Genomic DNA, 55,768 nt, shown 5'->3' on the forward strand with positions numbered 1-55,768 from the left:
GTCGAAGACGGCGAGCTGCGCTTCGTCCGCACCTATGGGGTCGCCGATGCCTCGACCGGCGCCCCGGTCACGCCGCACACGCTGTTTCGCTGGGCCTCGGTGTCCAAGACCGCCACCGGCGCGCTGGCGGCGGCGCTGGCCAAGGACGGGCGCGTCGATCTCGACCGGCCGATCGCGCGATCGCGCACCTCGCTCCGCCTGCCCGGCGGCGCCGAGGCGCGGGTGACACTTGAGGACGTGCTGGCCCAGCGCACCGGCCTGACCAAAAACGCTTACGACGAAAGGCTGGAGGACGGGCAGAGTCCGGCGCTGCTGCGCGCCAGCCTGCTCGGCGCGCCGCTGCAATGCGAACCCGGCACCTGCCACACCTATCAGAACATCGCCTTCGACGCCGCCAGCGAGATTTTGGGCGACGCGGCAAACGCGCTGTTCCCCGATGCGGTCGAAGCGCGCTTTTTCCGCCCGCTCGGCATGGTCAGTGCCGGTTATGGCATGGAGCGACTGACCGGCGCCAAGGATTGGGCCAGGCCGCACCGCGGCACTCAGGTCCGCCCGGTCAAGGAGGCCTATTGGCGGGTGCCCGCCGCGGCGGGGGTCGAAAGCGACATCGTCGATTTCGCGACCTGGATGCAGGCGATGATGGGCAGTCGCCCCGACGTGCTGCCCGAACCGGTGCTGGAAATCGCGCACCAGTCGCGCGTTCGCACCGAACCGCTATATGGCAGCGCCCTGCGCCAGGCGAACAGCGATGCGTCCTATGGCCTGGGCTGGCGGAATTTCACCTATGGCGGCCACCGGCTCGCGGGTCATTCGGGGGCGGTGTCGGGCTACCGCGCGACGATGATATTCGAACCGGCGACGCGCACCGGCGTCGTCGCGCTGTGGAACAGCGACTGGGGCTTTCCGTTTCGCATCCCGTTCGCCGCGCTCGACAGCTATCACCAGCGTGAGGACGCCCGCTGGCTCGACCTGGAAGACCTGCCGCCGGTGACGCGCGCCGCCATCTTACCGCCGACGGCCAAGTTGAAAAAATGACCCCCCTTGCCGCCTGATCGGCTGCCTGTGTATCAGGCGCGCGTTCGGGTCGAAGGGAGGAATGGCGATGCGGATATTGCTGACCGGGTCGTCGGGCTGGCTGGCGCGTTTTCTGGCGCCATTGCTCGTCGAAAGCGGGCATTCGGTCATCGGCCTCGATGTCGTTCCCGGCGCGCACACCCGGATCGTCGGCACCGTCGCCGACCGCGCGCTGATCGACCGGACGATGGGCGAGCACGGCATCGAGGCGGTGATCCACGGCGGCGCGCTGCACAAACCCGACATCGTCCGCTATCCGCGGCAGGCGTTCGTCGATGTCAATATCAGCGGGACGCTGAACCTGATCGAGGCGGCGGTGGCGGCGGGCAACGACCGGTTCCTGTTCACCTCGACCACCTCACTGATGGTGCGCGCCGATGTCCGCGATGGCGCAGGCGAAACGGGTGCGTGGTGGATGGACGAGGATTTCGGCCCGCTGGCGCCGCGCAACATCTATGGCATCACCAAGCTCGCCGCCGAACAGGCGTGCCGGCTCGTCCACCGCGAGCGTGGCATCAACGTCGCCATCCTGCGCACCGGGCGCTTCTTTCCCGAGGATGACGACACCCATGCTGTGCCGAGCGGCCCGAACCTCAAGGCCAATGAACTGCTCCACCGCCGCCTGACCGTCGAGGATGCCGCCGCCGCGCATCTCGCCGCGCTGGAGGCCGCGCCGAGGATCGGCTGCGACACTTTCGTCCTCTCGGCTCCGCCACCCTTTGCCCGCGACGACGCCGCCGAGCTTGCGCGCGACGCGCGGGCGGTCATCGCGCGTTATCATCCCGACGCGGCCAACCTCTACGCGGCGGCGGGCTGGGTGCTGCCCGAAACGATCGACCGCGTGTACGACCCGTCGCGCGCCGAGCGCCGCTTCGGCTGGCGCGCCCAGACCGATTTCGGCGCCGTGCTCGCGGCACTCCGCGAGGGGAGCGCGCTGCCCTTCGCGCACGATCCCGCCTACACCTCTCCTATTGTCCGTCAGGAGCGCGAAGCATGTACGAGCTGATCACCGCCAACCGCAATTATTCGAGCTGGTCGCTGCGCCCGTGGGTGCTGATGACCGCACTCGGCATCGCGTTCGACGATCGCATCGAACCCTTCACCAAACCCGCCAATTACGAAGATTTCCGTCGCTTTTCGCCCACCGGGCAGGTGCCCGCGTTGCTGCACGAAGGGCGCACGATTTACGACTCGCTGGGCATCGCCCTCTATCTCGCCGACCGCCACGACGGCGTGTGGCCGACCGATCCCGACGCGCGCGCCTGGGCGCAGTGCGCCACCGCCGAAATGCACAGCGGCTTTGCGGCGCTGCGCAACGACTGCACGATGAACGTCGGGGTCCGCGTGACCCCCAAGCCGATGTCGGACGCGCTGCAAGCCAATGTGGCGCGCATCCGCGAATTGTTCGAGGACGGACTGGCGAAATTTGGCGGGCCGTGGCTGGCCGGGCCGGATTTCGCCGCGGTCGACGCCTTCTTCGCCCCCGTCGCCTTCCGCATCCGTACCTATGGCCTCGACGTCGGCGCCGGGCAGGCGTGGGTCGATCACATTCTGGCACATCCGGCGATGGTGGAGTGGGAACGCCAGGCGCTCGCCGAAAGCTGGCGCGAGGTCGGGCATGAGGAAGAACTGCGCGCGTGCGGGGCGATTACCGCGGATTACCGGACGGGTTAATCGACCAGCGCCTCACGCACCACCGCGACCCCCGCTTCGCGCTGCACCTTCAACTCGGCCTTCAATTTCGCCGGATCGCGCGCAAAGACGAAACCGAAGCTGACCCCGCCCTCTTTGCCGATCGTCGCATGGTGCAGCTTGTGCGCCTGCACCAGCCGCTTGGCATAGCCGCGCCGCGGCACCCAGCGGAAATAGCGTTGGTGCACCAGCCCGTCGTGCACCACGGTATAGATGATGCCGTAAAACAGCACCCCCAGCCCGATCCACGTCCCCGGCGCCCACGCCGACGACCCCATGATCATCGGACTGCCCACCGCGAACATCGAAATGCTCAGCGCCGCGCCGAACAGGCCGAACAGATCGTTCTTTTCCAGCATCTTGTCATGCGGCTCATGATGGTCGCGATGCCACGCCCAGCCAAAGCCGTGCATGATATATTTGTGGCTGGCCCACGCGACGAACTCCATCGCCACAACGGTGGCGACGATCAACGCGATGATAGCGGGCAACGACATGCGGCCGATATAAGCCCCTCACCCGGCCAGCGCCAGCCCAAGCGCCAGCATATCTAGTCGCCGACGAACACCAATCGGTCGCGGAACTTGTGGCTGCGCGCGGTGGACGAAAAGCTGCTCTTCATCCAGCCGCCATCCTCGCTGAGATAATCAGCGTCGGTCAGCCCTTGGCCGCGAATCTGGTTGATGAAGGCGCGCGATTTATAATGGTCGAACATCCGCAGAAATTCGGTCGCCATGATCGCGATCAGCCGCGGATCTTCGCTCAGAAAGGCGTTTTCGTCATTGCCTTGACAGCTTTCGTCGCTGAAGTTCGCCGACCCGAACAGCATTTGCGGGCGGGTACCGAACGGGTCGATGATCATCAGCTTGCTGTGGATCTTGTGGTTGCCGAACGCCTTGGCATCCCAATTGCGCCCCATATAGGTTTCGAGCCGCGACGGCACAAAATAGCGCGTGTTGTTCGTGGTCAGCGCCTCGACCTTCTTGCGCACGGTGGTGTTGGCCAGGCCATAGTGGAGCAATTCCTTCGGCTGCAACGCGATCGCCGTGACGATGGCAGGGTCGAGTGCGAACGGCGCGCTGGTCAGGACGCAGCTTTTTGCCGCGCCGACCAGTTCGACCGCCTTGTCGATGATGTCGAGCGTCCGCACCGGCGAGAAATATTGCGTGGCGAACGGCCCGCCCCCCACCGCGGCGAGCCGCGCCTGCAGCGCCCCGACGCGGTTGCGCACCTCGGCCGGATCGCTCTTGGATGGCCCACGCGCCGGATCATCGGCCAGGATCAGCCAATAGTCGTGATAGGCGGCGGCGACGACCGGATCGTCCAGGATCACTGCGGCATTGGTCTGGTAATAAAAGGCGTTTTCGGAAAAATTGGCGGTGCCGGTAAAGGTTCGCACCGGCACCCCGCCGACCAGCTGGACGACGAACTTGTTGTGGCTGATCTTCTGGATCGCGGCGCGCGGAGTCGCGATGGCGGTCAGGCCGTGCGCGGCGAGCACCGTTTCGCTCTTGTGCGTCGCATGGTCGCCCGGCTTGGCGTGATAGACGATCCGCACATAGACCCCGCGCGCCTTTGCCGCCGCCAGCGCCGCCGCCACCTCGTCATCGAAAAATTCGTAGATGCCGACGCGCAGCGCGTGGCCGCCGCCCGCGCCATCGATGAAGCCGATCAACGCCTCTTTCAGCCCGCGCGACAGCCAGCGCCACGCTGCCCCATCAGGAACGTCGCGCGGATGCGCGCCCTTGAAGCGGTCGAGATAGGCAAAGGCGGACGTGACGCCGCGATTGACATAGGCGCCGACCCCCGCCGCCATTTCTGGCGACGGGCGCAGCTTGAGGGTCATGGGCGCTTCATCGGTGGTCAGTCCGCCCGGCGGGGTGCCGCGCACCGGAAAAATGTCGAAAATATAGCCGAGGCTGCTTTTCAGCGTGTAATCGCTCCAGCGGAAACGCTGGAACGGCGCCTCGCGCGACGACACATCATAGCCATCGACCGGATCGCCCTTGAAGCGTTTCTCGCCGCGCAGCCAGTTCACCGCGACCACCTCGCCGCTGGCTAGGTCGACCTCGCTCTTGCGTACCGCAAAGCCGTGCAGGCCCGCTGCGTGCGCCGGATCGACGTCCCAGCCGAGCGAGATGCTGTGGGTGCCGACCAGCGCCGCGGCGCGATACGGCCCCTGCGTCGTGCGGATGACGGGACGATAAGCGGGAATCGAAACCATGGGCCTCTCCTGTTCCAAAGCGCGACTCCAGAAGGGCCGCGCCATGCTAAGCATCTTTGCCGCCAACGCGACCGAAAATTGCGTTTCCTATCGCCACCGGCTTGCAATGTTGTGCGGCTGATCTAAGGCAACGCCATGACTCGCCCCCGCACCCTGTATGAAAAAATCTGGGACGCGCATGTCGTCGAACAGCGCCCCGACGGCACTTGCCTGATCTTCATCGACCGCCACTTGGTCCACGAAGTCACCAGCCCGCAGGCGTTCGCCGGGCTGCGTGCGAGCGGGCGCACCGTACGCCGCCCCGACCTGACGCTGGCGGTCCCCGATCATAATCTCCCGACGACGGCGCGCACCGATGCGGCGGGCAACCGCCTGCCGATCGCCGACGTCGAAAGCGCCGCGCAGTTGGCGGCGCTCGCGAAGAACGCCCCCGATTTCGGTATCCGCTACATCGACGCGGTCGCCGCCGAGCAGGGCATCGTCCATGTCGTCGGCCCCGAGCAGGGCTTTTCACTGCCCGGCACGACGATCGTCTGCGGCGACAGCCACACCGCGTGCCACGGCGGCATCGGCGCGCTCGCCTTCGGTATCGGCACCAGCGAGGTCGAACATGTGCTGGCGACCCAGACTTTGCTGCTCCAGCCCGCCAAGACGATGGAAGTGCGCGTCGAGGGCGACGTCGGCCCCGGCGTCACCGCAAAGGACATCATCCTTCACATCACCGGCACCATCGGCGCCGCGGGCGGCACCGGGCATGTCATCGAATATACCGGCAGTGCGATCCGCGCGCTGAGCGTCGAGGGCCGCCTGACGGTCAGCAACATGGCGATCGAGGGCGGCGCGCGCGCCGGGCTGATCGCCGCCGACGCGACGACCTTCGCCTATCTGAAGGGCCGCCCCTATGCGCCCAAGGGCGCCGACTGGGAAGCCGCAGTTGCTTATTGGACCAGCCTAGCGACCGATCCCGGCGCGGCCTATGACAAGACCGTCGTCATCGACGCCGCCGACATCGCGCCCAGTGTCACCTGGGGCACCAGCCCCGAGGACGTCGTGCCGATCACCGGCTGCGTCCCCGCGCCGGACAGCTTTGCCGATCCGTCAAAACAGGCCGCGGCGGCGAAATCGCTCGCCTATATGGGCCTCGAACCCGGCACCCGGATGCAGGATGTGGCCATCGAGAATATCTTCATCGGCAGTTGCACCAACAGCCGCATCGAGGATCTGCGCGCCGCCGCCGCGGTCCTGAAGGGGCGGCGCAAGGCCGCCAACGTCAAATGGGCGATCGTTGTCCCCGGATCGGGGCTGGTGAAGGCACAGGCCGAAGCCGAAGGGCTCGACCGCATCTTCACCGACGCGGGTCTGGAGTGGCGCGAACCCGGCTGTTCGGCGTGCCTCGGCATGAACCCCGACAAGGTGCCCGCAGGCGAACGCTGCGCCTCGACGAGCAACCGCAATTTCGTCGGCCGCCAAGGGCCCGGCAGCCGCACGCACCTCCTCTCGCCCGCAATGGCCGCGGCGGCGGCGGTGACCGGCAAGCTGACCGACGTGCGGGAATTGATCGATTGAGCATCGCGAAGTGGAGCGGAATGGCATGATCTGGAAAGCTATCGCATCGGCCGCCGCGGCCCTGACCCTCGCCGCGCCCGCGCTGGCGCAGGACAAGCCCGCTCCAGCGGCAAAGGTCAGCCTGACCCGGCTGGATTGCGGCACGGTGCGCGTCAACCGGCTCAATGCCTTTTCGGATACCCAGGCCTATCCCGGACAGAGCCGCGATCTGACCGTCGGCTGCTACCTGATCCGCCACGGCGATCAGTTGATGCTATGGGATCTTGGCTTGCCCAGCGCGCTCAAGGGCGCCGCGTTCACCACCAGCGGTGATATGTCGGCCTCGGTCGGCCGCACGCTCGTCGAACAGCTCGCCGAACTCAGCATCAAACCGGGCGACATCGACGTCGTCGGGATCAGCCATTTTCATTTCGACCACATTGCCCAGCTCCCAGATTTTCCGGCTGCAAAGCTCTATATCGGCAAGAGCGACTGGGACTTGCTTACCCAGAGCCCCCCGCCCGCCTTTGTCAATCCGGCGCCTTTCACGCATTGGATCAGCGGCGGCGGCAAGGTCGAGCCGGTCGCGCGCGACCAGGATGTTTTCGGCGACGGTAGCGTCGTGATGCTCGACATGCCCGGCCACACCCCGGGCCACCACGCCCTGCTCGTCCGCCTTGCGGGCATGGGCCCGGTACTGCTGACCGGCGACCAGGCGCATTTTCAGGAAAATTACGACAGCAATGGCGTGCCGACCTTCAACACCAACCGTGCCGACACGCTCGCCTCGTTCGACCGCTTCAAGACGCTGGCGAAAAATCTGAAGGCGACGGTGATCCTCCAGCACGAACCGCGCGACATCGGCAAGCTGCCCGCGTTTCCAAAGGCGGCCGAATAAAATGACGCCCATCGAGAAAGTCGAAGGCCGCGCGATTCCGTTCGGGCTGAAGAATGTCGATACCGACGTGATCATCCCGGCCAAATGGCTGAAGACGATCAGCCGTGAAGGGCTTGGCCGGGGCGCGTTCGAAACGCTGCGTGCCGACCCCGACAATCTGTTCGACAGCCCCGAATTTGCGGGCGCGCCGATCCTGATCGCGGGCGACAATTTCGGCTGCGGGTCGAGCCGCGAACATGCCGCCTGGGCGCTTGGCGACCTCGGCATCCGCGTTGTCATCGCGCCCAGCTACTCGGACATCTTCTCGGGCAATGCGGTCAAGAACGGCATCCTGCCCGTCGTCTTGCCGCAAGCGGCGATCGACCGGTTGATGGAGGTCGCAGCGACCGATCCGATCCATGTCGATCTCGACACCCAGACGGTAACGACGCCGTTCCAGGACCGTTTCGCCTTCGACATCGATCCGTTCCGCAAGATGTGCCTGCTGCAAGGGCTCGACGAGATTTCGCTGACCGAAAAAAGCGACGCGGCGATCGCGGCGCACGAACAGAAAATAGCAAAAACCCAGCCTTGGCTCACGCCGACGCTGGCATAAGGAGAAGATGATGAAGGCTCTTTTGTCGACCGCCACCGGCGGCCCCGAAACGCTGACCCTGGGCGAATTGCCGCGGCCAACCGCAGGTCCGGGCCAGATCGTCATCGACGTCAAGGCCTGCGCGGTCAATTTCCCCGACACGCTGATCATCGAGGATAAATATCAGTTCAAACCCGCGCGCCCCTTTGCCCCGGGCGGCGAGGTCGCGGGCCTGGTTGCCGAGGTCGGCGAGGGCGTCACCGAATTCACGGTCGGCGACCGCGTCATCGCGGGCTGCGGCAATGGCGGCATGTCCGAAGCCGTCGCGGTGTCGGTGCATAATGTCTATCACCTGCCCCAGGCCCATGATTTCGCGGCGGGCGCTTCGCTGCTGATGACCTATGGCACCAGCATCCACGCGCTGGTCGATCGCGGCCACATTCAGGAAGGCGACACGCTGCTGGTCCTCGGCGCGTCGGGCGGGGTCGGGATCGCCGCGATCGAGCTGGGCAAGGCGTTCGGCGCGCGCGTCGTCGCGGGCGTTTCGAGCGAAGCCAAGGCCGAGGTCGCGCGCCAGGCGGGTGCCGACGCGGTCGTCGTCTATGGCTACCAGCCGTTCGACAAGGACGCGTCGAAGGCGCTCGCCGACAGCTTCAAGGCCGCGGTCGGCCCGAACGGCGCCAATCTGATCTATGACGCGGTCGGCGGCGATTATGCCGAACCGGCGCTGCGGTCGATCGCATGGGAGGGTCGTTATCTGGTGGTCGGTTTCCCCGCCGGTATCCCGCGGCTGCCGCTAAACCTGACCCTGCTCAAAAGCTGCGACGTCGCCGGGGTGTTCTGGGGCGCCTTTGTCGCGCGCGAACCGGCGCGCAACCGCGCCAATATCGCGCGGCTGTTCCAGCTGTGGGAACAGGGCAAGATCAACCCGCGGGTCACCGAGAGCTTCGCCCTCGCCGATGGCGGCAAAGCCATTGCCAAGCTGGGCGATCGCAGCGCGGTCGGCAAGCTGGTGGTCACAATCTGACGCGACTCGTCGCAACGATGCGCTGCGGTTAACCCTTTGGCAGGGGCCGCGTCCTATTGTCCGACGTCAGGACTGACTGGGCCATAGGGTGCAACGATGGCGAATCGCCGCGTAAAGGTTGACGAAAGTAACGCGAGCATCGCGAATATTTCGCGCACCCGCCGCGCGCAGCTGGTGGCCGAGTTCGAGGGCGAACTGGGTATCGACTACAAGGCCCGCGCCAAGGCCGCCGAGGCCGAACGCCGCTGGCAGGTTCGCAAGACTTTCATCGTGTGGACCGTCGCGCTGATCTTTTTCACCGTCGCGTGCCAGAAACTGTGGATCATGGGCCAGGACGTCGACAAGCCGTTCTCCGACCTCAATCCGATGGACAGCATCTTCGGCGAATAGCCGAGACGGAGCCGGTCATCAATAAACCCGCGCCTTCGGTTTGATATACTCCACATCATCCGACAGTGTATATTCGTGAACCGGGCGGTAATCGAGGCGGACGCCGCCGCCCTTGCCGCCCCAGCCGTCGAACCACGCCACGGTGTGCTTCATCCACTTGGCGTCGTCGCGGTTCGGGAAATCCTCGTGCGCGTGGGCGCCGCGGCTTTCCTTGCGGTTGAACGCCGAATGCATCGTCACCGTCGCCTGGCTGATCAGGTTGTCGAGCTCCAGCGTTTCGACCAGATCGGTATTCCAGATCAGGCTGCGGTCGGTGATGCCGATGTCGTTCATCCGCTGATAGGTCTTGGTCAGCTTTTCCTTGCCCTCGGCCATCAGTTCATCGGTGCGGAACACCGCAGCGTGGGCCGACATGGCGCGCTGCATCTCCAGCCGGATTTCGGCGGTCGGCGAGCCACCCTTGGCATGGCGGAAATGGTCGAGACGGCCAAGCGCGAGGTCGGCGCTGCCCGCTGGCAGCGGCTGCTGCGCCGCGCCCGGTTTGATGATGTCGCGCAACCGATGCCCGGTGGCGCGGCCGAACACGACCAGATCGATCAGGCTGTTCGACCCCAAACGGTTCGCACCATGCACCGACACGCAGGCGGCTTCACCGACCGCAAACAGGCCGGGAACGACGGTATCAGGGCCATCCTTGCCGAGCGTGACGACCTCGCCATGATAGTTACACGGAATGCCGCCCATATTATAATGGACCGTCGGCACCACCGGCAGCGGTTGCCGCGTCAGGTCGACGCCCGCGAACACCTTGCCGCTTTCGGTGATGCCGGGCAGCCGCTCGGCGAGCACCGCGGGATCGATATGATCGAGGTGCAGGAAAATATGGTCCTTGTGCGGGCCGACGCCGCGGCCTTCACGGATTTCGAGCGCCATCGAGCGTGACACGACATCGCGCGACGCCAGATCCTTGGCCGACGGGGCATAGCGTTCCATGAACCGCTCGCCCTCGGAGTTGGTGAGATACCCGCCCTCGCCGCGCGCGCCTTCGGTGATCAGGACGCCTGCGCCATAGATGCCGGTCGGATGGAACTGGACGAACTCCATGTCCTGCAAAGGCAGCCCGGCGCGCAGCACCATGCCGCCGCCGTCGCCGGTGCAGGTGTGCGCCGAGGTCGCAGTGAAGTAGCTGCGGCCATACCCGCCGGTGGCCAGCACGACAGCCTGCGAACGGAAGCGGTGAATGCTGCCGTCGTCCATGCACAGCGCAATGACGCCGCGGCACACCTTGCCGTCGGGGCCGTCTTCCATGATCAGATCGAGCGCGAAATATTCGACAAAGAAGTCGGCGTCATACTTAAGCGACTGCTGGTACAGCGCGTGGAGCATCGCGTGGCCGGTGCGGTCCGCGGCGGCGGCGGTGCGCTGGACCGGCGGGCCTTCGCCCATATTCTGCATATGGCCACCGAACGGGCGCTGATAGATCGTGCCGTCGGCGTTGCGCGAAAAGGGCACCCCGGCATGTTCGAGCTCATACACCGCCTGCGGCGCTTCGCGGACCATATATTCGATCGCGTCCTGGTCGCCGAGCCAGTCGGAGCCCTTGACGGTGTCGTACATATGCCATTGCCAATGGTCGGGCGAATTGTTGCCGAGCGATGCGGCGATGCCGCCCTGCGCCGCAACGGTGTGGCTGCGGGTCGGGAATACCTTGGTGATGCACGCGGTCTTCAGCCCCGCTTCAGCCGAGCCCATCGTGGCGCGCAAGCCCGAGCCGCCGGCGCCGACGACGACGGTGTCATAGATATGGTCGATGATCTTGTAAGCGTCGGTCATGTCACATGCCCCCCGGGCCGGCCACGACGGGTGCCAGCGCAATCCGGACGATCGTGAAGATCCCGTAGGCGGCGCCGCCGATGGCGTAGAAATTGAGCAGAACGGTCGCGAGCAGCAGCATCGGCCCGTGAACATAATCCTCGAGCAGCACGGTCAGGCCCAGCCGCAGATGCCAGAAGACGCTGACCACCATCAGGATCAGCGCCAGCGCGACCATCGGGTTCGCCGCCCATCGCAGCACTGCGGCATGATCGCCGAGCGGCAGACGGATCAGCGACACGACGAAAAAGCCGACGAGCAGGATGTTGCCGAGCGCGGTCAGCCGCTGTTGCAGCCAGTGCTGCGAGCCATGACCCGACGAGCCAAGACCACGGACTTTGCCGAGATGCGTGCCGTCGCCCATCAGAGTGCCTCCGCCATGATATAAAGCCACGTCGCGGCGGTCGCGAACACGCCCGCGGCGATCACGACGGTCGACCACAGCTTGTTCGATTTCAGCTCATAGCCCGCGCCGGTGTCGAGCACGAAGTGACGCAGCCCCGAGAACAGATGCTGGAAAAACGCCCAGGTCAGCCCGACGAGGACGATCTTGCCCAGGATGTTGGTGACCTGATGGAACAGGGTGATTTCGGGGCTGGGATCGTGCCACACACAGGCAACGAACGCCGCATAAGCCTCTGGTCCACCCGCGATGGCGCCAAGCCACCACAGGAACAGGCCGACCCCGGCAATCGCCAATCCATCCCCGCTGGCGCGGTGAAGGATCGATACCGCCATCGCGGGACCCCATTTATATACCTGCAAATGCGGCGCGCGCGGGCGCGTATTTGGTTCGTTGCCAGCCATATCAGCCCCGTTTCAAGACTCTCATCGGTCGATGGCCGCCGGTTTAGCGCCCCAGCCGCGATATGCAATTGCTTAGGGACAGAAGCCTGAAGACGGCCTGTCACGCTTTCGGCCCCTCATCGCGTGCGGATTTGCCCGGCGATCACCCCTATTTCTGTAAAATTGCCAAAAACCTTGACTTTTTGGCAATTTTATCTCACTTCAGGCTGGCTAACGTCGCCTGCGACGGAAATTTGATGCCGACAGGCTGATACTTCCCTTCACGCGCTACCAGCTCCAAAGGCGCTTTTGCCCGAGGATCATCTGTTTTCGTGAAAGGAAACACCCCATGCCCATCGGCACCGTAAAATTCTTCAACACCGACAAAGGCTATGGCTTCATCGCCAACGAGGATGGCTCGGGCGACAGCTTCGTCCACATCACCGCCGTTGAGCGCGCCGGTATGTCGACGCTGAACAAGGAACAGCGCGTTTCGTACGAGCTGGAAACCGACCAGCGCGGCAAGACCTCGGCTGTCAATCTTCAGCCTGCCTGAATGATTTCCGGTCCGGCGTCCTTTGGGCGCCGGGCCGGACCATCGCGGCGGTCAACCCGCCGCGATCAGCACCGTCAGTCGCTCTTTTCGACGACGATATGCGGCCACTGCGCCGCCAGCCGATCGGCCCAGCGCTCATACGGCCACGGAATCACTTCCGCATCAAACCAGAACAGCCGGTCCCCGGCGCGGTCGTAGAGATGCACCGCGTCATCGCTGTCATCCTGCCGGACGATCCGCAATTTGCCGATCTGCGAAGGATGAATGCGCCCTTCGTCACCGCCGCTGCTGCCGATCCGCCCCTGCCACCATACCAGGTCGCCCGTCACCGGATCGATCAAACTGCCGCGGTTCGGATTGGCCAGCATGTTGAGCCCGGCGCCGAACGCGATCAGCGCCCCGAACCCCTGCGCCAGCGGTACCAGCCACGGCGCACATTCGCGGCCATCGGCGCTGCAATTGTCGGCCGGGTCGATCACCGATCCCGCCCACAGAAACACCAGCCCTGTCGCCAGCAGCAACCACATCCGCACATCGGTCCGCGCACTGCGCCGATAGGATGGGATGTCTGCGCCGGTCATCGCGCGATTGTATGCGAACGACGTCAACAGGTCGCTAACGCCCCGCCGCGGCCCATCGCGCACGCACTGCAACATTTTATTGGCGTTTGCGCGTATAAGGGGGACGGACACCCCGTTTGCGCGAATCGGCGCGGGCGCGGCGATGGAATTTGATGGACGCATGAAGCCCGAACTGAACCTGACCGCCCGTTCGACGTGGCGCGACCCGGCGCCGGAGAAACCGGCGGGGCCGGGCCGCGCGTTTTGGGCGGCAATCATTGCGGTCATGGTGGTGGCCTGCCTTGCCTTCTTGCTATCGAGCGGACAGCTGCGCGCGCCCGCGGTGTTCGGCCCGTACAGCGTTTCGGTGCCGCTCGATTTTCGCGCCTACGACCCGGCGCGCTGGGCGATCATGAACGCCGGGGATTATGAAGACGCGCTGAAGATCGACCCCACGCTGCCCGATCCGGCGAGCGTCGGTTATGGCGATGCCGCGGCACTGCCCCCGACCGACCCGGCGCTGCTGCGCGACGAAGCCTTTGTCGGTCCGCCCGCCAAGCCCTATGTTTTTCGCGGGGTCACCGCGCTCGACCGCGAACGCGCGCATTATTGCCTGACCTCGGCGATCTATTACGAAGCGGCGTCGGAAACCGACGACGGGATGCGCGGCGTCGCGCAGACGGTGATCAACCGCGTCCGCCACCCCAGCTTTCCCAACACCGTGTGCGGCGTCGTGTTCCAGGGGTCGCAGCGCGCCGGGGTTTGCCAGTTCACCTTCAGCTGCGACGGCGCAATGGCGCGCAGCCCCAGCAAGCCCAACTGGCTGCGCGCCAGCCGCGTCGCGTCGGCGGCGCTGGGCGGCTATGTATTCCCTAGGGTCGGGCTTGCGACCCATTATCACACCCAGGCGATCTGGCCGCGCTGGGGCAAGAGCCTGGTAATGACCAACATCGTCGGCGCGCATATCTTCCACCGCTGGCGCGGCCGCTGGGGAATGCCCGATGCCTTCCGCGCTCCGTACCTCGGCCGCGAACCGGTGCCCGGCCCCTATCTGCCGCTAGCCCAACAACTCGCGATCCTGAAGGGTCAGGGCATCGCCCCCGGCGCCGGCCCCGCACCGCTGCTTGCGGGTCCGGGCGTGCCCCTGCCCGATGTCGCCGCCGCGCCGTTGCCGGGGACAATGGCGCCCGCTGCGCCGGTCATCGCGCCGCCCGTCGCCGCGCCGGCCCCCACCCCGACCTATACCGACCCGCGGCTCAACCAGTCGGGCCAGATCCGCGAAGAATTCCGCGGCAGCGGAGAGTGGAAACGTTGACGCAATCAGCCTAGTCTTCCTGCCACAGGATGAGGAGGCGACTATGGGGCATGTCAAAGGCATCGGCGGACTGTTTTTCCGGGCGCGCGACCCCGACGCCCTGAACGCCTGGTACAAGGACCGGCTGGGCATCGGCGCCGGATGCAACGCCGACGAGAGCGGCCCGATCGACGAATGGACATGGGCTGTCGCCGCCGGGCCGCTGGTGTTCGCGCCGTTCAAGGCGGACACCGATTATTTCCCCGCCGACCGCCAATATATGATCAACCTGCGCGTCGATGACCTCGACGCGGTGTTGGCCCCGTTTCACGCCGCGGGTGACGACGTCATCACCAAGGACGAATGGAACGATCCGGCGATCGGCCGCTTTGCCCGCGTCCATGACCCGGAGGGCAATCCGATCGAACTGTGGGAACCGCCCCAACCATAATGGCCATCATTGCGAGCGCAGCGAAGCAATCCAGAGTGGCGTAAACCGCCCTGGATTGCTTCGCTGCGCTCGCAATGATGCGTGTTGTTACCGCCCCTGGCTGCGCCAGCGCTTGACCACGCGCTCCAGAATCTCCGCCTCGCCGCCGGTCTCGCGCCACAGTTTCGAGAACAGCGGATCGCTCGATGCCGGCCGCTTGTCTTCCTCCAGCGTGTCGAGATAGACGCGGATCGGGATCGACACGCCTTCGCCGCAGACGATGCATTCGCGGTTGCGCAGCGCCGGGATCGAATCGATGAACCCGCGCGCGCCTTCGGGCATGGCGGCTTTAACGAAATGCTGGTCGCGCTCGTTGTTGAGGCGCATCGAAATGATCGTGCCGCACTGCGACAGCACGCCTTCGGCCAGATCGGACGGACGCTGGGTGATCAGGCCCAGCGACACGCCATATTTGCGGCCTTCTTTGGCGATCCGCTCCAGGATCTTGCGGACCGCTTGCCCGCTGCCGACGTCCTTTGACGGGATGTAACGATGGGCCTCTTCGCAGACGAGCAGGATCGGACGTTGCGGTTCGCCGCGCGACCAGATCGCATAGTCGAAGGTCAGGCGCGACAGCACCGCGACGACGACCCCGGTAATGTCCGACGGCACCCCCGACACGTCGATGATCGAGATCGGACGGCCGTCGGACGGCAGGCGGAAAATCTTGCCGAGGAAACCCGCCATCGTGTCGGCGACCAACATGCCCGAGAACATGAAATTATAGCGCGGATCGGCGCGCATTTCCTCGATCTTGCCCTTGATCCGCATGAACGGCGCCGACGAGGTCGCCTTGTCGAGCTTGCCCATCTCGTTGGTCAGGATGCTCAGCAGGTCGGACAGCAGATAGGGAATCGGCGAATCGACCGTAATCTTGGTCATCCCCTCGGCCAGCCGGTTCTTGGTCCGCGCCTGAAGCAGGCAGCGCGACAACACGTCGCAGTCGGCCTGGCGGTCGCGGCCTTGCGCGGTGACGAACACTTCGCAATGTTCTTCGAAGTTCATCAGCCAATAGGGCATGGCAAGGTTATCGACGTCGAACAGCGCCCCGATGCCCTTGAACGCCGCCGAATATTCGCCGTGCGGGTCGATCATCACGATATGACCCTGTGGCGCGAGTTCGCAGATCTTGTGCAGGATCAGCGCCGCGCTGGTCGACTTGCCCGTACCCGTCGATCCCAGCAGCGCAAAATGCTTGCCCAACATCGCGTCGACATACAGCGAGCCGCGAATATCCTTGGTCGGATAGACGGTGCCGATTTCGACATGCGCGCGTTCGTCGGCGGCGTAAATCTGTTTGAGGTCGGCGCTGGTCGCTGCGAACACCTGGCTGCCCGGGATCGGATAGCGGGTGACGCCGCGGCGGAAATTCGAAATGCGGCCGGTGATCTTTTCCTCTTCGCCTTCGCCCAGGAAGTCGATGGTCGCGACGATCAGCCCCTCGCCGCGTTCGTGCAATTGCTGATCGCGGATGCTGGCGATCAGCCAGATATTGCCGACGCGAACCTTGACCTGCGCGCCGACCTGGCCCGCCATCGCCACCGCGGCATCGCTGGACGCCGACAATTTCCCGATCGTTACGGCGTCGAGCAGGATGCGTGAGGCCGAGCCCGAAATATCGATCACTTCGCCGATCATCAGATCGTCGCGATGATGATTGATCACCGGCGCCACCGCCGCAGCCGCGCCGCCACCGGCGAGCCGCACATGCTGTGCCGCGGTCGAGTCTCCAGCGGGAAATCCGCCACCCTGCATGTCCATCAAAACGCCCCGCCTTCATTGGTCCCGATGGCGGTATCGCAGGTCAGGGTAAATATTGGCTAAAGGCAGTTCACCGGCGGCGGAATATCGCCGACGCGGCATAGCCGAGCAGCAGCGACAGGACCACCGCGGTAAGACCATAAAGAAAGCCGTGACGCTCTGCCGCCAGCGCGACGAAGCGTTCGAATCCAGCCTTGCGGATCTGGACGTCGCGCGAGGCGACCGCGATCACGCGGCCGCGGCTGATCAGAAAGGTTTCGGCGCGATAGGTGCCGACCGGCACCCGCGCCGGCACCGGAATGCGCGCCCGATAGAGCACCCCCTCGGTGATCTCGACCGCCGCCGGATTTTCATAGAACAGCCCGAGACGGCGATAGAGGTCGGTCAGCCCGGCTTCGAAGCGTTCGAGCTTGCTCGCCTCCGAAAAGCTCGACGGCGACATCGACAGGTTAGCGAGCCCCAGTTCAAAGATCGCTGCGGTGCGTTCGTCGACCAGCTTGTCGATCGGGCGCGACGATCCGATCGCATAGAAACCGGGCGAGGTTCGCAGCCGGATGCTGCTGGCGTTGACCCAGATGCCGGCGACGCGCCGCTTTTCGCGCAGCACGATCGGCCGCATCGGCCCCTTCAACACGACGACGATGTCGGCGCGGTCGTCGGGCAGGCGCTGGCCGGGATAGAGGATCGCGCCGAACAGCAGCAATTCCTCGCCGGTAAAGCTATACTGGATGTCGATCGCCCGGCTCGACACATCGGGAACCAGCCGCGGATCGGCGGCCTGCGTCGCCACCGGCGCGAACAGCAGCGCGGCGATCATCAATGGCAAGGCGCGCAGTCGGCTCATTGCACCGAATAAATTTCGTCGGGTCGGATGAACAGCCCGACCGCCATCTGCAACGCCACCAGCAGGACGATCGCCGCGAGCGCCAACCGCAGATATTCGGGCCGCGCCTTTTGGGCGAAGCGTGCCCCGAACTGCGCCCCGACCACGCTGCCGAGCAGCAGCAGCCCGGCGAGCACGATGTCGACCGCGCCCGTCGTCAGCGCATGAACCATCGTCGTCGCGATCGTCACGAACAGGATCTGGAACAGTGAGGTGCCGACGACGACCTGCGTCCCCATGCCGAGCAGATACAGCATCGCGGGCACCATGATGAACCCGCCGCCAACCCCGAGCAGCATCGTCAGCACCCCGCCGACCATCCCGAGCAACAGCGGCGCGAGCGGGGAGATGTAGAGCCCCGAACGATAGAAGCGCCAGCGCAGCGGCAGGTTGGCCACCATCGGATGGTGACGCCGCTTGCGCGCCGGGGCGGGCAGCCCGGCTTGTGCAGCGCGAAAGCTACCCCACGCCTCGCGCCCCATGAACGTCCCGACGGTGCCGAGCAGCGCGACATACAGGACCGAAATCACCGTATCGATTTGCCCCCAGGCGGTGAGCAGTTCGAACAATCCGGCGCCGATCAGCGACCCGAGCAGACCGCCGGCGACCAGCACCGCCCCCATTCGCAGGTCGACCCCGTCGCGTTCGAGATGCGCCATTACCCCCGATACGCTCGCCCCAGTGACCTGCGTCGCCGCCGACGCCGCCGCCACGGTCGGCGGAATGCCGTAAAAGATCAGCAAGGGCGTGGTCAGAAACCCGCCGCCAACCCCGAACATGCCCGACAGAAAGCCCACCCCGCCGCCGAGCAGCACGATGACCAACGCATTGACCGACAAATTGGCAACGGGAAGATAAAGGTCCATGGCCCCGAATATGCTTCAGCGGCACCAGAACAGCGCCGATTCCATAGACCCTAGACGATTTTTTCGGAGCGGGGAATCGGGTGGGCCGCTATTTTTGCGGCCGCTTAAAAGTCGGTGGCCAGGGTCAGCGCGACGCCACTTTCGGGTTGTGCATCGCCCGCAACCCGCTGGCGCCAGTCGAGCGCGATCCGGCTGCCCGCGCCGATGTCGGGCAGCCGCAGGGTGAGCCGAGGGCCAACATCGACGCGCGCCGCCCCAGGCTGCACCGCCCCCGCCGCCAGCGCGCCGAGCCGCAATGGCGACGTCGCATCGGGCCCAATCCGGCGGTCGATCACGATCGCGCCGTCGGCAAAGCCATCGCGCCGCCGCGCCCCAACGACGCCCGCCTGACCATAAGCCTCCAGCCGGAAACCATGCGCGAGGGCGACGTCCGATACGCCGCCACTGACCATCGCGGTGAGCGCAGTGCGCCCCGCTTTCCCGATCGCGACCCGCTGTTCGACCGCAACATCGATCGGCCAATGCTCCAGCGGCGCAAAGGCGAGGCCGAACGCCAACTCGCGCTGGTCTGGGCGCCGCACCGCGATCGTCGCCCGGCCATAGGCGCGCATGCGGCCAGTGCTGCCGAACCCGTGGCTGAGCCGCAGCCCGGCCTGGCTGCCGCCCAGCTGGCTCGCTGCGGCAATGCCATCGGGCGCGTCCGGCGCGCCATCGCGCAGGTAGAGCCAGCCGGCAAGCGACCAGCCCGACAATTGCCGCCGCATCCAGAACGGCTTGCCCTGCCCCGGATCAGAGCGGGCGGCGACCGGAAGCGGAAACCATGCCGGCCCGCCCGATGCCATCGCCGATCGCGCCGCGCCGCCCGGTGATGGCGGCAACAGCCGGGCCATCAGTGCGAGGCGCAAGCTGTGGCGGTCGCCGCCGACGCCCGAAACCAGAGGCTGCCCGCTAGCGCCCGTCATCGGTATCGAACCGCTTGCCACCGGCACCGCCGCAAAACCGGCGCCCGGCGCCTGCATCGCGGGCAGCGATCGGGTGTCTGGGGCCGCCGCGATGCGATCGTCGTGATCGGCGATTGCCCCGGTTGCGGCGAAGGGAGACGGCGCCGACCAAGGCGTCCGAACGGCATCTGCCGACGCGGACCCCGCCGGGCTCCAATGGGCCAGCACCCGCACCACGGTCCAGCCGCCAACACACAGCAGCAGGAACCGCAGCGCCGGCGCATCGCGGCGCGCGTCCAACCGCCGCGCCATCATCGCCGCGCCGCCGCGATCATGGCCGGATCGCCGGCCATATCGGACGCCCAATGCTCGGTCTTGTCCCAGATTACCTGCCCCGACCGCAGCATCCGCCAATAGAGAATGATCGCTCGCCGCGCCGCGAGCATGGCGATGATGTTCGCCACAAACGCCCGCGGCACGGCGCGCGCACCCTCGCGCCAGCCGTACCAGCATGTGGTGAAATAGATGCGCATCCCCAGCCGCCAGAGCAACAGTACCGCGTTCATCGCAAGCAGCCAGCGCATCCCATCCCCAAGCGTGGCCGGATGCCATCCCAGCAACGCCTGCCCGGCCCAACCGATCGCCGTGACAAGCAGCCCGGCATAAGCTGCGAGCAGGATGATCGCTGCCAGCGGGGCGCGGCGATCGCGCCACAACATCCACCGCGCCAGCCAAAGCTGACCCGCCGGAACGCCGACCATCTCGCGCCGTGACCCGGGCCACCCAAGATGGTCCCAACCGGCCAGTGCAATCCCGGCGATCCACCGTGCTTTCTGTTTCACCGCGGCATCGACCGCGCCGGGAAATACGCCGCGCGACACGATCGAGTCGCCACTCCGCGACGCGGTCTCGACAAAGCGGGCGCCCAGGCCATAGGCGCCGATTACCATGCCGACCTCGTAATCTTCGGTCAGGCTGTCACAGCGAAACGGATTGCCGCCGCGGTCGATCGCCAGCAGCGCCAACACGCTGCGCGTCAAGGCGCAGCCGACCCCCGCCGACGGCATGGGCAAGCCGAGGCGCGAACGCACCACCAGTTCCTTGCCATGCGCCTCGGCAAACTCGTCGCCATAATGACCGCCGATCCAGCGCGACCCGCTCCGGACCACCGGCGCGACCGGAATCTGCACCATTGCGTGATCGCACAGATACCGGCGATAGAGGGCAAGTTCGCCGGGATGCACATGATCTTCGGCATCGTGGAGGACGACCGCGGCAAAGCGCACACCCTCCGCCCGCTCATCCTCGCCCAGCGCCGCCCAGAGCCGATTGAGATTGTCGCCCTTGGTCGTCGGTCCGGCGGCAGCGCTGATAACCAGCCTCAGTCGCCGGTCGCGCACGATCAGCGGCGATATGGCAAACAGCGTCGCGGCGTCGTTGGGATAGCAGCCGACATACAGCCGGAAATCCTCATCCTCCCAGGCGGCGAGGGTCCGCTCGATCATCGCGGGCAGCACCCGCGCCTCGTCCCACGCCGGAACGAAGATCGCCAGCGTTCCGGCCAGCGGCGGCAGATCGCCGGGATCAAGGCAGTGTTCGCGGGGTTTTTCGGGACGCGTCCCCAGCCAAAATGCATCGAAAAACAGATCGTCGAGTCCGATCAGCAGAATACCCACCGATGCAAACAGCATCAGTTCGTGGCCAGCCCCAAGCACCAGCCATTCCAGCCATGCGGTCGACAGCTCCACCCACCAGCCCTGTACCACCGTGGCAGCGCGCCACCCACGTCGCCATTGCTATCGCGCGGCAGGGATTTGTAAAGCCGCGCTCATGCGGTTAGGGAAGCCGCGACGCCCCGCCAGACCATGGAGACAATCAGCGCATGAGCATGGGTAATCCGCCTCGTTCGGTTTTGCGGGACTTTCTCGCGAGCGAGAGCGCGGGCGGGATGCTGCTCATTTTCGCCGCCATTTTGGCAATGATTGTCGCCAATTCGTCGCTCGGCACCGTCTATCATGATGCTGTCCACGCGGTGACGGGTCCGGTGCTGACCGACAAGCTCGGCCCGATGACGGTTCATCTGTGGATCAATGACGGACTGATGGCGGTCTTTTTTCTGCTCGTCGGGCTCGAAATCAAGCGCGAGTTCGTCGACGGACGGCTCGCGAGCTGGGACCGGCGACGGTTGCCGTTCATTGCGGCGGCGGCGGGGATGGCCGTGCCCGCGGCGCTCTATTTGCTGTTTGCGGGGTCGACACCGGGCCTGGCCCAAGGCTGGGCGATTCCGGCCGCCACCGACATCGCCTTTGCGATGGGCGTGCTGGCCTTGCTCGGCCGCCGCGCGCCGACGTCGCTCAAGCTGTTTCTCGTCACCGTTGCGATCGTCGACGACATGGGCGCGGTCGCGATCATCGCGCTGTTCTACACCGCCAAGATCAACTTGCTCGCGCTCGCCGCGGCGGCGGCGATCCTTGGCGCAATGTTTGCGATGGGCCGGTTCGGCATCAAAAGCCTGCCGCTCTACCTGCTTGCCTTTGTCTTTCTCTGGTATGCCATGCTGCTCTCTGGCGTTCACGCCACGATCGCCGGGGTTCTGGCGGCGATGGCAATCCCGTTCGAGCGCACCCCGGGCGCACCCGACAGCCAGACCTCGCCGCTCCACCGGCTCGAACATGGCCTCCATCCCTGGGTCGCCTTTGCGATCGTGCCGCTGTTCGGCTTTGCCAACGCCGGGGTCGATATGAGCGGCTTGACCGCCGAACAGCTGTTCGCGCCGTTACCGCTCGGTATCGCGGCGGGACTGTTCCTGGGCAAGCAGCTGGGTATTTTCGGCAGCGTCTGGCTGGCGGTCAAGCTGGGCATCGCGGGTAAGCTGCGCGGCGCGACCTGGCTGCAAATCTATGGCGTCGCGATGCTGTGCGGCATCGGCTTCACGATGAGCCTGTTCATCGGGGGCCTGGCTTTTCCCGGCGAGCCCCTGTTGATCGAAGAAGCCAAGATCGGCATCCTGATGGGGTCGCTTGCCGCGGCGCTGGTCGGGTTTGCGGTTCTGCGCTTCGCGCCGCTCCATCCTGAACATAATGCGGTTGAGCGCGAAACCGACGCCGAGATCGCCGCTGACGGCGATGTCGACGACACGTCCGAAGATCAGGAACCGGCAACCGCATGATGTCCAAATCGATCCTGGTGGCACTGGCCACCACCGTCATCCTGTCGGGTTGCGCGGCGCGCCAAGCCGCCCGCGCTCCGGGCGAAGCCGATGTCGCGGCAATCGACGTGCGCCGCACCCCGGCCGCGGCGCAGGCGCTAAACGATATTGCCGCGACCTATTTGCGGCTGACGCTCGAGATCGGCACCCACGAGGACGGCTATATCGATGCCTATTATGGCCCGCCCGAGCTGAAAACGGCGGCCGAGGCGGCGCCGCGCGACAAGCCGACATTGCTCGCCGCGACCCGCGACCTGACCGCCACGCTGACCGCCGTCGCCCGCCGCCTGTCCGACCCGCTCGACCGCCGCCGCGCCGCCTTTCTGCGCGCCCAATTGCGCGCCGCCGAAACGCGGCTGCTGATGATGCAGGGCACCCGCTTTGCCTTTGCCGACGAAGCCGAGCGGCTGTTCGGGGTCCGCCCGCAATTAAAGCCGCTCGCCAGCTACGACCAGTATCTGGCCGCGGTCGAGGCGCTCGTCCCCGGCGACGGCCAGCTTGCGGCGCGGGTCGAGGCCTATCTCGATGGCTTCACCATCCCAAAGGACCGGCTGCAAAAGGTTTTCGACGTCGCCATCGCGCGCTGCCGCGGCCGCAGCCTGGCGCATATTCCAATGCCGGGCGGCGAGAGCTTCCGGCTGGAGTTCGTCACCGGCAAAAGCTGGAGCGGCTATAATTATTACCAAGGCGCCTATCACAGCCTGATCCAGGTCAACACCGACCTGCCGATCCGCCTGTCGCGCGCGCTCGATCTGGGCTGTCACGAGGGTTATCCGGGGCACCATCTGCTCAATATGAAGCTCGAGGAAAAGCTGGTGAAGGAACGCGGCTGGAGTGAATTCAGCGTCTATCCGCTCTACAGCCCGCAAAGCCTGATCGCCGAGGGGACGGCGAATTACGGCATCGATCTGGCGTTCCCCGAAGCCAGCAAGGCCGAAACCGAGCGCGACATCCTGATGCCGCTCGCCGAAATCGCCGTGCCGACGGACGATCGCTACTGGCAGCTTCTGAAAGCGACCAACGCGCTGTCCGGCGCACGGTTGACGATCGCGCAGCAATATCTCGACGGCATCATCGACCGCCCGGCCGCGGTCGCGCTGACCCAGAAATATCTGCTCGTGTCGGAAAAGCGCGCCGAACAATCGGTCAGCTTCACCGACCAGTATCGCAGCTATGTGATCAACTACGGCCTCGGCGAAGCCATGGTCCGCGCGCATGTCGAGCGCGGCAAGCCCAGCCGCGACGAAATGTGGCGCCGCATGGCAAAGCTGATCAGCGAACCGACACTACCATCGGACCTGCTCGCCCGATGACGCGCACCGCGCCCCTGTTATGGCTCGGCCAGTCGGGATCGCCGCGCCGCCCTCCGGCGGGGGTGTATCCGCGGGGTTGAGGAACGCACTCAAGCCCCTCCCCTTCAGGGGAGGGGCAGCGAGACTTGGCAGCTTGCTGCCTAGTCGCAGCGGGGTGGGTCCATCGGCCTCGCGTAAGGTCGATGGCCCCCACCCCAACCCTCTCCTGAAGGGGAGGGGCTAAGCAATGCTCAAGGGACACCCCCATGCTCGACAAAACCGACATCCACGCCCGCCTCGAAGCCCCGGTCCTCAAGGACTATGGCGTTTATCTCGCCGTCGACCGCCTGCTCGCCTGCCAGAAACCGCTCGCCAACCTGGTCACCCCCGACGAACTGCAATTCCAGATCGTCCATCAGGTCGAGGAATTGTGGATGAAGCTCGCCGCGTTCACGCTGGCCGAAATCGACGGTCACCTGCGCGATGGCCGGATCATGCGCGCGATCACCCTGTTCGGCCGCGTCCATATGCTGCTGCGGATGATGACCGACCAGCTGGCGCTGATCGAAACGATGAGCCCCTATGACTATCAGGCGATCCGGCTCCAGCTCGGCAACGGGTCGGGGCAGGAAAGCCCCGGGTTCCAGATGCTCCTCACCCTGCCCGCCGGTCTATGGGACACCTATCGCTCGCTCTATCTTGAGCCTGCCCAAAATGCGTCAGGCGTCCGCACGCTCACCGACATCTACGACACCGGCTATGCCCATGACGAAGCCTATATGGTGGCCGAGGCGCTGATCGAATTCGACGAGCTATTCCAGAAATTCCGCGCCCACCACATCTACCTCGTCCACCGCTCGATCGGCATGGGATCGAAAGCGATCAGCGGCCGCGCCGTCGATCTGCTCGACGCCGGCGCCCGCCACCGCTTCTTCCCCGAACTCTGGGCCATCCGCGCCCAGATGACCGATCGCTGGGGCGCCGAATATGGCGTCAAACGCGACAGCATCCGGCATGGTGACGCGGGGCATGGTAGCGGGGTTTAGGGCGTGATGACCGGCATCCGCCATCACCCTGCCGGGCGGAAAAACAGGATCGTCAGCCCGATCGAATTGCTGATCCCGTGCGAGATGATCAGCGGCCACAGGTTCCGGCGGAAGAGCAGAAACAGCAGGCTCGACACCAAGGCGATGATCCCCGTCGCGACCCAACCGGCGAAACCCTGGTAGTAATAATGCTGCTGCCCAAAGAGCAACGCCTGTCCGATTCCGGCGAGCAGGGCGGCCAGCCGCAATCCAAAGAAGAGCGATTCGAGGCGCGAAAACAGCACCCCGCGAAATAGGATTTCTTCGGTGAAACCACCGATGATCCACGCGAGCGCCAACCAGAGCGCAAATTGCAGCGGATTTCCGGGAACGCCACTGAACCGGTTCTGATGGCGCGCATCAAGGTCACGGGTGACCGCGTCGGGGACCCCGATCCATGCCTCTGCGGCCACGCGTGCAAACTCGCCGGCCACGATCGTGACGATCAGCGCCAGGAGCGTGAAGCCGAGCAATCGCCACCAGCTTTTCGGACGCGACAGCCCGATAACGGGCCATGCAATCCCGCGTACGCGCAGCCGCCACAGCGCGACTGCCAGCGTCAGCAGCAGCGAAACCGGCCCCGCAAACGCCCACAGCGGTCCGATTTGCAACAGCCATTCCTTCGACGCGACCAGCACGCCGACGATCAGCACAAGATCAAGCGCGGCACCGCGCGGTCGCATCTCCAATTCGGCCATTGCATCCCCCTCGCGAACCCCGGTTCGTCGCCCGATGTTCGGAGCCAGGGGCAAATGGGTTACAGCGGCTTGTGGCGATGTCGGCGACGCGCCCTAAATATCGACGACAATCTTCCCGAAATGGGCATTCGCGGCCTGATGCCGGAAGGCATCGGCGAGGCGGTCGAGGGGGAAATGGTCGCTGATGATCGGGCGAATTCCGTTCGTCTCGATCCCGGCGATCATGTCGAGCTGTTGCCGGCGGCTGCCCACCGTCAGACCCTGCACGCGCAGGTTTTTTGCCATCAGCAGGCCGGTCTGCACCGGTCCGGCGAAGCCTGTGAGGACGCCGATCAGCGCGACATGGCCGCCGACGCGCGTCGCCATCATCGACTGGTCGAGCGTGCCTGCACCGCCGATTTCGACCACCGTATCCACGCCGCGCCCGCCGGTCAGTTCGAGCGCCTTGGCGCCCCATGCGGGAACCTCCTTATAATTGATCAGCTCATCGGCGCCGAGTGCTTTCAGCCGTTCGAGCTTGGCGTCGGACGAGCTGGTCGCGATCACCCGCGCACCCGCGGCCTTGGCGAATTGCAGCGCGAACACCGACACCCCGCCGCTGCCCTGCACCAGCACCGTCGACCCGGGCTGCGTCGCGCCGTCGACGAACAAGGCGCGCCACGCGGTCAGCCCGGCGCAGGTCAGCGTCGCGGCCTCGGCGGCGCTATACCCCTGCGGGACGCGCGTGAACCAATGTTGCGGCGTCACCACCACTTCGCGCGCATAGCCGTCGATCCCGTCGCCCGGTACGCCGCGGAACGCGGTCGCGGGCGGCGCGCCATCGATCCAGTCGGGGAAGAAGATCGATACGACGGTGTCGCCGACTTTGAACTGCGTGACCCCCTCGCCCACCGTCTCGACGGTCCCGGCGCCGTCCGACATCGGGATGCGTCCCTCGGCGGCGGGGATCATCCCCATCACCACGGCATAGTCGTGGAAGTTGAGCGACGAGGCGGCCAGCCGAACGCGGATCTCGCCCGGCCCCGGATCGCCCGGGTCGGCGAGGTCGATCAGCGTCAGATTATCGAGCGAGGCGGGCGCGCGAAGCTGGACCGCTCGCATCATTCCGCCGCCATCGCCATTTCGACGCGCTGCGGACCGCGGATCACGCCGCCGGGGGTCGGCCCCTGCATTGTGCCCTCGCGGAAGGTGACTTCGCCCGACTTGATCGTCGCGACATAGCCGTCGGCTTTTTGCAGCAGGCGCTTGCCGCCCGCGGGCAGATCGAACGCCAGCCAAGGTTTGCCGAGCTTGATCGCATCCATATCGATGACGTTCAAATCGGCGAGATAGCCCGGCGCCAGCACGCCGCGATCCTCGAGCCCATAGAGCAAAGCGGTATCGCGGCACTGGCGCTTGACTGCATGTTCGAGCGCGATGCGCTTGCCTGCGCGGTCGCGGACCCAATGCTGGAGCATGAAGGTCGGCGACGCCGCGTCGCAGATCGTCCCGCAATGCGCGCCGCCGTCGGACAGGCTGTTCACCGTGTCGTCCGACGCCTGCAAATCCTCCAGGAAATTCAGGTTCCCGTCGCGGTAGTTGAGGATCGGGAAATAGATGAAGCCCTTGCCATCGTCCTTCATCAACAGGTCATAGGCATATTCGGCTGGCGACACGCCCGCCGCCGCGGCGCGCCCGGCGATGCTTTCGTCCATCTTTGGTTCGTAGTTGAAGTCGGGGTCCATTTCGAAATGGACCGGCCAGCCCTCGGCGACGATTTTCAGGAAATCGATGATGTCGCTGTCGGGCCAGACATTGTCCTCTCCGATCATCCGCGCCTTGAACGCGGGGTCTTTCAGCTTCGCGAGCTGCGCCTCCCACGGCAGGTCGATGATCTCGTTCCATGCGGGTTTGAAGCGGAACGGATGCACCGTCCCCTGCCACGCCATGATGATGCCGTTGCCGCGCAGCGCGATCTGCGCGACGATGTTCGCACCGGTCGCATTCTGGCGCCGCATTTCGTCGATCTGTTCCTCGAGCGGCAGTTCCTTGGCGATCGATTGCAGCGCCGCGAAGGTCACCGGCAGGCCGGTTTCTCGCGACAGGTCGCCCATCCACTGAAACTCGTTCCACTCGCGCTTCAGATCGCTCGCCATTTCGAACACGCCGTAACCGACCCGCCCCATCGCGCGGCCGATCGCGATCAGCTCCTCGGCGGTCGCGGTGGTGCCGGGGACGAGTTCACCGTCGATCGATTTGTGCAGCACGGTGCGGCTGGTCGAGAAACCAAGCGCACCCGCGCGCACGCCTTCCTCTACGATCCGCGACATCTCCGCGATGTCCGCCTCGGTGGGGATCGCGCCGGGTTTTTCGCGGTCGCCAAGCACATAGGCACGCACTGCGCCGTGCGGAACGTGGCACGCCACATCGACGGTGCGCGGCAGTTTTTCGAGCGCGTCCATATATTCGGGGAAGGTTTCCCAGTCCCACGACACACCCTCGGCCAGCGCAGTGCCGGGGATATCCTCGACGCCTTCCATCAGCGAGATCAGCCAGTCGTGGCGGTCGGGTTTGGCGGGGGCGAAGCCGACGCCGCAATTGCCCATGACGACGGTGGTGACGCCGTGCCAGCTCGACGGCGCCATTTCGGCATCCCACGTCGCCTGCCCGTCATAATGGGTGTGGACGTCGACAAAGCCGGGGGTGACGATCTTGCCGCTGGCGTCGATTTCTTCGCGCCCCACGCCCAGATTTTCGCCGACCGCGACGATGCGGTCGCCATCGACCGCGACATCGGCGGCGAAGGGCGCACCGCCCGTCCCATCGACGACGGTGCCGCCGCGTATCACCAGATCAAACATTCCGACTCTCCCGAACTTTTTAGTTTCACGAAGAAACCTATCATCAAAATCGCGCGATGCAAATAAACGGATGAATGGGCCGCGATGCTGTTATACTGATGCGACACACCACGGGAGTCGATGCCATGATCCGTCCGCTTACCCTCGCCCTGCTGCTCGCCCTGTCGGCGACCCCACTTGCCGCCAAAGAGGTCGCGGCGACCGACTACGCCGCCGCGCTAGCCGATCCGGCGCGCCCCGCCGCCGACCGCGAACGCGATGCCGCGCGCAAGCCCGCCGAACTGCTCGCATTCGCGCAGATCGCACCGGACGAACAGGTCGGCGATTTTGTCATGGGCGGCGGCTATGTCACCCGCCTGCTCGCCGCCGCGGTCGGCCCGGCGGGCAAGGTCCACGCCTTCCAGCCCGCCGAGTTCATCGCGTTCAAGGCGCAATATGGCACCGATCAGGCCGCGGTCGATTCCGCCTATGCCAATGTCGACGCCGTCGCGGGTCCGTTCGCGGCGCCCGCCTTTGCCGTACCGCTCGACACGATCATCACGGTGCAGAATTTTCACGATCTGTATCTGAAACCCTTTCCCGAAGGCACTGGCGACAAGGCAAGCGCGGCGCTGTTCGCCGCGCTCAAGCCCGGCGGAACGCTGGTGATCGTCGACCACAGCGCCGCGGACGGAACGGGGACATCGCTGGCCGATAGTCTGCACCGGATCGACAAGGCGGCGGTTGTCGCGGCGCTGACCAAGGCCGGGTTCAAGCTCGAAGCCGAGAGCGACATCTACCGCCGCGCCGACGACCCGCGCACGACGAACGTGTTCGATCCCGCGATCCGCGGCAAGACCGACCAGTTTGCGCTGCGCTTCCGCAAACCCGCCTGAAAGAAACCCATGGCCGACGACGATTATGTCTATGACGAGGTGAGCGGCGAATGGTTGTCCGCCGCCGACCTCGCCGCACGCGCCGCCGCCGATGCCGCGGGACCGGAGGTGCGCGATGCGGTCGGCAACCTGCTGAGCGATGGGGATTCGGTTGTGCTGGTCAAGGATCTGACCGTCAAGGGCGCGGGGCAGACGTTGAAGGTCGGCACCGTGATCAAATCGATCCGCCTGACCGGCGACGCACAGGAAATCGACTGCCGTCACGACGGGATCAAGGGGCTGGTGCTGCGGGCGGAATTTGTGCGGAAGCGGTAGGGCGGCAAGCTGGCCGACGAGCGATCAACGACAGGGGGAAGACATCAATGCCATCGAAGATATTTGGAATGAGCCTTGTTGCGGTTGCGCTGCTGTCACCGAACGCCGGCCAAACCAAGGTGACGGAGCCGCCGAAGATCGCGTCACCGACAAAGTTGAAATCGGGAGAAGGCGCGGTGCGGCTGTCGGTGCGCACGCAAAAGCAGTTCACCGAAACCTTTTTCCTCTATTTCGTGCGGCTCGACGACAGCGGCAACGACAGCGATGCCTATGTCCGGATCGAGCGCGGCGCCGGGGTTCCGTTCGCCGGCAGCAATATGATCGATGTCAAACCCGTTATTTTTCGGATGCCGGCGGGCCGTTACCGCCTGCTGGGCTATACCATGCGATGCGAAGGCGTGCCTTTCGAAGGCGCGCTGTGTACCGGATCGATCAGCGGTCCGTTCCCGACCGGCTATTACAACAACCCTGCGCCGACCTTTGAGGTGAAGGACGGCGGCTTTACCGACGTCGGCGATTTCATCCTCGAATATACCGGACCGCGACCGATCGGCGAAATCAACGGCATCGCCGAGGTCGACGAGCATCGGTCGGACATTCGCTGGAAACCGATCGCGGCGCCCCGACCGGCCGCCTTTGCCGATCTTGGCGATGCGGGCGCGCCGGTGATCCCCGCCAAGTTCCAGTCGCGGATCACCTGCGAAGCGCGACCGCAAGGCGTCATGCTGTATATCCCGTTCAACTGTTGAGCAGGGTAGGCGTTACCCCAACGTCCCCTTCCGCGGCCCCAGATAGCCGAACAAATACGCCCCCACCTTGCGCATCTGGATCTCCTCCGCGCCCTCGGTGATGCGGTAGCGGCGGTGGTGGCGATAGATATGTTCGAAGGGCTTGTGCCGTGAATAGCCGATGCCGCCATGGACCTGCATCGCGCGGTCGGCGGCTTCGCAGCACAGGCGGTTCGCCCAATAATTGCACATGCTGACCTTGTCCGACAGCGTATGCTCGATCTCCTTGTGCGGGGTATTGTCCATGTCCCACGCGGTCTTGCGGATCAGCAGGCGCAGCATTTCGGCCTGGGTCGCCAGCTCGACGAGCGGGAACTGGATCGCCTGATTGCGCGCCAGCGCCTCGCCGAACGGCTTGCGCGTCCGGGCGTATTTCACGCTTTCCTCGATACAGAACACCGCAGCGCCCAGCGATGACGCCGCCTGGCGGATTCGGTTCTGGTGGACAAAACTCTGCGCGATCGACAGCCCGCCGCCGACCGGGCCGAGCCGCGCACTGTCGGGCACCCACACATTGTCGAACGTCATCCGCGGGTGGTCGGTCGGCATGTTGAAGGTCCACATATATTCGTCGACGGTCATCCCCGGCGTGCCGGTGGGGACGAGCAGGCAGGTGATCCCCTTCGCATCGCCGTCCTGACCGTCGGTGCGGCAAAAGGTCGCGCAGTGGGTGGCGACATGCATCCCGGTGATCCACATCTTGCGCCCGTCGATCCGCCAGCCGTCGATCCCATCGCGCGTCTCACGCACCCCGCGCGTTTCCATATGCGTCGCGTCGCTGCCATGATCGGGCTCGGTAAGCCCGAACGCGGTGCGCCGCTTGCCCTCGAAGCCGCCGAGGATGAACTCCTGCTTCTGCTCCTCGCTCGTAGCGAATTGTTCGAACATCTCCACGAACGGGAAATTGCCGACGATGCTATGCTCGTTCTGCAGGTCGTTGTGCAGCCCCAGCCCCTTCGCCGCAAAATGCTCACGGATCACCGCCATCCACAGGTTCGACCCGTCTTGGCCGCCATATTTCTTTGGCGCCGAGAAGCGCCAATGCCCCGCCGCATCGGCCTTGCGCGTCGCGGCGCGCAGCAATTGTTCCCAGTCGTGGCGCGGCAGCCCCTGATTGTCCCAATCGGTGCGCGCATGTTCGCGGCGGTGGTCGAAAAACCGGATATTGTCGTCGGCCTCCTCCAGCGGCTTGATCTCGGCGTCGATGAAGTCATCGAGTTCGTCCAGATACGCCTGCAACTCGGCGGGCATCGCAAAATCCATGTCTCTCTCCCTGTTATTCTTGGCCGCCCCAGGTTTCGCAGGCGCGCGCACGCGCCGCATATTTCGGGCTGTCGACGGCGCATTTGTCGAGCACCGCGCGGCGCAGTTTCGCGAGCAACCCGGTTTCGCCGAGGGTCATCGCGCCGCTCAGCAGCGCATCGGCCAGCGCCCGATCTTCGGCACGCGTTCCGGCATCCAGGTCGCGAATCACGATCCCCAGGGCGTTCATCGCTACCGCGGCCTGAAACTTCGCGTGGCCCGCAGCGCCGGGCTTGATCGCCGCGCCCAGCCAGTCGCGCACCGCCCGCACGATCTCGCCATTGGTCGGCTCGCCCGTCGGCGCCGCGGCGGCAGCAGGCGATAGCGGCAACGCCCTGCCCCGCTCGACCTCCGGCGCTTCCGTCTCCAGCAACAGCAACAGGTCGAGCTCTTGCTCGGCGGTGCGCCGCCCGACGACGACGCGCTCGACCGTCGGATCGGCGCCGCTGCGCCACGCCTGCCCCATCTGCAAGCAGCCCAGCGCCCACCACAGGGTCCGGTAGACCAGCCAGAAACGAAAGCGGTCGGGATCCACCGGCCCGCCGCCCGCCGCTTCATAGGCCGCGAAATATTCGGCGAGGCTGCCGACTCCGAACGCGGTTCGATCGAGCTGGCCGAATCGCCACACCGTCATGCAACCGAAAGCCAGATCCTCATGCGCGTCGCCGCGATGCGCCAACTCCCAGTCGAGCACGGCCGCCAGCCCGTCTCCATTGACCATGATATTGCCCATCCGGTAATCGCCATGCACCAGCACCGGGTCGGCAGGCAGCGGCAGATGCTCCTCGCACCAGCGGATCGCCAACGCGATCACCGGCCGGTCGCCGCCATAGTCCAGAAAACGCGCCTTCAGCTCGGCCAGCGCCGCGCCGGTGTCCATCAGCGGGATCGCGGCGGGGATGGCGTCTGCCGGAATCGCATGAATGCGCGCCAACTCGCGGCCGAGGTCGGCGAGCAGCGACGGCGGCGGATCGGGCAATATCTTTGCAGGGTTCACCTCGGCGATCACCCGCCGCATCACATAGCCGGTGCCGATGCCGTCGCCGTCCGTCAGCACCCCGACAACCTGGGGCGCCTTCACGCCTGCCGAATGGGCGGCGATCACCAGCGCCGCCTCGTCGGCATGGCCATAGGGCCGCCCCGCCATATAATCCGCCGACGGCGCGCGGCGCAGGACATAGCCGCCCGCCCCGCCTGGCCCGGTCCAGTCGAACGCCCAGCTTTCCATATTGGCGCCGCCCGACAAACGGACGAGACCGGTCAATTCACCGGGGCCGACAATGCGGGTCATCAAGCCGGGAAGCGCGTGACTCAGGCTGCTCATCGGCCAATAGTGCTTGCAGTTTACGTAAACGGCAAGCGAACATTTTGCTGCCCCGCCAGCGCGCGTGCCACGCCGAGAAACGTCGCCGTAATGCGGCTAGCGGCGCAGACTTTTGAGCCGCCGATCATACCATTTTGCGGCGAAATGCAGCCCCCACGCCAACGGGATCGCCGCAAACACCCAGTACCTGTCGGTCCGCGCGAGCAACCCTTCGTCGAGATGCATGGCATAGGCGAACAGAATGAGCATCGCGACCAGCGCGAGCATGATCGTCTGAAACCAGTTATGCCCGCTGCCCAACCGCGCCGGGTCGATCGGCAGCGGCGCACGCGCGGCAACCGCGGCCTCGATGCCGTCGCGGCGGGTGCGCCAGCCCGCGACATAGTCCCAGATTTCGATGCCGATCATGCCGACCTCGACGATGAAGACGCCCAGTCCGATTGCGGGCGCGTGAAAACGCTGCGGGATTGCCAGCAGGTCGAGCAGCCAGCCGCCGCCGAACACGATCGCGAGCAGCGCCCCGACCGCCCACATCGCCTGAAACGGAATCGCCGCGATCATCGCATCGACATGCGCCTCGACCTCGCCGCGCCAGCGTGCGACTTCCTCGGCCTTCACCCCCCGCGCCCGCCCGTCGCGGCCGCGATAGGCCGGACCCATTGCCGTATCGACGAACCAGCGGTCGAACCGCCGCAGCTCGGAATCGCGCATCTGCCGCTGCTGGAATTCGTTGATCAGCGTCATGGTCGCCCTCTGCTGCCCGCGGTGATACGGCAAGAAGTTTAAGGCGACACTAAACTGACGTAACTGAGCATTTCGCCGTTGGCCGATCCGGCGAGGCGGAAGTGAGGAAGCCGTTGCGGCCCACTCAAATCAGTAGGTCCTGACCCTAGCCCTTCTTGAACAGGGACTCGGCGATCGCCTTGTGGCTGGTCGCAGCGGCGCGGTGCGCCTTGACGCGCTCGATCTCGCCCACGAGCGTCGCGATACGGTCATCGAGTTCGGCCAGCGACAGCGGATCGAGCGGTTGTTTGGCCAGCGCCGCGAGAATGTCGTCGCGGCGGCGGGGAAGGTCGTCATCATCCATGGCGGCTCCTCTCTCTCGCTGGTCCCGCGGCGACTGTTGACCCGGTGCGCCACGCTGTCAATAAGGTGGCCGTGAGGGCGAATTGAAAAGTGGGGGAAATTTCAACGTGACCAGCCTGCCAGCGAGCATGACCGCCGTCGCCATCAGCGCGCCCGGCGGTCCCGAGATGTTGGTGCCCGAACAGCGCCCGGTGCCGCAGCCCGCGGCGGGCGAGGTGCTGATCCGCGTCGCCGCCGCCGGTGTCAACCGACCCGACGTGCTGCAACGCATGGGCTATTACCCACCGCCGTCGGGGGCGTCGGACCTGCCGGGGCTGGAAATCGCCGGAACGGTCGTGGCGGTCGGACCGGGGAGCGATCCTGAACTGTTGGGGCAGGCGGTGTGCGCTTTGGTAGCGGGCGGCGGCTATGCCGAATATTGCGTGGCGCCCGTCGGCAGCTGCCTGCCGGTGCCCAAGGGCTTTGCGATGACCGAGGCCGCGGCGCTGCCCGAGACCGTATTCACCGTCTGGCACAATCTGTTCGAGCGAGCGTGGGTGAAAGACGGCGATACGGTGCTCGTCCATGGCGGCACCAGCGGCATCGGGACGACCGCGATCGGCCTGTGCAAACTGTTCGATATCCGGGTCGTCGTGACCTGTGGCAGCGCCGACAAATGCGCCGCCGCGCTGGCGCTCGGCGCCGATCTGGCGGTCGATTATTCGACCGAGGATTATGTCGAGGCGGTCAAGACGTTCACCGGCGGACGCGGGGTCGATGCCGTGCTGGACATGGTCGGCGGCGATTATCTGCCGCGTAATCTGGCGTGCCTGGCCGAGGACGGGCGGCATGTGACGATCGCTTTCCAGCGCGGGATGAAGGTCGAGATCGACATCGCCGACGTGATGCGCCGCCGCCTGACCCTGACCGGATCGACGCTGCGCGCCCGCAGCGCCGACTTCAAGGCGGCGCTGGCCGACGAGATTCACCGCACCCTGTGGCCGCGACTGGCCGAGAGCGGCTGGAAACCCGCGATGGACCAGATTTTTCCGCTGGCCGAAGCCAGCGCCGCGCACGCCCGGATGCAGGCCGGCGACCATGTCGGCAAGATCGTGCTGATGGTAGCATAGGCCGGGACCGGGCGGCGCGCCGCGCCCCCTTGCCCCTTTCGCCAATCCGGTTTACAGCCGCCGCCATTATTCGGCCGCTCCGTGAGGGGCGGCCCTTATTATTTCCGCTTGGAGAAAATCGCCATGGCCACCGCCGACGCCACCCCGCTGATGCCGCATGCGACCGCCGCCTGGCTGGTCGACAACACCGGCCTGACCTTTATCCAGATCGCCGAATATTGCGGCATCCATATCCTGGAAGTGCAGGCGATCGCCGACGAGACCGCCGCGACCAAATATACCGGCCGCGATCCCGTCCGCGCGCACGAACTGTCGATGGACGAAATCGAAAAGGGTCAGAACGATCCGAACTACAAGCTCAAGATGAGCAAGCAGGCGCAGGACACCATCCGCCGCACGCGCGGCCCGCGTTACACGCCGGTCAGCAAGCGCCAGGACAAGCCTGATGGCATTGCCTGGATCCTGAAGAATCACCCCGAGGTTTCGGACGGTGCGATCGGCAAGCTGATCGGCACGACCCGCAACACGATCGGCGCGATCCGCGACCGCAGCCACTGGAACAGCGCCAATATCGTCGCCAAGGATCCGGTGACGCTGGGTCTGTGTTCGCAGCGCGAACTCGACGCGCTGGTCGCCAAGGCCGCGAAAAAGGCCGGCATCGCCGCGCCGACCGACAACCGGTTGGAGGGCGACCGCGAAGCGTTGCTCGAAGAACTGCGCGCCGAACGCACCGCTGCGAACGAAGCGCGCGCCGCCGAGGAAGCGGCCGAAGCGGCGGGCGAAGCCTGACCGATGGCGGGCAGCGATGACGACAATATCCCGGCGGCCAGCGGCTCGCCGGACGCATCGCTGACCCAGGACGACAGCTTTACTGCGACCAGCCACGCCGGGCTGACCTACCCCTGGGGCGATGCCGCGCCGGGGGCGGGCGAGACGATCCGCATTGCGCCGGGGATCAGCTGGGCGCGCATCCCGATGCCGGGGTCGCTCGGCCATATCAACAGCTGGCTGCTCGACGATGCCGATGATGGCGTCGCAATCGTCGATACCGGCATCTGTCTGACCATGTGTTCGGACGCGTGGAAGGCGCTTTATGCCGGGGCGCTGAACGGCAAGCGCATCACCCGCGTGATAGGCACCCACCTGCACCCCGATCATATCGGCCTGGCGGGCTGGATCGCGAAAAAGCAGGATGTGAAGCTGTGGATGACGCGCGGCGAGATGCTGACCGCGCGGGCGATCGTCGCCGATTCGTCGGACACCGCGCCCGACGAGGTGCTGGCGCAATCGCGCGCCGCGGGTTGGGACGACGCCGCGATCGAGACGCAGCGCACGCGCGGCTGGAATATGTTCCAGCGCATGATCTTCACCCTGCCGCGCAGCTATGTGCGGATCGAGGACGGCGACCGCATCGACCTGGGTGCCCACCAGTGGCGCGTCGTCACCGGGTCAGGGCACAGCCCCGAACATGCGTGCCTGTGGAACGAGCGCGAGGGCGTGCTGGTGTCGGGCGACCAGGTGCTGCCGCGGATCAGCTCGAACGTGTCGGTCAACATCACCGAACCCGACGCCGATCCGCTGGGCGAATGGCTGGCGTCGATCGACAAGCTGCTGAGCGTCGTACCCGCCGACGTCACCGTCTGCCCCGCGCATGGCGAGCCGTTCAAGGGGCTGCACGTCCGGTTGATGGCGCTGCGCGACGAACATCGGATGCGGCTTTATAATCTGGCCGAGGCTGCGGCCAAGGCGCCCATGCGTGCAGTTGACAGCTTCCCCCTGTTGTTCAACCGTCCGATCGGCGAGCATAATCAGGGGCTGGCGACCGGCGAGGCGCTGGCGCATCTGAAACGGCTGGAGGTCGAAGGCCGCGTCCGTCGCGAAGACCGCGACGGGGTCTGGTGGTATCACGGGGTGGCGTAGGGACGACGTGCTGACGGCGGCTTTGGGGTGGCTTCCCAACCGCCCTCCCTCAATCGCGCCGCTGCATGATCCAGCTGAACGCCATCGCGTTGAATATCGTATACAGCCCATAGAGGATCAGCGCGGTAAACCAGCTCCGCGTCGCGATCGCCATCGCGCCGACGAGGAGCAGGAATTCGAAGATATAGGTGATGTGCGGCCCCGCCTTGTCGGCGAGCGGCCGGACCATCTGCTGGATCAGCGGGTCGTCGCTTTCCATGAAGGCGCGGTGCATCGCGAAATTGGCGATGCCGGCACAGAAAATGGCGATGAGGGCGATTACCATAGGTTTGCAAATGGGGCGGACGGGCTGGAAATGCCAGCCTCTTTCGGGTTATAGTCGGCCATCGCACCGCTTTGGCCTTGCGCCAAATATCGAACGAACCCGGCCTTGCGCCGCCAGCGAAGGACGTCTTCCGTGACCTCTCTCCCCCGACTGGCCGCGCTATGCCTGCCGCTCGCACTTGTCGCGTCCCCCGCCGGTGCGGCGCAGGAACTTGCGAACCCGCCGCAGCCGAACCCCGCGCTTGCCGATCCGGTGCTGGCCAACCCGATCCCGACCGCGCTGGTGCCGCTCGACCCGCCGTTGCCCGATGCTGTGCGCGCGATGCTCGACGCGGCTTTTGCCGGCGGCGAGAATGACGATGTCGAAGCCGTGGTCCGCATCGCGCGGATGACCAATCCCGGCAATGTCGGGGAAATCGACGCGCTGCTTGCCTTTTACCGCAGCGGGCATCCGGCGGTGAACCCGCCCGATCCGGTCGCCGAGATGCTCGCAGCCGCGATGGCCAGCGGCAAGGATGCCGACGTCGAGGCGGTAGCGAAGCTGGCGAAAAATACCCGGCCCGACGACGCGGGGGACATCGAGGCGCGACTGGCCGCCTATCGCGCCGAACGCCAGCGGCTGAAGGACGAGGCCGCCGCGGCGGCGCGCGCCAAGCTGGCGGCGTCGAAATTCTGGCAGAATTGGAAGGGCGAGGGACAGATCGGTGCGTCGCAGAGCAGCGGCAACACCAAATCGGCGGGGTTGAGCGCCGGGATCGCGCTGGCGCGGCAAGGTATCGACTGGACCCACAAGCTGCGCGCGCAGGCCGATTATCAGCGCACCAATGGCCGCACCTCGGTCGAGCGCTATATCGGCGAAATCGAACCGCAATATCGCGTCAACGACCGTGCCTTCGCCTTTGGGCTGGCGCGGTGGGAGCATGACCGCATCCTGGGATATGACACGCGCTGGAACGTGTCGGGCGGGCTCGGGTACAAGCTGGTGGATACCAAGACGATGTCGCTCAGCCTGAAGGGCGGCCCGGCGTGGCGGCTGACCGATTTTGTCCGCGGCGAAACCGACAGCGAATTGACCGCGCTGGGCGGGATCGATTTCGGCTGGCAATTGTCGCCGACACTGCGGCTGACGCAGGTGGCCTCGACGATCGTCGGCGAAGCGAACAGCTCGACCAGTTCGCTGACCGCGCTCAATGCCAAGCTGACCGGCGCGCTGTCGGCGCGCATCGCCTATTCGGCGCAGATCGACACCAGCCCGCCGCCGGGCATCGAAAGCGTCGACACCCAGACGCGGTTTACGCTGGTGTACGGCTTTTAGGGCGCGGTTGCGGACCGCCCAAGAAACCTCGTCATTGCGAGCGAAGCGAAGCAATCCAGGGCGGTTTACGCCAACCTGGATTGCCACGTCGCTTTGCTCCTCGCAATGACGTAGAGGATTGACCCGCGGTCCGTTGTTCCGGCCTACGACGAGATGGAGAAAGCGGACAAGCGCCGCGACCTATTTGATCGCCGCCAGCGTGTAGAGAAATTCGGCGAAACCCATCGTCGCGTCGACCAGCCCGGCGACCTTGGGATTGGTCGAATCGATCAGGAAATATTCGTCGGGGGCGTGGGCGCCCGATCCGTGGCCGGTGCCGAAATGTCCTGCCGGGATCGACACCGGCGGCGCGGTGAAGGTCGCACCGGGCCAGCTGCCCGCGAGCCGCGCGTTGAGGTTGGTTGCGACGCCCATCCGCTTGTAGGTCGCCAGCGCAGTGCGGATCAGGCGGCTGTCCTCGGCGACTTCGGTCGGGTCGTAGCCCCCCGACACATTGACCTCGACATCCTTGAAGCCATGCTTGTCGAGATGGGCGCGCAGTTTCTGTGTCGCCTCGGCGCGGGTCTGGTTGGGGACGAGGCGCAGGTCGAGCTTGGCGACGGCGCGGCCGGGCAGGATCGTCTTGCCGCCGGGGCCGGTATAGCCCGCGACCAGCCCTTCGATATTGACCGTCGGTTCCTGCGCCAGCCGGATCAGCGCATCGTCATAGGCGAGGTTGTCGATCCAGTGCGTGACCCCCAGCGCCGCCTTTTGCTGCGCTTCATCCCCCGCCTTCGCAGCTTCGCGGATCAGCGCCTTCTCACGGTCGGTGAGCGGGCGGACATTCTCGAACCAGCCCTCGATTACGGGCTTGTTGCCGTCGGGGGTGACGAGCGTTTGCAGCGCCTGCACCAGCCGCCAGGCAGGCGAATCGACCATCGCCTTTAGGCTGGAGTGGACATCGCCCTTGGGCCCGCGGCCCCATTTTTCGCCGCTGGCGACCAGTTCGAGTTCGATGATCCCCTTCGACCCCAGGTTGACCGTGACATTGCCGTTGCGGCCCTGCGAGGCGAAGGGGATGAAGATGCCATCGCATTTCTTGAGCGCGGCAAGGATGTTGGGCTTGGTCGCGATCTGGCGGAAATGCGGCGAGCCGATCTCCTCCTCGCCCTCGCAGATCAGCACGATATTGACCGGCAGCTTGGCTTTCGCGGCGCGGATCGCGTGGAGCGCCGCAAGGAAGGTCGCCTCCGGCCCCTTCTGGTTGACCGCGCCGCGGCCCATGATCGCCTGCCCGAAACCGGGGCGCTCGACCATCCGGCCCTCAAGCGGCGGTGACGACCATTCGGCCGGGTCGAACTGTTTCACGTCATACATGAAATAGATGCCGAGCGTGCGCGGGGCGCCGACGTCGATCGTGCCGAACACCCCGGGCTGGCCGTCGGTGGGGACGATCTCGACATTGCCGAACCCCGCGTCACGCGCCAGTTCGGCCATATAGGCCGCGCCCTCGGCCATATTGCGGTTTTCGGCCGCAATCGAGGGCAGCGCGATCCAGTCGCGGATGCGCTTGATCGACGCCTCCTTGCCGGCCTCGGCGGCCTTGCGGATCGCGGCGCTCTGGCTGCTGGCGGCCAGGGCCGGGAAAGGCGCCATGACCGCAGCGCCCGCACCAAGCATGGCGGCGCCGCGAATCAGCTCGCGGCGGTTCGGTCGGTCGACGTTACGGAAATCCATGGCTTGCTCCCCTGCGGTATAAGTTTCGCGAGGAGTGTTCTTCAAATCGAGCGGCATAGCAAGGATGCACCGGCGAGATCCCGGTCTTCGCCGGGACAAGGGAAAGGGGGGACGGGCTGCGGCGTTTCACACCCCCGCCAGCAACCCCTCATCCTTGATCCGCTGCTGCCACAGTTTCGGCGCGTTGACGTGGACGTTCTGGCCTTCGCTGTCGACCGCCACCGTCACCGGGAAATCGCTGACCTCGAATTCGTAGATCGCCTCCATGCCCAGATCGGCGAAGCCGACGACCTGGCTGCCCTTGATCGCGCGCGCCACGAGATAAGCCGCGCCGCCGACGGCCATCAGATAGGCGCTCTTGTGCTTGGCGATCGATTGCGTCGCGGCGGGGCCGCGTTCGGCCTTGCCGACGCAGGCGAGCAGGCCTTGCTCCAGCATCATGTCCATGAACTTGTCCATGCGCGTCGCGGTCGTCGGGCCAGCGGGGCCGACGACTTCCTCGCCGACCGGATCGACCGGGCCGACATAATAGATGACGCGGCCCTTGAACTCGACGGGGAGCTGTTCGCCCTTGGCCAGCATGTCGGCGATGCGCTTGTGCGCGGCGTCGCGGCCGGTGAGCATCTTACCGTTGAGCAGCAGGCGGTCGCCCTGTTTCCAGCTTGCGACGACGTCGGGCGTCAGGGTGTCGAGGTCGACGCGGATCGCCGCTTTGTCGGGCGCCCAGTCGATCTGCGGGTAATCGGCGAGCGCGGGCGGTTCGAGGAAGGCGGGGCCGCTGCCGTCGAGCGTCACATGCGCGTGGCGCGTCGCCGCGCAATTGGGAATCATCGCGACCGGCTTCGACGCGGCGTGGGTCGGCCAGTCGGCGATCTTGACGTCGAGCACGGTGGCCAAGCCGCCCAAGCCCTGCGCCCCGATGCCGAGCGCATTGACCTTTTCATACAGCTCGACGCGCAGTTCCTCGGTCGGGTTCGACGGCCCGCGCGCAAGCAATTCGGTCATGTCGATCGGGTCCATCAGCGACTGTTTCGCCAGCAGCATCGCCTTTTCCGCCGTGCCGCCGATGCCGATGCCCAGCATCCCCGGCGGGCACCAGCCGGCGCCCATCTGCGGCACCATTTCGAGTACCCAGTCGACGATCGAGTCGCTGGGGTTCATCATCTTGAACTTCGACTTGTTCTCGCTGCCGCCGCCTTTTGCGGCGACGTCGATCACAACCTTGTTGCCCGGCACCATTTCGACATTGAGCACCGACGGCGTATTGTCCTTGGTGTTCACGCGGCTGAACGCCGGGTCGGCAAGGATCGAGGCGCGCAGCTTGTTTTCGGGGTGGAGATAGGCGCGGCGGACGCCCTCATCGACCACCTGTTGCAGGCTGCGGGGGCTGTCGAGGCGGCAGTCCATGCCCCATTTGATGAAGACGGTGACGATGCCGGTGTCCTGGCAGATCGGGCGGTGCCCCTCGGCGCACATGCGGCTGTTCGACAGGATCTGCGCCATCGCGTCCTTCGCGGCGAGCGAGACCTCGCGTTCGTAGGCGGCGCCGAGCGCGCGAATATAATCCATCGGGTGGAAATAGCTGATGTACTGGAGCGCGTCGGCGATGGTTTCGACCAGGTCGTCCTCGCGGATGATGATGTTGTTCATGGGTGCAGCCCCCTTTGCCCTGTTTTCCAGATTCGCGCCTCCCTAGACCCGGCGGCGCGGGGTGGAAAGGGGTCAGGTGCGGCGGCGGCCGAACCCCCGTCGCGGCGGGGCGGCGGCTTGCGGTTCGCTGCTGTTGGCGGCGGCGGTCGGGACGAAATCGACCAGCGGGCGTTTCTGGACCAGCGCGCGCCAGCTGCCCACGACGGCCAACGCGAGCAGCAGGAGCCAGCCGCCCGCCGCCGAGGGAACCAGCGCCCAGGCAAAGGCCGTGGGGGTAATAATCGCCATCACGGTCGGGATCGCGGCGAGGATCGCGACGGTGCCGAACAGCGCCCACCAGCGACCGAGTTGCGTCGCCGCCACCCCGATGACGACGTTGGTCACGGCGAGGAGGAGGAACTTCGCGGCCACCGGATAGGGCAGGCTGGCCATGGCGGGCGAATATTCGCCCGCGGTAAAGGCGGCCTGGATGTCGAAGAGGAGCCAGTTTTCATAACCATCGCATAACGCCGCCGCGACCGGGAGCGCCGCCGCGGCGAGCAGCGGTCGCGCCCGCAACTCGCGCCAAAGCGCGATACAGCCGCTGGTCAGGAAGCCCGCATAAAGCAGCATGTAGAGATAATCCTGCTCATTCCCGGCGCGCATCGCAGCGAGGCGCGTCACCTGTTGCGGGTCGGTGAAAAAGCCGAAGATCGCCTCGAGGTCGGCCTGACTCCCAGCAAATTCAAAGGCGAGGACAGGGGCGCCATAGCCCGACGCGATGTCATGGCCGGTCGGCGGAAAGACCTGACCGAGATGGAGGCCAAACAGGACCACCGCGATGCCGAAACCCAGCGTCCAGAGCCACGAGCGTGTCGGCGCGGGCGGTCGGTCACGCTGTGCTTCGATCCAGTGCTGAAGCCCCCCGACCATCGCGGGCGCTTACCCCGGTCGCACCAGTCGCTGTTCCCCGGCGAAAGCCGGGGTCCAGGGCGTCATCATCTGACGCCTGCTTCCTGCCGCCCTGGACCTCGGCTTTGGCTGGGGAACGGCTTTTACCTGTCTGTCGAATATCGTGGCCAACTGCGGAGCGCGCTCACGCACCCTATTGGCACTCGGCGCATTTGCCGCGCACTTCGATCACCGGACGTTCGGCAGCAAAACCCGTGGCATCCGCCGCGGCGCGGACGCCGCTCGACAATTTGTCATTGTCGATATGGACCGCGCTGCCGCATTCGTCACAGATCAGGAAGATACAGTCGTGCAGGCAGCCGGGATGGCTGTTGGCGACAAAGGCGTTGGCGCTTTCGACCCGGCGGACGAGGTTGTTGGCGACGAACAGGTCGAGGATGCGATAGACGCTGTTCGGCGCGACGCGCTTGCCGCGCGCCTTCGACACGATGTCAGCGATTTCATAGGCACTCGCGGGTTTGCCGATCGCGGCGACCGCATCAAAAATCTGCGCGCGCATGTCGGTCCACGCTTCGCCCGCGCCCTCCAGCGCGGTCTGCGCTGCCTTCGCGAGCGAGGCGCCGCTGGCCTCGACGTGCGGATGATCATGCTTGCCCATTGGCTGTTCCTCAGGCGCGCGAAAGCCCGCGCTAGCAATCGCATTAATGTAGGCCGTTTAACCGCCCCCCGCAAGCGGCGAACCGGTCCATTCCGGTGCCGGAGATCAGTGGCGTCGTCAGTGTCTGGCGCGGCGGTTGAGGTCGTGGCCGAGCGCGACGACCGCGACGCCGATCATCGTCGCCAGCACTTCGCTGCCGTCATGCGGCCGCGACAGCGCGCCCGCCATCATCCCCAACCCGAAGCTGCCGACCGCAAACGGCATCATATAGCCGTGGCTGAGCACACCCGACACAAGGGTGATGAGCGCAAAGCCAATTGCGATGATCAGACCGATTTCGTGGAACAGATGATTGTCGAGAAACACCCCGCCGACCGACGCGACCGACGCGAAAACGATCGTCGTTGCCAAGCAGTGGACCAGGCACAGTCCCGACAGGCCCATTGCGAGCTGGTCGCCCGACAGCGAGGTCAGCGGCCGTGCATCGCGCGCAGCCCGGACGATCGCGCCGACGCGCGTCAGGACAGGGGCAGGGCTGGCGACTTGGGTCACCCGATTCTCCATTGGGGCAATTGCGATGCCGGATATGGCATAACATGACAAAGGTTACAATGTCTCATTGCCGCCATTGTGATATTATCATCCCCCATCGAGGGGGAACGGAGCTATGCTTCTTCTTCCGTCCTGAGCGCCTTGCGGTCGAGCTTGCCGATCATCGTCTTGGGCAGGTTCAGCCGAATTTCGACGGCCTTCACCCGTTCATGCTTGCCAAGCTGCGGGTTGAGCCACGCCGCGAGCGCCTCGCCGGAAATCTCGAAGCCCTCCTCCAGCGTCACGAACGCCTTGGGCGCCTCGCCGCGATAGGCGTCGGGAACGCCAAGCACGATCGCTTCCTTGACCGCCGGATGCTCGTAAAGCTGCGCCTCGATCACGCTCGGATAGACTTTGAAGCCGCCGACCGCGATCATGTCCTTCAGCCGGTCGACGATGCGGATATAACCACCGTCCTCGACCACCGCGACGTCGCCGGTGCGCAGCCACCCGTCGGCAGTGAAGCTGTCGAGATCGGCATCGGGCCGGTTCCAATAGCCCTGCATGATCTGCGGCCCCTTCACTGCCAGCTCGCCCGGGTCGCCGTCGGGCGCGTCGCGGGTCGGGTCTTCCTTGTCGAGCAGGCGGATGTGGGTGGCGGGCAGCGGCTGGCCGATCGTGCCGGGGCAGACCGGGCCTTCATAGGGGTTGGTCGCCACCACCCCCGAGCTTTCGGTGAGGCCATAGCCTTCGACCAGCGAAGCCCCGGTTGCGGCGGTGAATTTCTCGCGCAGTTCGGCGGGCATCGGCGCGCCGCCCGAGATACAGATGCGTAGCGAAGAGAAATCGGTCGTCGCCAGATCGGCATGGTCGAGCAGCGCCTGATACATCGTCGGCACCCCGGGCAGCGCGGTCGTTTTCGTGCGGGTGATCGCCGCAAGCGCCTGTTTCGCATCAAAGCGCGGCAGCATCGTGATCGAACCGCCGTTGAGGACGGTGCGGTTGAGCACACAGGTGTTGGCAAAGACGTGGAAGAACGGCAGCACGCCCAGGATGCGGTCCGCCGCACCATGGTCGGGGTCGATGCTGTTCACCTGCCGCGCATTGGCGGTCAGGTTCTGGTGGGTCAGCTTGGCGCCCTTGGGCGTGCCGGTGGTGCCGCCGGTATATTGGATCAGCGCGATGTCGGTTTCGGCGTCGATCGCTACCGGATCGGGCCGACCGTCATTGGCGATCAGCGCCGAAAAGCGGATGACGCGCGGGTCGGACGGGATGGGTGCAATCTCGGCCCGCTTGAACATTCGGTAGAGCATCGATTTGGGTGCCGGCAGTCCCCCGGCGACCGAGCCGACAACGAGCCGCTGAAGGCTCGACCCGTCGAGCACCTTGAGCGCGGTGGGGAGCAGCGCCGCGGCGCTGACCGTGAACAGCGTGTCGGTGCCCGAATCCTCGACCTGCTCCTCCAGTTCGCGGGCGGTGTAGAGCGGCGAGAAATTGACCACCGTCGCCCCGGCGGCGAGGGCGCCATAATAAGCGGCGACATAATGCGGGACGTTGGGCAGGAACAGCCCGACCCGACTGTCCTTGCCGATGCCAAGCTGTTGCAGCCCGCGCGCGACCCGCGCCGCGCCGCGCGCAACCTGGGCATAGCTGAACCGCCGACCCATGAAATCCAGCATCGCCGCATCGCCGCGCCGTGCGACGCTGGCGGCGAGCATATCGGGCAACGACAGCGACGCAAACTCCTGGTCCCACGGCGTGGGATGATGATAATCGGTCGACCAGGAAAAGCGGCTGTCCATCGCGGGTTACGATCCTCTCGAATTGGGGGTTCCTTACACTAGGGTCAGTAAGCATCGATTTGCAACCGGGCTCGCTTGCAGCCCGTCATCGGTGCGGCTAGGCAGCGGAGGTCGTTCTCGCCAGGGGTTTTGCCATGTTGCAGCTGTCATCGCGCTTTGCCGCGCCGCTTATCCTCCTCATCGGCGCGGTCGCCGTGCCGGCCGCCGCAAAGGACAAGGCGCCGCCGGCTCGTCCGGCACAGATCCAGGAACTTTATGCGTGCCGCGACATCGTCGATCCGGCCGCGCGCCTCGCCTGTTTCGACCGCGAAGTCGGCGAACTGTCGACCGCCGACACGGCGCGCGAGATCACCTTTACCGACCGTGACACCGCCAAAAAAGCGCGGCGCGGCCTGTTTGGTTTCTCCTTTCCCAAGCTCGGCGGCATTTTCGGCGGCGACGAGGACGAGGTCAAGGAAATCGAAACGACGATCCGGTCGGTCAGCATCGACCGTTCGGGCAAATATACGCTGGCGATGGAAGACGACGCCGTGTGGGTGCAGATCGACACGACCAAGCTGCCGCGGCAGCCCAAGCCGGGACAAAAGGTGAAGATCAAGGTCGCGACGATGGGCAGCTATTTCGCAACGATCGACGGCGGCCGCACGATTCGCATGAAGCGCGACCGCTGATCGCCGCGCGCGGCCGCGCGAGCGCATGATGGCGGGGCGCGTGATGGCGGGAGACGCCGCGATACCGACGGCAGCGCCGGGCACGCCGCCCTTTGTCCTGCTCGACGATGCGCGCGTCGACGGTGCGGCGGCGGCGCGACTGTTCGTCGAACCGGTCGAGATATTGACCGCCCCGTCGGCGGCAGACATCCCCGACTTGCTGACAGCGATTGAGGCCGCGCAGGGACGCGGACTGCATGCCGCGGGCTATCTGGCCTATGAAGCGGGGCACGGGCTGGCACCGGCCTGGCGCGGCGGCGTCGGCACGGCGGCGGGGTCCGAAGCAATGCCGCTCGGCTGGTTCGCGCTGTTTGAACATGTCCAGCGGATCGACGCCGATGCGGTCGCGGCGCACTTGCCCGATCCGGCGGGTGCATGGATCGGCGCGGTGACGCCGCTGGTGACCCGCGCCGACTATCTGGCGCGGGTCGCGGCGGTGCTGGCGCTGATCGAGGCGGGCGACATCTATCAGGCGAATTTGACCTTTCGCGCCGAGGTGCCGGTGCTGGGCAATGCGCTGGCGATCCACGCGCGGCTGCGGCAGACGGCGCGCGCGGGCTATGGCGGGGTGATCTGGACCGGCACACAAGCGATCGTGTCGCACTCGCCCGAACTATTCTTTGCGCTGCGCGGCGGGCAAGTGATGGCGCGGCCGATGAAAGGCACGGCGGCGCGATTGCCCGATGCCGAAGCCGACGCGGCGGCGGCGCGCGACCTGGCCGATGATCCGAAACAGCGCGCCGAAAATCTGATGATCGTCGATCTGATCCGCAACGATCTGTCGCGCGTCGCGGTGCCGGGGTCGGTCGCGGTGCCCGACCTGTTCCGCGTCGAGAGCTTTCCGACGATCCACCAGCTCGTCTCTGACGTCAGCGCGCGCCTGCCCGGCGGCGTCGGCGCGGTCGATGTCCTGCGCGCCGCGTTTCCGTGCGGATCGATCACCGGCGCCCCCAAGGTGCGGGCGATGGAGATCATCGACGCATTGGAAGGCGATGCGCGCGGCATCTACACCGGGTCGATCGGATTCATCGAGCCTGGCGGCGATGCGGCGTTCAATGTCGCGATCCGCACGTTGGTCTTTCCCGATTCCAGCGACTTGCATGGCGGCGCAAATCGCGCCACGCTGGGACTGGGTTCGGGAATCGTCGCCGACAGCCAGCCGGCTGACGAATGGCGCGAATGTCTGGCGAAGGGGGAATTTGTGGCGGCAGCGGGGGCGCGTTTCGACCTGATCGAAACCATGTTCTTCGATCCGATCGAGGGCGTCCAGCGGCTGGAAGGTCATCTGGCGAGGATGAAAGCGAGTGCCGAGGCGCTTGGCTTTGCCTTTGATCGGCATGGTGCGCGCAACAGCCTGCAATCGGCGACCTTTCGCCTGCGTCACGCGGCGCGGGTGCGGATGCGGCTGGCGCCGTCGGGGGCGCTGGCGGTTGAGGTGTCGCCGCTGCCGCGGCTCGCCGAACTGCCGGTGCCGGTGGCGGTGCGGCCAGTGCCGATGGCCGCCGATGATTTTCGGCTGGCGCACAAGACCAGCCAGCGCGCCGACTATGACGCGGCACGGCACGACAGCGGCGCCGCCGAAGTCGTGTTTGTGGACGAGCCGGGTTTCGTGACCGAGGGCAGTTGGAGCAATATCTTTGTCGAGCGCGACGGCCAGTTGCTCACCCCGCCGCTGGCGCTGGGGCTGCTGCCCGGGGTGCTGCGCGCCGAGCTGATCGACAAGGGCCGCGCGGTCGAATCGCATCTGCGGCTCGCCGATCTGGCGGACGGCTTCTTTATCGGCAATTCGCTGCGTGGGCTGATCCCGGCGCGATTGGCGAAGGAAATCGCGCCGTGACGGAGATGGGCTGAATCTGTTACCGCGCTAAAGCAGTGGACGGGAGAGTCAGCCCGGCCGTAAGACCGGGCGCTGTCTGTCCTCTCGGTCGGTGCTGCGCTGCATAGGTAAATTATCAACCAGCGCGCTTGCGAATGTCAGACGAAGGCTTTAGGCGCGGCCCCGCGCAATTTCCTGTCAAATCGCCGCCTGTCCGCGCCAGCCACGGAAAGTATCGTCATGTCGTTCAAGCCGCATATCTCCGCCGCCCTGAAACGCATCCAGCCGTCGGCAACGCTCGCGATGACCGCGCGCGTATCGGCGCTGAAGGCCGCGGGCGTGGATGTGATCGGGCTGAGCGCGGGCGAGCCCGATTTCGATACGCCTGATTTCGTCAAGGAAGCGGCGATCGAGGCGATCCGCAATGGCCAGACCAAATATACGCTGGTCGACGGCACCGTGGCGCTGAAAGAAGCGATCCGCGGCAAGTTCCGCCGCGACAACGGGCTGGAATTCGGGCTCGACCAGATTTCGGTCAATGTCGGCGGCAAGCACACCTTGTTCAACGCGCTGGTCGCGACGGTTGACAAAGGCAACGAAGTCATCATCCCGGCGCCCTATTGGGTCAGCTATCCCGACATTGTCGCCTTTGCGGGCGGCACGCCTGTGATCATCGAGGGCAGCGCGGCGCAAAATTACAAGATCACCCCCGCGCAGCTTGACGCCGCGATCACCGATAAGACGCGCTGGGTGATGCTCAACTCGCCGTCGAACCCGTCGGGCGCCGCCTATTCGGGCGCCGAGCTCGACGCATTGGGTGAAGTCATCCGCCGCCACCCGCATGTGATGGTGATGACCGACGATATGTACGAGCATGTCTGGTATGCTGATTTCGCTTTTACCACCTTTGCGCAGCGCTGCCCCGACCTGATCGACCGCATCCTGACCGTCAACGGCTGTTCGAAAGCCTATGCGATGACCGGCTGGCGCATCGGTTACGCCGGCGGCCCGGCGTGGATCATCAAGGCGATGGGCAAATTGCAGTCGCAATCGACGTCGAACCCCTGCTCGATCGCGCAGGCCGCCGCGGCGGCCGCGCTCGGCGGTCCGCAGCAGTTCCTCGACGACCGAAACGCCGCGTTCAAGAAGCGCCGCGACATGGTCGTCGCGATGCTTAACGATGCCCCTGGGTTGACCTGTCCCACCCCCGATGGTGCCTTCTATGTCTATCCCGATGCCTCGGGCTGTATCGGCAAGAAGACCCCCGACGGCAAGGTGATCGACAGCGACGAGGCGCTGATCGACTATTTCCTCGACAGCGCAAAGGTGGCGGCGGTCCATGGCGGTGCCTTTGGCCTCTCGCCGGCGTTTCGGGTCTCCTATGCGACGTCGGAGGCAGTGCTGAAGGACGCTTGCGTACGGATCCAACAGGCGTGCGCGGCGCTGCGCTGAGCTGGCCAACCGCCGTTCGCACGGATCAAGATACCGTTTGTCCTGAGGAGCCATTGAGCTTGTCGAAATGGTGTCTCGAAGGGCCGCCGCGCAGGCGTCCTTCGAGACGGGCCTTCGCCTTCTCTCAGCCCCTCCTCAGGACAAGCGGAGTTTCGTTCTCGATTTCACGATAGAGTTTTCAGCCCGCATAGGAATTCTGTACCGACCGGTCTTGTAATGTCGGCGGCGGAGCCTATTTGAACCTGAACGGCGGTTAAGCGCCCGGTTCACCGGATAGTAAGCCATCCTGTTTAGGGTGACGGACATCACTGCACGGTTGGTCGGGGCGCGCCACATCGTCGGTGTAACCAAAGCGGTTTTGGCCGCGAACCAAGATAGATGAAAAAAGAGGCTCCCCATGCTCAATCTCTTCCGCTCCGACTGGTTCTTGTCGATGCTCGCCGGCTTCGCGATTGGCGCGACCTATATCGTGCTCAACCAGCCCATGCTGCCGATCCCCGCGTGACGCAAGCGCGCCGCGCACCGTTCAGCCGTATTATCGCGACACTCGTCGCGGGCGCGATCGTGGCGCAATGCGCCCCGGCGCAGGCCGAAAGCGTCGTCAAGCTACCCGCTGCCGCCGTTGATCCGGCGGTCAAGGCGAAGCGCGCGACCGCGGTGCTCGCGGGCGGCTGTTTCTGGGGTGTCGAGGGCGTCTTTGCCAATGTGAAGGGCGTCATCTCGGTCGAATCGGGCTATCATGGCGGCAGCGCCGCGACCGCGAAATATGAACTGACCCACGACGGCAAGTCGGGCCATGCCGAGGCGGTACGGATCGTCTATGATCCGAGCCAGGTCAGCTATGGCAGCTTGCTGCGCGTGCTGTTTTCGGTGGTCGCCGATCCGACGCTGAAGAACCGCCAAGGGCCGGACGTCGGATCGCAATATCGCGCCGCGATCGTCCCGCTTGACGCGACGCAGCGCCAGGTCGCGACCAGCTATCTGGCGCAGATCGGCAAGGGCCGATATTTCGCCAAGCCGATCGTCGTGCCGGTCGAAAGCTACAAGCGTTTTTACCGCGCCGAGGTCAATCATCAGGATTTCATGCGCCGCAACCCGTCGAACGGCTATATCGTCCGCTGGGACGCGCCGAAGCTGGCGGCGCTGAAACGACTGTTCCCGGCCATGGTCCGCGCGTCCCCCGCACCCTGACGGCCGCGCCGTTCCCCCACTCGTCGCGCCAGAAGAATCGTTCATCGCAAACTGCTGGTCCCCCTTGCGCACCTGCGAGACCACAAGGCCGGGGATTTTGTATAAGTCGCAGGTGCGGGGTTAGCATGAAATTTGCGTTATCGGGCCGGCCGCTCCTCGCCATGACGATGAGCGCTGCGGTGCTTGCGGGGTGCGTCAGCAGCGCGGCGATCGTGCCGCCGCCGCGCTCGCAGGCGGCGGTGCCCAAGCCCGCAGGTTCGGTGACTGTGCCGATCGGCCAGCCGGTGCGATCGGCGATGCCGCGCCCGGTCGGCCCGCTCGACCCTGGTTTTCGGCGCCCTCCCGCCGGGCTGACCGAGCGCATCCATTTTCTGTGGCGCGCCTTTCCGGGCAAGACCGGGATTGCGGTGCAGCGGATCGACGGCGAATGGGCGATTGCCGAACGCGGCGGTGACCTGTTCCCGCAACAGAGCGTGTCGAAACTGTGGGTCAGCCTGACGGCGCTTGATGCGGTCGATCAGGGGCGCATCCGGCTCGATCAGCCGGTCAGGATTGGTCCGGAAGACGTGACCCTGTTCTATCAGCCGCTTGCGGCGCGCGTCCGCGCCCAGGGGTCGGTGACGATGACCGTCCGCCAGCTCATCGAAACGGCGATCACCCAAAGCGACAACACCGCGAACGACAGCCTGCTGCGCACCGTGGGCGGACCGGGCGCGGTGCGCGCCTATCTGGCCAAGAAAGATCTGGGGGCCATCCGCTTCGGGCCCGGTGAACGGCTGCTCCAAAGCGGCATCGCCGGGATGGCCTGGCAGCAAAGCTATTCGGTCGGCCGCAATTTCGAGGCGGCGCGATCGGCGCTTTCGCCGGCAACCCGCCGCGCCGCGATGGACAATTATCTCGCCAGTCCGATGGACGGCGCCAGCCCGACGGCGGTTGCCAGCGCGCTGGCCCGGCTGGCGCGCGGCACCTTGCTGTCGCCCGAATCGACCGAATATCTGCTGGGCGTGATGAGCCGGACAAAAAGCGGCCCGAAGCGGCTGAAGGCCGGCCTGCCGCCGGGCTGGAAATTCCTGCACAAGACCGGGACGGGCCAGAATCTGGGTGGCATGACCGCGGGCTATAACGACATCGGCATTGCCACCGCCCCCGACGGCACGCGCTATGCGATCGTCGTGTTCATGGGCAGCACCACCTCACCCATTCCGGCGCGCATGGCCTTGATGCAGGCGGTATCGAGCGCGGTCGCCGAATTTCATGGAAGATAATCGCTGATGCGGATCGCTATTCTCTCCCTGTCGGCGCTCGCCTTAGCCGCCTGCGCCACTCCCGAAACGCGGCTCCGCACCGGACTGGTCAACGCCGGCCTGTCGCAATCGATCGCGTCGTGCATGGCCGAACGGATGGTTGACCGGCTGTCGCTGCTCCAGCTGCGCCGCCTGGGTTCGCTATCGACCCTGAAGGACAAAAGAATGAGCGACTTGTCGCTCAACCAGTTCCTCCACAAGGTCCGCGCCCTGAAAGACCCCGAGATCTTGACGGTCACGACAAGCTCGGCCGCGCTCTGCGCTTTTCGCTAGGCAAGATTATCTGGGGCGCTGCGGGGTAGCCTTGCCCGCCAACTTGTGCTTAGGCGGCGCCAATTCTCCCCGCCCCAAGACTCGAAAGGCCCGGCAGACCTCATGAACATCCACGAATATCAGGCGAAAGAACTGCTCGCGAAATATGGCGTTGCGGTGCCCAAGGGCATTGCCGCGATGAGTGTCGAAGAAGCTGTCGCCGCGGCGAAGCAGCTCCCCGGGCCGCTTTACGTGGTGAAATCGCAGATTCATGCGGGCGGCCGCGGCAAGGGCAAGTTCAAGGAGCTCGGCCCCGATGCCAAGGGCGGCGTCCGCCTCGCCAAGACGATCGAAGAGGTTGAAGCGCATGCGAAAGACATGCTCGGCAACACGCTGGTGACGATCCAGACCGGTGACGCCGGCAAGCAGGTCAACCGCCTCTACATCACCGACGGCGCCGACATTAAGCAGGAATTCTATCTCGCCTTGCTCGTTGATCGTGGATCGAGCCGCGTCGCGGTCGTCGCTTCGACCGAAGGCGGCATGGACATCGAAACCGTCGCGCACGACACGCCGGAAAAGATCCACACGATTACCATCGATCCCGCCACGGGCCTCCAGCCGCACCACGGCCGCAGCGTTGCCGCGGCGCTTGGGCTGTCGGGCGATCTGGCGAAACAGGCTGCCAAGGTTCTGGCCGGTTTGTACGCCGCATTCCTCGGCACCGATGCCGAACAGATCGAAATCAACCCCCTCGCCGTGTGCGAAGGCAAGGATGGCGACGAACTGCTGGTGCTCGACGCCAAGGTCGCGTTCGACGGCAATGCGATGTTCCGCCACAAGGATCTGGCCGAGCTGCGCGACCTGACCGAAGAAGACCCGGCCGAGGTCGAGGCGTCGGAATATGACCTCGCTTACATCAAGCTCGATGGCAATATCGGCTGCATGGTGAATGGCGCGGGCCTCGCGATGGCGACGATGGACATCATCAAATTGAACGGCGAATTCCCCGCCAACTTCCTCGACGTCGGCGGCGGCGCTTCGAAGGAAAAGGTTACCGCGGCGTTCAAGATCATTCTGAAGGATCCCGCGGTGAAGGGCATCCTCGTCAACATCTTTGGCGGCATCATGAAGTGCGACATCATCGCCGACGGCATCGTCGCGGCGGCGAAGGAAGTGAATCTGTCGGTGCCTTTGGTCGTCCGCCTGGAAGGCACGAATGTGCAGCAGGGTAAGGACATCCTCGCCAATTCCGGGCTGCCGATCGTCGCGGCCAACGATCTGGGCGATGCGGCAAAGAAGATTGTCGCGGAAGTCCGCGCGGCTTGATTTACTTGCCTCTCCCCCTTGGGGGAGAGGCAGCGAGCCCCGGATCAAGTCCGGGGCGCAGCGGTGAGGGCGGCAACGTCCAGGCCCTCACCAAGTCCGACTAGGTCCTGTGGACCAAGTCTCCCTATCCTCTCCCCCACGGGGAGAGGAAGCTAGGTTGACGTTTACGTAAAGCGCAATTATGGCGCAGTGCACAATTTGCTGAGAGGAGCTTTAGGCCCATGAAAATCCTCGTCCCCGTCAAGCGGGTGCTCGATTACAACGTCAAGCCGCGGGTCAAATCCGACGGCACTGGCGTCGATCTGGCGAATGTCAAAATGTCGATGAACCCGTTCGACGAGATCGGGATCGAAGAAGCGATCCGCCTGAAAGAAAAGGGCGTTGCGACCGAGGTCGTGGCGATCAGCGTCGGCCCGGCGAAGGCACAGGAAACGCTGCGCACCGCGCTCGCGATGGGCGCCGACCGTGCGATCCTGGTCCAGACCGACGACGATGTCGAACCGCTGGCGCTCGCGAAAATCTTCAAGGCGATCGCTGACGCCGAAACGCCCGGCCTTGTTATCCTCGGCAAGCAGGCGATCGACGGCGACAACAACCAGACCGGCCAGATGCTCGCCGCGCTCACCGGTTGGGCGCAGGGCACCTTTGCCAGCGCGGTCAATGTCGAGGGCGATCATGTCAACGTGACCCGCGAAGTCGACGGCGGTCTTGAGACGGTGAAGCTCAAGCTTCCCGCGATCGTCACCACCGACCTGCGTCTGAACGAGCCGCGCTATGCCTCGCTGCCGAATATCATGAAGGCGAAGTCGAAGCCGCTCGATACCAAGACCCCGGCTGACTACGGTGTCGACACGGCGCCGCGGGTCAAGACGGTCAAGGTGTCGGAACCGCCCGTCCGCTCGGCGGGTGTCAAGGTCGCCGATGTCGATGAACTGGTTGCCAAGTTGAAGGCGATGGGAGTGCACTCATGAAAACGCTCGTTTGGGTCGAACATGACGGCAAGGCCGTCAAGGACGCCACGCTCGCAGTGGTTACCGCCGCGTCGCAGCTTGGCGAAGTCCATCTGCTCGTCGCGGGTAGCGGCGTCGATGCCGTTGCCAAGGAAGCCGCGCAGATCGCGGGCGTGGGCAAGGTGCATGTCGCCGACAACGCCGCCTTCGATCACAATCTGCCCGAAAATGTCGCGCCGCTCGTCGCCGAGCTGATGGCGAGCCATGATGCGTTCCTCGCGCCTGCGACGACGACCGGCAAGAATATCGCGCCGCGCGTCGCCGCGTTGCTCGACGTGATGCAGATTTCGGAAATCCTGTCGGTCGAAGGTCCGAAGACCTTCACCCGCCCGATTTACGCGGGCAACGCGATCGCAACCGTCGAATCGTCGGACGCCAAGCTCGTCCTCACCGTCCGCGGCACCGCGTTCGACAAGGCGGCCACCTCGGGCGGTTCGGGCACGGTCGAAGCCGTTGGCGGCGGCAGCGACGCGGGTATTGCGACCTTCGTCGGCGCCGAAATCGCCAAGCAGGATCGTCCCGAACTGACCTCCGCCAAGATC

General features: G+C 65.5%; 55 protein-coding genes (2 of these 55 cut by a window edge). 30 read left to right on the plus strand and 25 right to left on the minus strand.

Annotated features, from left to right (window positions below; translation table 11 throughout):
• The 3 genes from J2X44_RS15815 to J2X44_RS15825 form a co-directional block, all read left to right on the plus strand.
• Positions 1-1,035 carry the 3' portion of a serine hydrolase domain-containing protein gene (locus J2X44_RS15815; RefSeq protein WP_310086116.1) on the plus strand. 240 nt of this gene lie to the left of the window's left edge, so the window shows 1,035 of its 1,275 coding nt (coding positions 241-1,275); its start codon lies beyond the left edge, outside the window; it ends in the stop codon at positions 1,033-1,035.
• A gap of 67 nt (positions 1,036-1,102) precedes the next feature.
• Positions 1,103-2,080: an NAD(P)-dependent oxidoreductase gene (locus tag J2X44_RS15820; protein WP_310086118.1), complete on the plus strand. Its 978-nt coding sequence runs from the start codon at positions 1,103-1,105 to the stop codon at positions 2,078-2,080.
• On the plus strand, positions 2,068-2,748 hold the full coding sequence (locus J2X44_RS15825; RefSeq protein ID WP_310086121.1) for a glutathione S-transferase family protein: 681 nt from the start codon (positions 2,068-2,070) through the stop codon (positions 2,746-2,748). The genes J2X44_RS15820 and J2X44_RS15825 overlap by 13 nt, the downstream gene beginning before the upstream one ends.
• Here the strand turns inward: J2X44_RS15825 and J2X44_RS15830 are convergent.
• Together J2X44_RS15830 and J2X44_RS15835 are read right to left on the minus strand one after the other, a co-directional pair.
• Positions 2,745-3,263, minus strand: a complete 519-nt coding sequence (locus J2X44_RS15830) for a sterol desaturase family protein (RefSeq protein WP_310086123.1) — start codon at positions 3,261-3,263, stop codon at positions 2,745-2,747. The genes J2X44_RS15825 and J2X44_RS15830 overlap by 4 nt on opposite strands.
• A gap of 53 nt (positions 3,264-3,316) precedes the next feature.
• Complete coding sequence (locus J2X44_RS15835; RefSeq protein WP_310086125.1) at positions 3,317-4,990, minus strand: phospholipase D-like domain-containing protein; 1,674 nt, start codon at positions 4,988-4,990, stop codon at positions 3,317-3,319.
• A 135-nt stretch (positions 4,991-5,125) separates the two neighbouring features.
• Between J2X44_RS15835 and leuC the strand changes: the two genes are divergently transcribed.
• The 5 genes from leuC to J2X44_RS15860 all read left to right on the plus strand — a co-directional run bounded on the left by leuC (position 5,126) and on the right by J2X44_RS15860 (position 9,424).
• Complete coding sequence (gene leuC / locus J2X44_RS15840) at positions 5,126-6,556, plus strand: 3-isopropylmalate dehydratase large subunit (RefSeq protein ID WP_310086128.1); 1,431 nt, start codon at positions 5,126-5,128, stop codon at positions 6,554-6,556.
• A 25-nt stretch (positions 6,557-6,581) separates the two neighbouring features.
• Complete coding sequence (locus tag J2X44_RS15845; protein ID WP_310086132.1) at positions 6,582-7,433, plus strand: N-acyl homoserine lactonase family protein; 852 nt, start codon at positions 6,582-6,584, stop codon at positions 7,431-7,433.
• Between the two features lies 1 nt (position 7,434).
• A complete protein-coding gene (leuD, locus tag J2X44_RS15850) occupies positions 7,435-8,028 on the plus strand; it encodes a 3-isopropylmalate dehydratase small subunit (RefSeq protein WP_310086135.1) in 594 nt (197 codons plus the stop codon).
• Between the two features lie 10 nt (positions 8,029-8,038).
• Positions 8,039-9,034, plus strand: a complete 996-nt coding sequence (locus J2X44_RS15855) for an NADPH:quinone oxidoreductase family protein (protein ID WP_310086138.1) — start codon at positions 8,039-8,041, stop codon at positions 9,032-9,034.
• Positions 9,035-9,130: 96 nt separating this feature from the next.
• Complete coding sequence (locus tag J2X44_RS15860; protein ID WP_310086140.1) at positions 9,131-9,424, plus strand: hypothetical protein; 294 nt, start codon at positions 9,131-9,133, stop codon at positions 9,422-9,424.
• 18 nt (positions 9,425-9,442) lie between these two features.
• Here J2X44_RS15860 and sdhA read toward each other — a convergent pair whose 3' ends face one another.
• Genes sdhA through sdhC form a run of 3 tightly spaced genes read right to left on the minus strand, consistent with a single transcriptional unit; the run spans position 9,443 to position 12,103 of the window.
• Positions 9,443-11,257 (minus strand): succinate dehydrogenase flavoprotein subunit, encoded by a 1,815-nt coding sequence (gene sdhA / locus J2X44_RS15865; protein ID WP_310086144.1) that lies wholly within the window; start codon positions 11,255-11,257, stop codon positions 9,443-9,445.
• A 1-nt stretch (position 11,258) separates the two neighbouring features.
• Positions 11,259-11,660, minus strand: coding sequence for a succinate dehydrogenase, hydrophobic membrane anchor protein (gene sdhD / locus J2X44_RS15870; RefSeq protein WP_310086147.1), 402 nt, complete (start codon positions 11,658-11,660; stop codon positions 11,259-11,261).
• A complete protein-coding gene (gene sdhC, locus J2X44_RS15875; protein ID WP_310086151.1) occupies positions 11,660-12,103 on the minus strand; it encodes a succinate dehydrogenase, cytochrome b556 subunit in 444 nt (147 codons plus the stop codon). Before sdhC ends, sdhD begins: the two co-directional genes overlap by 1 nt.
• A 328-nt stretch (positions 12,104-12,431) precedes the next feature.
• On the opposite strand from sdhC, the gene J2X44_RS15880 reads away from it, so the two are divergent.
• The gene (locus J2X44_RS15880) at positions 12,432-12,638 is read left to right on the plus strand and encodes a cold-shock protein (RefSeq protein WP_120217235.1); all 207 of its coding nucleotides are present in this window, start codon (positions 12,432-12,434) and stop codon (positions 12,636-12,638) included.
• A 74-nt stretch (positions 12,639-12,712) separates the two neighbouring features.
• On the opposite strand, the gene J2X44_RS15885 is transcribed toward J2X44_RS15880, so the two are convergent.
• Complete coding sequence (locus J2X44_RS15885; protein ID WP_310086156.1) at positions 12,713-13,219, minus strand: hypothetical protein; 507 nt, start codon at positions 13,217-13,219, stop codon at positions 12,713-12,715.
• 142 nt (positions 13,220-13,361) lie between these two features.
• On the opposite strand from J2X44_RS15885, the gene J2X44_RS15890 reads away from it, so the two are divergent.
• Both J2X44_RS15890 and J2X44_RS15895 read left to right on the plus strand, forming a co-directional pair.
• The gene (locus J2X44_RS15890) at positions 13,362-14,513 is read left to right on the plus strand and encodes a cell wall hydrolase (protein WP_310249341.1); all 1,152 of its coding nucleotides are present in this window, start codon (positions 13,362-13,364) and stop codon (positions 14,511-14,513) included.
• Positions 14,514-14,556: 43 nt separating this feature from the next.
• Positions 14,557-14,943, plus strand: a complete 387-nt coding sequence (locus J2X44_RS15895; RefSeq protein ID WP_310086163.1) for a VOC family protein — start codon at positions 14,557-14,559, stop codon at positions 14,941-14,943.
• Between the two features lie 87 nt (positions 14,944-15,030).
• On the opposite strand, the gene J2X44_RS15900 is transcribed toward J2X44_RS15895, so the two are convergent.
• The 5 genes from J2X44_RS15900 to J2X44_RS15920 form a co-directional block, all read right to left on the minus strand.
• Positions 15,031-16,743, minus strand: a complete 1,713-nt coding sequence (locus J2X44_RS15900) for an ATP-binding protein (RefSeq protein ID WP_405053378.1) — start codon at positions 16,741-16,743, stop codon at positions 15,031-15,033.
• Between the two features lie 70 nt (positions 16,744-16,813).
• On the minus strand, positions 16,814-17,587 hold the full coding sequence (locus J2X44_RS15905; RefSeq protein ID WP_310086165.1) for a TIGR02186 family protein: 774 nt from the start codon (positions 17,585-17,587) through the stop codon (positions 16,814-16,816).
• A complete protein-coding gene (locus J2X44_RS15910) occupies positions 17,584-18,492 on the minus strand; it encodes a sulfite exporter TauE/SafE family protein (RefSeq protein WP_310086168.1) in 909 nt (302 codons plus the stop codon). The genes J2X44_RS15905 and J2X44_RS15910 overlap by 4 nt, the downstream gene beginning before the upstream one ends.
• Before the next feature lie 104 nt (positions 18,493-18,596).
• Positions 18,597-19,745: a hypothetical protein gene (locus J2X44_RS15915; RefSeq protein ID WP_310086171.1), complete on the minus strand. Its 1,149-nt coding sequence runs from the start codon at positions 19,743-19,745 to the stop codon at positions 18,597-18,599.
• The gene (locus J2X44_RS15920) at positions 19,745-21,181 is read right to left on the minus strand and encodes a glycosyl transferase family protein (protein WP_310086173.1); all 1,437 of its coding nucleotides are present in this window, start codon (positions 21,179-21,181) and stop codon (positions 19,745-19,747) included. The genes J2X44_RS15915 and J2X44_RS15920 overlap by 1 nt, the downstream gene beginning before the upstream one ends.
• A 140-nt stretch (positions 21,182-21,321) precedes the next feature.
• On the opposite strand from J2X44_RS15920, the gene nhaA reads away from it, so the two are divergent.
• From nhaA to J2X44_RS15935, 3 genes are all read left to right on the plus strand, one after another.
• Positions 21,322-22,602 (plus strand): Na+/H+ antiporter NhaA, encoded by a 1,281-nt coding sequence (gene nhaA / locus J2X44_RS15925; RefSeq protein ID WP_310087091.1) that lies wholly within the window; start codon positions 21,322-21,324, stop codon positions 22,600-22,602.
• Positions 22,599-23,954 (plus strand): hypothetical protein, encoded by a 1,356-nt coding sequence (locus J2X44_RS15930; RefSeq protein WP_310086176.1) that lies wholly within the window; start codon positions 22,599-22,601, stop codon positions 23,952-23,954. Before nhaA ends, J2X44_RS15930 begins: the two co-directional genes overlap by 4 nt.
• 245 nt (positions 23,955-24,199) lie before the next feature.
• Entirely contained in the window at positions 24,200-24,979 is a 780-nt protein-coding gene (locus tag J2X44_RS15935) for a tryptophan 2,3-dioxygenase family protein (protein ID WP_310086179.1), read from the plus strand.
• Between the two features lie 23 nt (positions 24,980-25,002).
• Here J2X44_RS15935 and J2X44_RS15940 read toward each other — a convergent pair whose 3' ends face one another.
• The 3 genes from J2X44_RS15940 to J2X44_RS15950 all read right to left on the minus strand — a co-directional run bounded on the left by J2X44_RS15940 (position 25,003) and on the right by J2X44_RS15950 (position 28,556).
• Complete coding sequence (locus J2X44_RS15940) at positions 25,003-25,716, minus strand: type II CAAX prenyl endopeptidase Rce1 family protein (RefSeq protein ID WP_310086181.1); 714 nt, start codon at positions 25,714-25,716, stop codon at positions 25,003-25,005.
• 93 nt (positions 25,717-25,809) lie between these two features.
• Positions 25,810-26,817 carry an NAD(P)-dependent alcohol dehydrogenase gene (locus tag J2X44_RS15945; RefSeq protein ID WP_310087093.1) on the minus strand — a complete coding sequence of 336 codons (1,008 nt, stop codon included), beginning with the start codon at positions 26,815-26,817 and terminating at the stop codon, positions 25,810-25,812.
• On the minus strand, positions 26,817-28,556 hold the full coding sequence (locus J2X44_RS15950) for a D-aminoacylase (protein WP_310086185.1): 1,740 nt from the start codon (positions 28,554-28,556) through the stop codon (positions 26,817-26,819). The genes J2X44_RS15945 and J2X44_RS15950 overlap by 1 nt, the downstream gene beginning before the upstream one ends.
• Positions 28,557-28,681: 125 nt before the next feature.
• Here J2X44_RS15950 and J2X44_RS15955 point away from each other — a divergent pair, with 125 nt between their 5' ends.
• From J2X44_RS15955 to J2X44_RS15965, 3 genes are all read left to right on the plus strand, one after another.
• A complete protein-coding gene (locus tag J2X44_RS15955; protein WP_310086189.1) occupies positions 28,682-29,431 on the plus strand; it encodes a methyltransferase in 750 nt (249 codons plus the stop codon).
• Positions 29,432-29,440: 9 nt separating this feature from the next.
• A complete protein-coding gene (locus J2X44_RS15960; protein ID WP_310086192.1) occupies positions 29,441-29,746 on the plus strand; it encodes an alkylphosphonate utilization protein in 306 nt (101 codons plus the stop codon).
• 119 nt (positions 29,747-29,865) lie between these two features.
• Complete coding sequence (locus J2X44_RS15965) at positions 29,866-30,495, plus strand: hypothetical protein (RefSeq protein WP_310086196.1); 630 nt, start codon at positions 29,866-29,868, stop codon at positions 30,493-30,495.
• A 12-nt stretch (positions 30,496-30,507) separates the two neighbouring features.
• Here the strand turns inward: J2X44_RS15965 and J2X44_RS15970 are convergent, their stop codons facing one another.
• From J2X44_RS15970 to J2X44_RS15985, 4 genes are all read right to left on the minus strand, one after another.
• Entirely contained in the window at positions 30,508-31,797 is a 1,290-nt protein-coding gene (locus tag J2X44_RS15970; RefSeq protein WP_310086198.1) for an acyl-CoA dehydrogenase family protein, read from the minus strand.
• A 13-nt stretch (positions 31,798-31,810) separates the two neighbouring features.
• On the minus strand, positions 31,811-33,160 hold the full coding sequence (locus J2X44_RS15975) for a phosphotransferase family protein (protein ID WP_310086200.1): 1,350 nt from the start codon (positions 33,158-33,160) through the stop codon (positions 31,811-31,813).
• 96 nt (positions 33,161-33,256) lie between these two features.
• On the minus strand, positions 33,257-33,904 hold the full coding sequence (locus tag J2X44_RS15980; protein WP_310086202.1) for a hypothetical protein: 648 nt from the start codon (positions 33,902-33,904) through the stop codon (positions 33,257-33,259).
• Between the two features lie 145 nt (positions 33,905-34,049).
• A complete protein-coding gene (locus tag J2X44_RS15985; RefSeq protein WP_310086205.1) occupies positions 34,050-34,247 on the minus strand; it encodes a DUF1192 domain-containing protein in 198 nt (65 codons plus the stop codon).
• A gap of 106 nt (positions 34,248-34,353) precedes the next feature.
• On the opposite strand from J2X44_RS15985, the gene J2X44_RS15990 reads away from it, so the two are divergent.
• The 3 genes from J2X44_RS15990 (at position 34,354) to J2X44_RS16000 (ending at position 37,275) form a co-directional block, all read left to right on the plus strand.
• Positions 34,354-35,355, plus strand: a complete 1,002-nt coding sequence (locus tag J2X44_RS15990) for an NAD(P)H-quinone oxidoreductase (RefSeq protein ID WP_310086208.1) — start codon at positions 34,354-34,356, stop codon at positions 35,353-35,355.
• 150 nt (positions 35,356-35,505) lie between these two features.
• On the plus strand, positions 35,506-36,144 hold the full coding sequence (locus tag J2X44_RS15995; RefSeq protein WP_310087094.1) for a DUF1013 domain-containing protein: 639 nt from the start codon (positions 35,506-35,508) through the stop codon (positions 36,142-36,144).
• 3 nt (positions 36,145-36,147) lie between these two features.
• Positions 36,148-37,275: an MBL fold metallo-hydrolase gene (locus tag J2X44_RS16000; RefSeq protein WP_310086210.1), complete on the plus strand. Its 1,128-nt coding sequence runs from the start codon at positions 36,148-36,150 to the stop codon at positions 37,273-37,275.
• A gap of 49 nt (positions 37,276-37,324) precedes the next feature.
• Here J2X44_RS16000 and J2X44_RS16005 read toward each other — a convergent pair whose 3' ends face one another.
• Positions 37,325-37,600 carry a hypothetical protein gene (locus J2X44_RS16005; RefSeq protein WP_310086213.1) on the minus strand — a complete coding sequence of 92 codons (276 nt, stop codon included), beginning with the start codon at positions 37,598-37,600 and terminating at the stop codon, positions 37,325-37,327.
• 132 nt (positions 37,601-37,732) lie between these two features.
• On the opposite strand from J2X44_RS16005, the gene J2X44_RS16010 reads away from it, so the two are divergent.
• Positions 37,733-38,914: a DUF481 domain-containing protein gene (locus J2X44_RS16010; RefSeq protein ID WP_310086215.1), complete on the plus strand. Its 1,182-nt coding sequence runs from the start codon at positions 37,733-37,735 to the stop codon at positions 38,912-38,914.
• A 180-nt stretch (positions 38,915-39,094) separates the two neighbouring features.
• Here the strand turns inward: J2X44_RS16010 and J2X44_RS16015 are convergent, their stop codons facing one another.
• From J2X44_RS16015 to J2X44_RS16040, 6 genes are all read right to left on the minus strand, one after another.
• Positions 39,095-40,630 (minus strand): M20/M25/M40 family metallo-hydrolase, encoded by a 1,536-nt coding sequence (locus J2X44_RS16015; RefSeq protein WP_310086218.1) that lies wholly within the window; start codon positions 40,628-40,630, stop codon positions 39,095-39,097.
• A 126-nt stretch (positions 40,631-40,756) separates the two neighbouring features.
• Entirely contained in the window at positions 40,757-42,280 is a 1,524-nt protein-coding gene (locus J2X44_RS16020; RefSeq protein ID WP_310086221.1) for a fumarate hydratase, read from the minus strand.
• 72 nt (positions 42,281-42,352) lie between these two features.
• A complete protein-coding gene (locus J2X44_RS16025; RefSeq protein ID WP_310086223.1) occupies positions 42,353-43,192 on the minus strand; it encodes a hypothetical protein in 840 nt (279 codons plus the stop codon).
• A gap of 172 nt (positions 43,193-43,364) precedes the next feature.
• Complete coding sequence (locus J2X44_RS16030; RefSeq protein WP_310086226.1) at positions 43,365-43,829, minus strand: transcriptional repressor; 465 nt, start codon at positions 43,827-43,829, stop codon at positions 43,365-43,367.
• A 117-nt stretch (positions 43,830-43,946) separates the two neighbouring features.
• Positions 43,947-44,381: a MerC domain-containing protein gene (locus J2X44_RS16035; protein WP_310086229.1), complete on the minus strand. Its 435-nt coding sequence runs from the start codon at positions 44,379-44,381 to the stop codon at positions 43,947-43,949.
• Between the two features lie 113 nt (positions 44,382-44,494).
• Positions 44,495-46,162 (minus strand): AMP-binding protein, encoded by a 1,668-nt coding sequence (locus J2X44_RS16040; RefSeq protein WP_310086233.1) that lies wholly within the window; start codon positions 46,160-46,162, stop codon positions 44,495-44,497.
• 134 nt (positions 46,163-46,296) lie between these two features.
• Here J2X44_RS16040 and J2X44_RS16045 point away from each other — a divergent pair, with 134 nt between their 5' ends.
• From J2X44_RS16045 to J2X44_RS16085, 9 genes are all read left to right on the plus strand, one after another.
• Complete coding sequence (locus tag J2X44_RS16045) at positions 46,297-46,833, plus strand: hypothetical protein (protein WP_310086235.1); 537 nt, start codon at positions 46,297-46,299, stop codon at positions 46,831-46,833.
• A gap of 43 nt (positions 46,834-46,876) precedes the next feature.
• Positions 46,877-48,709 carry an aminodeoxychorismate synthase component I gene (gene pabB / locus J2X44_RS16050; RefSeq protein WP_310086240.1) on the plus strand — a complete coding sequence of 611 codons (1,833 nt, stop codon included), beginning with the start codon at positions 46,877-46,879 and terminating at the stop codon, positions 48,707-48,709.
• Positions 48,710-48,928: 219 nt separating this feature from the next.
• The gene (locus tag J2X44_RS16055) at positions 48,929-50,140 is read left to right on the plus strand and encodes a pyridoxal phosphate-dependent aminotransferase (RefSeq protein ID WP_310086243.1); all 1,212 of its coding nucleotides are present in this window, start codon (positions 48,929-48,931) and stop codon (positions 50,138-50,140) included.
• 501 nt (positions 50,141-50,641) lie between these two features.
• On the plus strand, positions 50,642-51,331 hold the full coding sequence (gene msrA / locus J2X44_RS16060; protein ID WP_310086245.1) for a peptide-methionine (S)-S-oxide reductase MsrA: 690 nt from the start codon (positions 50,642-50,644) through the stop codon (positions 51,329-51,331).
• 161 nt (positions 51,332-51,492) lie between these two features.
• Positions 51,493-52,596 carry a serine hydrolase gene (locus J2X44_RS16065; protein WP_310086248.1) on the plus strand — a complete coding sequence of 368 codons (1,104 nt, stop codon included), beginning with the start codon at positions 51,493-51,495 and terminating at the stop codon, positions 52,594-52,596.
• 6 nt (positions 52,597-52,602) lie between these two features.
• Entirely contained in the window at positions 52,603-52,908 is a 306-nt protein-coding gene (locus tag J2X44_RS16070) for a hypothetical protein (RefSeq protein WP_310086250.1), read from the plus strand.
• A 102-nt stretch (positions 52,909-53,010) separates the two neighbouring features.
• Complete coding sequence (sucC, locus tag J2X44_RS16075; protein ID WP_310086253.1) at positions 53,011-54,216, plus strand: ADP-forming succinate--CoA ligase subunit beta; 1,206 nt, start codon at positions 53,011-53,013, stop codon at positions 54,214-54,216.
• A gap of 221 nt (positions 54,217-54,437) precedes the next feature.
• Entirely contained in the window at positions 54,438-55,187 is a 750-nt protein-coding gene (locus J2X44_RS16080; protein WP_293701962.1) for an electron transfer flavoprotein subunit beta/FixA family protein, read from the plus strand.
• Positions 55,184-55,768, plus strand: the 5' portion of a protein-coding gene (locus J2X44_RS16085; protein WP_310086256.1) for an electron transfer flavoprotein subunit alpha/FixB family protein. 345 nt of this gene lie beyond the right edge of the window; the window shows 585 of its 930 coding nt (coding positions 1-585); its start codon is at positions 55,184-55,186; its stop codon lies off the right edge, out of view. The genes J2X44_RS16080 and J2X44_RS16085 overlap by 4 nt, the downstream gene beginning before the upstream one ends.

The organism is Sphingopyxis sp. BE259 (genome assembly GCF_031457495.1).
Classification (GTDB): domain Bacteria; phylum Pseudomonadota; class Alphaproteobacteria; order Sphingomonadales; family Sphingomonadaceae; genus Sphingopyxis.

What these genes read in the sequence shown, in the direction of transcription:
- J2X44_RS15890 (WP_310249341.1), top strand. Translation starts at nt 13,362, where the DNA reads ATGGAATTTGATGGACGCATGAAGCCCGAACTGAACCTGACCGCCCGT.
- J2X44_RS15975 (WP_310086200.1), bottom strand. Translation starts at nt 33,160, where the DNA reads ATGAGCAGCCTGAGTCACGCGCTTCCCGGCTTGATGACCCGCATTGTC.
- J2X44_RS15835 (WP_310086125.1), bottom strand. Translation starts at nt 4,990, where the DNA reads ATGGTTTCGATTCCCGCTTATCGTCCCGTCATCCGCACGACGCAGGGG.
- J2X44_RS16020 (WP_310086221.1), bottom strand. Translation starts at nt 42,280, where the DNA reads ATGAACAACATCATCATCCGCGAGGACGACCTGGTCGAAACCATCGCC.
- J2X44_RS15820 (WP_310086118.1), top strand. Translation starts at nt 1,103, where the DNA reads ATGCGGATATTGCTGACCGGGTCGTCGGGCTGGCTGGCGCGTTTTCTG.
- leuD (WP_310086135.1), top strand. Translation starts at nt 7,435, where the DNA reads ATGACGCCCATCGAGAAAGTCGAAGGCCGCGCGATTCCGTTCGGGCTG.
- sdhC (WP_310086151.1), bottom strand. Translation starts at nt 12,103, where the DNA reads ATGGCTGGCAACGAACCAAATACGCGCCCGCGCGCGCCGCATTTGCAG.
- J2X44_RS15845 (WP_310086132.1), top strand. Translation starts at nt 6,582, where the DNA reads ATGATCTGGAAAGCTATCGCATCGGCCGCCGCGGCCCTGACCCTCGCC.
- J2X44_RS15885 (WP_310086156.1), bottom strand. Translation starts at nt 13,219, where the DNA reads ATGACCGGCGCAGACATCCCATCCTATCGGCGCAGTGCGCGGACCGAT.
- nhaA (WP_310087091.1), top strand. Translation starts at nt 21,322, where the DNA reads ATGGGTAATCCGCCTCGTTCGGTTTTGCGGGACTTTCTCGCGAGCGAG.
- J2X44_RS15960 (WP_310086192.1), top strand. Translation starts at nt 29,441, where the DNA reads ATGGCCGACGACGATTATGTCTATGACGAGGTGAGCGGCGAATGGTTG.
- J2X44_RS16005 (WP_310086213.1), bottom strand. Translation starts at nt 37,600, where the DNA reads ATGGTAATCGCCCTCATCGCCATTTTCTGTGCCGGCATCGCCAATTTC.
- J2X44_RS15995 (WP_310087094.1), top strand. Translation starts at nt 35,506, where the DNA reads ATGCCGCATGCGACCGCCGCCTGGCTGGTCGACAACACCGGCCTGACC.
- J2X44_RS16045 (WP_310086235.1), top strand. Translation starts at nt 46,297, where the DNA reads ATGTTGCAGCTGTCATCGCGCTTTGCCGCGCCGCTTATCCTCCTCATC.
- sdhA (WP_310086144.1), bottom strand. Translation starts at nt 11,257, where the DNA reads ATGACCGACGCTTACAAGATCATCGACCATATCTATGACACCGTCGTC.
- J2X44_RS15980 (WP_310086202.1), bottom strand. Translation starts at nt 33,904, where the DNA reads ATGACGCTGATCAACGAATTCCAGCAGCGGCAGATGCGCGATTCCGAG.
- J2X44_RS15985 (WP_310086205.1), bottom strand. Translation starts at nt 34,247, where the DNA reads ATGGATGATGACGACCTTCCCCGCCGCCGCGACGACATTCTCGCGGCG.
- J2X44_RS15825 (WP_310086121.1), top strand. Translation starts at nt 2,068, where the DNA reads ATGTACGAGCTGATCACCGCCAACCGCAATTATTCGAGCTGGTCGCTG.
- J2X44_RS15955 (WP_310086189.1), top strand. Translation starts at nt 28,682, where the DNA reads ATGATCCGTCCGCTTACCCTCGCCCTGCTGCTCGCCCTGTCGGCGACC.
- J2X44_RS15950 (WP_310086185.1), bottom strand. Translation starts at nt 28,556, where the DNA reads ATGTTTGATCTGGTGATACGCGGCGGCACCGTCGTCGATGGGACGGGC.
- J2X44_RS15855 (WP_310086138.1), top strand. Translation starts at nt 8,039, where the DNA reads ATGAAGGCTCTTTTGTCGACCGCCACCGGCGGCCCCGAAACGCTGACC.
- J2X44_RS15970 (WP_310086198.1), bottom strand. Translation starts at nt 31,797, where the DNA reads ATGGATTTTGCGATGCCCGCCGAGTTGCAGGCGTATCTGGACGAACTC.
- J2X44_RS16030 (WP_310086226.1), bottom strand. Translation starts at nt 43,829, where the DNA reads ATGGGCAAGCATGATCATCCGCACGTCGAGGCCAGCGGCGCCTCGCTC.
- J2X44_RS15935 (WP_310086179.1), top strand. Translation starts at nt 24,200, where the DNA reads ATGCTCGACAAAACCGACATCCACGCCCGCCTCGAAGCCCCGGTCCTC.
- J2X44_RS15915 (WP_310086171.1), bottom strand. Translation starts at nt 19,745, where the DNA reads ATGGCGCGGCGGTTGGACGCGCGCCGCGATGCGCCGGCGCTGCGGTTC.
- J2X44_RS15940 (WP_310086181.1), bottom strand. Translation starts at nt 25,716, where the DNA reads ATGGCCGAATTGGAGATGCGACCGCGCGGTGCCGCGCTTGATCTTGTG.
- pabB (WP_310086240.1), top strand. Translation starts at nt 46,877, where the DNA reads ATGGCGGGAGACGCCGCGATACCGACGGCAGCGCCGGGCACGCCGCCC.
- sucC (WP_310086253.1), top strand. Translation starts at nt 53,011, where the DNA reads ATGAACATCCACGAATATCAGGCGAAAGAACTGCTCGCGAAATATGGC.
- J2X44_RS16055 (WP_310086243.1), top strand. Translation starts at nt 48,929, where the DNA reads ATGTCGTTCAAGCCGCATATCTCCGCCGCCCTGAAACGCATCCAGCCG.
- J2X44_RS15860 (WP_310086140.1), top strand. Translation starts at nt 9,131, where the DNA reads ATGGCGAATCGCCGCGTAAAGGTTGACGAAAGTAACGCGAGCATCGCG.
- J2X44_RS16025 (WP_310086223.1), bottom strand. Translation starts at nt 43,192, where the DNA reads ATGGTCGGGGGGCTTCAGCACTGGATCGAAGCACAGCGTGACCGACCG.
- J2X44_RS16040 (WP_310086233.1), bottom strand. Translation starts at nt 46,162, where the DNA reads ATGGACAGCCGCTTTTCCTGGTCGACCGATTATCATCATCCCACGCCG.
- J2X44_RS15930 (WP_310086176.1), top strand. Translation starts at nt 22,599, where the DNA reads ATGATGTCCAAATCGATCCTGGTGGCACTGGCCACCACCGTCATCCTG.
- J2X44_RS15910 (WP_310086168.1), bottom strand. Translation starts at nt 18,492, where the DNA reads ATGGACCTTTATCTTCCCGTTGCCAATTTGTCGGTCAATGCGTTGGTC.
- J2X44_RS16070 (WP_310086250.1), top strand. Translation starts at nt 52,603, where the DNA reads ATGCGGATCGCTATTCTCTCCCTGTCGGCGCTCGCCTTAGCCGCCTGC.
- J2X44_RS15830 (WP_310086123.1), bottom strand. Translation starts at nt 3,263, where the DNA reads ATGTCGTTGCCCGCTATCATCGCGTTGATCGTCGCCACCGTTGTGGCG.
- J2X44_RS16080 (WP_293701962.1), top strand. Translation starts at nt 54,438, where the DNA reads ATGAAAATCCTCGTCCCCGTCAAGCGGGTGCTCGATTACAACGTCAAG.
- J2X44_RS15880 (WP_120217235.1), top strand. Translation starts at nt 12,432, where the DNA reads ATGCCCATCGGCACCGTAAAATTCTTCAACACCGACAAAGGCTATGGC.
- J2X44_RS15895 (WP_310086163.1), top strand. Translation starts at nt 14,557, where the DNA reads ATGGGGCATGTCAAAGGCATCGGCGGACTGTTTTTCCGGGCGCGCGAC.
- sdhD (WP_310086147.1), bottom strand. Translation starts at nt 11,660, where the DNA reads ATGGGCGACGGCACGCATCTCGGCAAAGTCCGTGGTCTTGGCTCGTCG.
- leuC (WP_310086128.1), top strand. Translation starts at nt 5,126, where the DNA reads ATGACTCGCCCCCGCACCCTGTATGAAAAAATCTGGGACGCGCATGTC.
- J2X44_RS15905 (WP_310086165.1), bottom strand. Translation starts at nt 17,587, where the DNA reads ATGAGCCGACTGCGCGCCTTGCCATTGATGATCGCCGCGCTGCTGTTC.
- J2X44_RS15900 (WP_405053378.1), bottom strand. Translation starts at nt 16,743, where the DNA reads ATGGACATGCAGGGTGGCGGATTTCCCGCTGGAGACTCGACCGCGGCA.
- J2X44_RS16065 (WP_310086248.1), top strand. Translation starts at nt 51,493, where the DNA reads ATGACGATGAGCGCTGCGGTGCTTGCGGGGTGCGTCAGCAGCGCGGCG.
- J2X44_RS16000 (WP_310086210.1), top strand. Translation starts at nt 36,148, where the DNA reads ATGGCGGGCAGCGATGACGACAATATCCCGGCGGCCAGCGGCTCGCCG.
- J2X44_RS16015 (WP_310086218.1), bottom strand. Translation starts at nt 40,630, where the DNA reads ATGGATTTCCGTAACGTCGACCGACCGAACCGCCGCGAGCTGATTCGC.
- J2X44_RS15945 (WP_310087093.1), bottom strand. Translation starts at nt 26,817, where the DNA reads ATGCGAGCGGTCCAGCTTCGCGCGCCCGCCTCGCTCGATAATCTGACG.